Genomic DNA, 55,010 nt, shown 5'->3' on the forward strand with positions numbered 1-55,010 from the left:
CTCGAACTCGGTTGTGAAACGCTGCAGCGGCGACGATATTTGGGGGGCAGCCCCCTGAGAAAATAGCTCGATGCCAGGTAAAACCTTCATTCCATCTTCTAGTTGATCTGCTTTGGGGCGTCCTCCGTGAAGCCTGAAACGAGCAATCCGCCTTGAAGCAAAAAGCCACCCCCTGGGGTGGCTTTTTTGTTGGGCACTACTCTCCAGCCATCGCCCCCGAAAATCCAAGGTGTGGTTTCCAGTGCTGCATCCCGCGCGTCGACTCCGGCTGATGCGCCAAATCCGCCGGTTTCGATCGTTCTGGCTGGCTTATCGGCTTTGGTTGCGGATGGATTGCGTCGATCTGAGCGCCGCCTTTGCTTATCACAGTCTGCAGTCTGTCTTTCCCATTCTGCTGATCGCGTTGTCGCTGGCAGCGAAGCTGTTGGGCCGTGATGAGGGTTTGCTTGAGCGCTTGCTCAATATCGTTTCCGATGTGCTGCCTTCTACAGCGATTCCGGTCTTTACAGCTACGTTGTCGGCTTTTTTGCGCCAGGGCGTGGGTGCTGGGCTGCTGGGTGTGGTGGTGCTGGTGTTAACCGCTAGCAATGCCTACCTCACGCTTCAACGGGGCGCGGATCGCCTCTGGTGGGATCGCCCCGTTGGGTTTGAGGGCTTGTCGTGGTCGGCTTTGGTGCGCCGCTATCTGCAGTTGCGGATCAAGGCCTTCGGCCTGGTGTCGTTGTTTGCTCTGCTGATCGTGGTGGATCAGGCATTCACCAATATGCGCTTGCTGGGCTCCTCTGGACTGCGAGACGGGCTACTGGCCATCTGGCCCTGGGCTCGCGGCATCCAGCAGCCAGTGTCCTGGGGGCTGGATTTGATTATTTCCCTGGGCCTGAGCGTTTCCGCCTCGCTGCTGTTGCTTTGGGTGTTGCCATCACGTCGGGTCCCTTGGCGACCCTTGATCCCAGGGGCCGCGCTGATCGGGGTCTCGCTTACGTTTCTGAATCTGGTGCTGGGCCGCGTGCTCGTCACCCTGGGCGTCCGGTTTCAGGCCTATGGATTGGTTGGCGGCGTGTTGGTGCTGAGTCTCTGGGTCTGGTTGGTGGGCGTGATCCTCTACTACGGCCAATGTCTCTGTGTCGTTCTGGATCGACCTGGCCGCGCCAGGATGGGCTTCTCCTGACGGCCTGGGCAAGCGTCGATGCAGCGCTCGAACACCTGGATCTGGTTGTTGTTGGCGGCTCTGCTGTTGTTGGCGCCTGGCCCGCTCGGGCGTTTCGTGCTCGATCTTGTCGGCGGCATCACGCTCGCCCTGCTGTTGTTGCCGCTGCTGTTTGGAGCGGCGGGGTTCGTGGCTTGGCAGGTGATCCAGAGGCGCCTGCGCACCTGCCCAGCCTGCGGGTTCACGAGCATGGCCACCGACAGTTGCCCTGCCTGTGGCACTCCCTTCGGCGATGGCATCGATGCCGCGTCTCCCGTTGATCAACTGGATGTCAGCAACGTCACCATCGATGTGGAGGTGGTTGAAGACAACTGAGGCGCGCAGGATCTATGGGTTGCAGGCACCATGGCTTTTCGCCTTAACGCTCTTCAGGTGCGGGCAAGTTCCTCAAGCCGGCGTTCCCTCAGATACAGAAACAGTGGCGCGCCGCAGGCAAATGCCAACGTGACGCAGCTCAGCAGCACCCAGGCCAGCCCGCGCATCTGCAGGCGCCGGCTTTCCTGCACCATCCAGATCACCACCGCCGTTGCCCCGATGGCCAGATCGCGCGATAGCGAACTCGCCGCCGGATTGGCATTGGCCAGTTGCACGAACAGCCCTAGGTCAAAGCTGGCGCCGTATTCGCGGATGAACGCAAGGTTGGACAGCCAGGGCAGGATCGCTCCAGCAATTGCCAGGGCGAGATAGAGCCATTTCACGGCCCTAGGGCTGCCGCCTGGTTGGGTGGCGTTGTCGGATGTCAGTTCGGTTGAGGGGGCCATCGTGGTTGCAGGGTTCAGCGGGACTCGGCGGACATCAAAGGGATTCAGGCCTTAGGGGGATTCCGACATCGGCCCCACTGCCTCGTTGCTGTCGTCCCACAGCAACAGTTCCTGTTCCACGCTTGCGAGCACGCTCTCGCAGCGCTCGAGGTAGGCCCGCGCGCGCCGATACAGGCCGGTCATCTCCTCTACGTCAAGGTCGTTGGCCTGGAGGGCGGCCAGGGTGAGTTGCAGAGCTGTTTGTGCTTCGTTGTAGCTGAGATCAGCCGCGGCCGTGGCGGCAGCGTTCTGATCACCGGTGCCGCTTGTTTGTCGGGGTTTCGCCTTGGGCATGGTTCAGCGTGACGGGTTTGGCTGGGCCTCGGCCTGAATGTCGCGCACCACGGCATCGGCGCGGCCATCCCGGAGCTGAACGACCACAGGGCTTCCCACCTGCAGCTGCCGGATCGATCGCACCAGCGTGCCATCGGGGCTACGGAGCAGGCTGAAGCCGCGGGCCAGCTGGTGCTCGGGCGAGAGCGCTTGCAACAGATGCTGCGCCTGCAGCAGGTGCTGGCGCTTCGATGCCAGCAGCCCGTGGGGGTGGAGGCCCAGCAGGCGCTCGCGCTCCCGCCCCAGGCGTTGCCCCTCGGCCTGAAGCCGCCACTGCACCAGCTGACGCAGATGGCGCGCCTGCTGCCGCAATCCCTGGAGCGTGGCGTGGCGATCGGGCAGCAGGGCGACCAGCGCGGCGGTGGGGGTTGCGGCCCGCAGGTCAGCCACGAGGTCGGCGATGGTGGTGTCGTCTTCGTGGCCAATGCCGCTCACCACGGGCACCGGGCAGGCCGCCAGGCTGCGGGCGACTTCTTCGTTGTCGAACAACGCCAGATCTTCACGGCTGCCGCCACCGCGGCCGATCACCACCGCCTCGATCCCCAGGGCCTCCGCCTGGCGCCCCAGCTGGTGCAGGGCGCGGCAGATCTCGGTTTGAACCGGACCCTGAACGGGGATCGGCACCACGAGCAGCCCGGTGGCGGGCCAGCGCTCCCTGGCGGTGCGCAACATGTCGGCGAGGGCCGAGCTGGGACGGCTGGTGAGCAGGGCAATCCTGCGCGGGAAGGGGGGCAGGGGCCTTTTGCGGGCCGGATCCAGCAGGCCCTCGGCCGTCAGCCGTTCTCGCACCTGCTCAAACTGGCGCAGCACGCTGCTGAGGCTGGGCCGGATGTCGAGGGCCTGGACGCACAGGCTGGCCCGGCTGCTCCAGAAGTTGAGCTTGCCCACCACCACGACGCCGTCGCCGTCTTCAGGAACAAAGCTGAGTTTGCCCAGTTGGGAGGCCCAGACCACCGCGGAGATCGAGGCCTGGTCGTCGACCAGCGTCATCCACAGATGGCCCTTCTTGAGCTGGGGGCGGCTGACGGTGGCATCCAGCAGGAAGCGGGGCGCAAAGCCCCGTTCCAGCAGGCTGGCCACGGCCCCATTCAGCTCCGCCACGCTGTAGCGCGGGATGGCAGGACTGTCCCCTGCGCTCGTCATTGCTGCAGCTGGCGGTAGCAGCTCCACCAGTAGAGGCTCACCAATCCGGCGACCAGGGCCACCGCCTGGCCGATGGGATGGTCGATCCGGATCAGCCCTGCCGCACAGATCACCAGGGCGCTGCTCAGCAGCCTCGAGCCATCACGGCGGTTGTTGACGTAGAAACGGGCCAAGGTGGCAGCGCCGGAAGGGTCCAGTTTGGCCCAGCCGCCCTGGATTCCGGCTTGACAGCTCTGGGTGCCTCCCTTAGGCAGGGACGGTCAGCGGTCGCCCTCATCACCTCCCTGCGCCCATCTTCTGGTCTGTCACTGCGCCAGCGCCTGCAGGCGCAGATGTCGGCCCCCTTGCCGGAGCAGCCTGAGCTGGTGCTCGTCACCGACCTGGATGGCACCCTGCTGGGCGGATCGCTCGCGGAGCGCCGCCGCTTTTACGCCTGGCTGGAGCAGCAGCGTGGCCGGGTGCTGCACGTGTTCTGCACGGGCCGCGACCTGGGCTCTGTGGCCCGGTTGCTGGCGGAGGACGAGCACGTGGGCCTACGGGCGCCGCACCTGGTGATCGGCGATGTGGGCTGCACCGTGGCCTGCGGAGCGAGCCTGGAGCCGCTGCCCCTGGCGGTGGATCCGATTGAGGCCCGCTGGCAGGGCAAGCCCGATCGTGTGCTGGCGGTGATGGCCGGGGCTGCGGGGGTTTCCCCCCAGCCGATCAGCAGCCAGCGGAGGCTCGCCTACTACTACGACCCCGAATCCTTCGACCACGGCCTGATCGCCGAGCTGGAGGCCCACGGCGTCGATTGCCTGCTCTCTGACAACCGCTACCTCGATGTGCTCCCCGCCGGAGTCAACAAGGGCAGCACGTTGCAGGCCCTGGTGCAGGCCCTGGAGATTGATCCCGCCCTGGTCGTCACCGCGGGCGACACCCTCAACGACCTGGCCATGTTCGAAACCGATCTGGCCGGGGTGATGGTGGGGAATGCCGAGCCGGCGTTGCGGGCGCAGGCTCACCGTTTGCGACGCACTTACCTGGCCCGATCCCCGGGGTGTGAGGGAATCTGCGAAGGCTTGCACCACTTTGGATTTGGCCACTTGCTGCCCCAGCGCTAACGCTTGCCCTCCTGCAGGCGCGCCTTGGTGAGGGCTGTGGCCTGGGCCTGGCGCGGATCCTCCGGCCAAGGGTGCTTGGGGTAGCGCCCCCGCAGCTCCTTGCGCACCTCCGGATAGCCGTGCTGCCAGAAGCCGGCCAGGTCTTGGGTGATGGCCGCCGGCCGGCCCGCCGGGGTCAGCAGGTGCACCGTCACCGCCAGCCGGCCGTCGAGCACCGTGGGGTTGGCGTGGGCCCCGAATAGTTCCTGCAGCTTCACCGCCAGCACCGGTTGCCCGCTGCTGTAGTCGAGGTTCACCGCGCGGCCGGAGGGCACTGGCAGAGCTGCCGGCAGCAGCCGCTCCAGCTCCGGGCGCAAACTCCAGGGGCAGTCGCCCCAGAGGGCTTCAGCCAGGGGCAGGCTCTGAAGCTCCTCGCGGCTGCGCAGCCCCAGCAGATGGGGGGCCAGCCAGTGCTCCAGGTCATCCAGCAGCCGGGGCAGGCTGCGGTTGGGCCAGGGATCGCCCAGCTGCTGGTGGGCCAGGGTCAGGCGCTGCTGCAATTGGCGGCTGCTGCGATCCCACGGCAGCACCTCCAATTCCAGCTGCCGCACCCCGTCGAGTAGGGCGCTGCGGATGCGCTCGGGGTCGGCCTCTGCCCAGGGGCGGCGCTCCAGCACCAGGGCTCCGAGGCGGAGGCTGCGTTCGCAGCGCACCCGCTGGCTCTCCCCATCCCAGCGAGCCTCCAGCACTGTGCGCCCCAGGCCGCCAGGCTGCTCGGCCAGCTCCCGCAGCTGCTCGGGGTCGAGGGGCACGGCCAGCTGGATGCGGGCATCCTGGCCCTGGCCATCGAGCTGGGCGATCGCCAATGCGGCGCAGGCCACCAGGGGGTCGTCAGGGTGGAGCATGGCGCCGCGGCCGCCGCTGAGCAGAAACCGGCCGGCTTGCCCGGGGCGGGCCAGGGCCAGCCGTTCGGGAAAGGCCGCGGCCACCAGTTGGGCCACGGTGGTTGCGCTGGTAGCGGTGGGGACTGCTGCGCTTTGGGGGGGATGCGTCTGCTGGGAGGGCAGCTGGCGCACCTGGCGGCGCAGCTGGGCCTGCAGCTGGCGCAGGCGTCGCCGGGGCCCATCGGCGCCACCCGCCTGTCCCAGCCAGTCGAGGCGGCGCAGCAGATCACTGCCGGCCTCCTGGCGTGTCAGGGGATCGCGCTCGCTCAGCAGCACTGCCAGGGCGCAGGCCAGATCGAGTTGCCCGAGGGATGCGCCCAGCAGCAGCAGCTGGGCCAGGCGCGGGTGCAATCCCAGCTGAGCCAGCTGCTGACCATGAACGTTCAGTCGTCCTTGCACGTCGAGGGCGCCGAGCTGCTCCAGGCGTTGGCGGGCCTCGTGCAGGGGGGCTGGTGCGGGCGGGTCGAGCCAGGCCAGGTCGGCGCCGAGGGGATCGCCCCATTGGGCCAGTTGCAGAGCCAGGGGCAGGGGATCCACCTCCAGCAACTCCGGTGGGTCGTAGGCGGGGCGCCGTTGCTGTTCGGCGGGTGACCACAGCCGCAAGCAGCGGCCCGGGCCGAGGCGTCCTGCCCGGCCGGCCCGTTGCTCCGCACTGGCCTGGCTGGCGGGCACGGTCACCAACCCGTCGAGTCCGCTGCCGGGATCGAAGCGGGTGCGGCGACTCAGGCCGCTGTCGAGCACCAGGGTGACGCCCGCGAGGGTGAGGGAGCTCTCGGCGATGGAGGTCGCCAGCACCACCTTGCCGGCCGGATGGTGGGCTGGACCGATCGCGCGGCTCTGGGCTGCCAGGGGAAGGTTGCCGTGCAGGGGAATGCAGTCGATCTCCCCGCCCCAGGCGGTGGCGCTGATCGCCCGGTTGCAGGCTTCGATCTCGCGCAGTCCTGGCAGAAACACCAGCACCGTTTCGCCATCGCCCCGCTGGTCGAGCCAGTGCTGCTCCAGCCCCCGCACCACCTGCTGCTCCAGCCGCTCGCCCGGTCGCGGAGGCTGGTGGCTGATCGCGACCGGATGGCAGCGTCCCTCACTGCTGAGCACGGTGGCCTCCGGCAGTTGCGTGGCCAAGGGGGCGAGGTTGAGGGTGGCCGACATCACCACCAGCCGCAGATCTGGCCGCAACAGCTCCCTCACCTGGCGCACCAGGGCCAGGGCCAGGTCGGTGTCGGCGCCGCGCTCGTGGAACTCGTCGAAGATCAGGCAGTCGACCCCCTCGAGGGCGGGTTCGCGCTGCAGGCGACGCAGGAACAGGCCGTCGGTAAGCACCTCCAGGCGGGTGGCTGCCGACGTGCGGGATTCCAGCCGCACGCTGTAGCCCACGCGCTCCCCTACCGCTTCGCCCAGTTCGGCCGCCAGCCGCTCAGCCGCTGCCTTGGCGGCGAGGCGGCGGGGCTCCAGCATCCAGATCCGCCCGGAGCCCAATCCGGCCAACAGGGCCAGCGGCACCCGGGTGGTTTTGCCGGCGCCCGGCGGGGCCTGGAGCAGCACTGTTGCCCCCGGGGAGCAGGCTTCCAGCAGGGGCTCCAGCAGGCCATCGATGGGCAGGGGCGCTGGCGTGGCGGCCTCAGCGCACGTGGCGAACGCCATCAACCGGGTGGTAGGCCTCGCCGGTGAGCTCTTCGTACACAATCGCCGGCAGACCGGTTTCAAACATGGTCTGCAGGGCTTCTTTGAGGTAGGGGTTCCAGCCGCCCGTGCTCACCTTGCCGTGGCGCACGGTCCAGTCCCAGGTGCCCTGCAGGTCGCGGGGGATGCGGCCTTCGCGGTCGCGCCGGGCCACAAGGTCCTGGGATTCCACCAGGCCTACCAGGATCGGATCTTTGCCGTAGGCAGGGGTGATGCTCAGCTCGAGCCGGATCGGATCCTCCTTGATCAGCTTGAGGCGAAAACGCGGCGGCAGCTTGAGATTGCGCAGCACTGCAGCCACGATTCGGGTCCGTTGATCCACCGTCTGTCTCCGCTGAAAAGCACGTGCTCAACGGTGAGCCTATTCAGCTGGGGTCACCGGGGTAAGCCGGCTGTTCGTTGTCACCGCTGAAGCGCACGGTGAGCAGGTCTTCCTGGGTGAGCTGGCCGTCGGCATCCAGCAGTTCGGGATGGATGGTGAGCCGCCCGGTGCGGTCGTTGCCGGTTGCCGTTGTGTTGGTGCTGCCGCCGGCCGCATCGGGATCGCCGGGGCGCGGCACGGCCCGAAAGCCCTGGCCCATCACCTTGAATGCCTGCCAGAGCAGGACCAGGAAACAGGCGCCGTACAGAAGCGGAAAGAGCTGGGAGATCAAGGCGTTCATGGCCGGGGGGGTGGCCGCAGATCAGGGGAGTCATGTCGCCTTCCCATCATTGCCTGATCTGTGCTGCTGGTGTTGGCCAGCAACCAGGCCCACAGGGTGGTGCAGGCGGCTCCAAAAGCCAGGAATGCAAGCAGGAGCCGCTCCATGTCCATGACTTGATGGAAATATTTACCAACTGTAGGGGTTTTGGCGCTGGTTGCGGCTCGCCGTGCTTGCTGGGGTCGCTGGCGCGTCTGGTGGGGGATCACCCCCTGGCGGGTGAGGCGGATCTGCTTAGGGTTTCGCCAGTTGTTGTGCTGTGGTGATGGCTGCATTGCGCACCTGGCCTTGGCTGTGTTCCGGCCTGATCGCTGCGGGGCTGCTGGTGTCGGCGGGAGAAGGGGGTGGTGGGGTTGGAGCCGGCCTGGGTGCTGGTGCCGTACGGGCCCAGGGGGTTGCCGCGCCGAGTTTGGCCCGTCAGTCGTTTGTGGCGGCCGCCGTGCGCCGGGCCGGGCCAGCCGTGGTCACCATCGACACCGAGCGCACCGTGGTGGTGCCCGGGGCCGGTGGCGGGTTGCCGCGGGGCTTGCTCAACGACCCCCTGTTCCGCCAATTCTTCGGCATGCCCCAGCTGCAGCAGCCCTCGCAACGCACCGAGCGCGGCACCGGCAGCGGCTTCATCTACCAGGCTGATGGGCTGCTGCTCACCAATGCCCATGTGGTGGAGAAGAGCGACCGGGTGACCGTGGGGATGCAGGACGGCCGCCGCGTGCAGGGCACGGTGGTGGGATTGGATCGCCTCACCGACTTGGCGGTGGTCAAGCTGGCCGGCGGCGGTCCCTGGCCGGTGGCGCCCCTGGGTAATTCCGACACGCTGCAGGTGGGCGAATGGGCCATTGCCGTGGGCAATCCCTTCGGGCTCGACAACACCGTGACGATGGGGATCATCAGCAACCTCAACCGCAACGCCAGCAAGCTCGGCATCACCGACAAGCGGCTGGACCTGATTCAGACGGATGCGGCCATCAACCCTGGCAATTCCGGTGGCCCCTTGCTCAACGCTGACGGTGAGGTGATCGGCATCAACACCCTGGTGCGCACCGGTCCGGGGGCTGGACTGGGGTTTGCGATCCCCATCAACAGGGCCAGGGAGATCGCCCGTCAGCTGGTGACTTCCGGTCGGGCCAGTCATCCAGTGATCGGCGTGGGCCTCGACGCGGTCAAGCCCGGAGATGGCACAGGCCTGAGCCAGGGGGTGCGGGTGATGTCGGTGCAATCGGGTAGTCCGGCGGCCCGGGCTGGCCTGCAGCAGGGCGATGTGATCGTGGCGGTGGGTGGACAAACCATTGCCAACCCACCCCAGTTGGTGGCTGCGGTGGAGCGGGCTGGGGTGGGCGGCAGCCTGCCGCTGAGCGTCAACCGGACCGGACGGGTGGTTCAGATCACGGTGGTGCCGGCCCAGCTGGGTGGGACGCCCTAGGCCTCTTGCCCCCACTGGTGGGCAAGGCCTGGGGCGATCTTGGGTGGTGCGCCGAGCTGTTGGCGCATGACCCACTGGGTGGCGGCCTTCTGGCTGTGCCAGGCCTGCAGGAGCTGTTTGGCTATGCCCTGCAGGGTTTGGGGATCGGCGGTGGCCTCGATGGCTCTGTTCATCCGCTCCAGCTCAAATTGCTGGCCGAGGCTGAGGGCGAGTGGTTCGGACATGGCGCGCACCGCTGGGAGCTGTTGGACGTTCCAACGCTACAAAGTGTTTCAGTCCCGTGCGTAGCCGTTGCAACAGGGTGCCGCGCCTGTGCGGATTTGCTGTTGTGCGTTTGGGGCGCCCTGCGGAGCTCAGGGCTGCTCGCGCAGCTGTTCCACGCAGCGGGTCACGCAGGCGCCGTCGTCCAGGGAGCAGGTGGTGATGCACTCGAAGTACACCTCCAGCGCATCGCCGGCGTTGTAGGCCTCGCTGTGGGAGGTCATGCCGGCGTGTTCCATGCCGAAGCCGCCACCGCCCAGGTTTCCACCGCCCAGGTTTCCGGTTCCCAGGTTTCCGGCGCCCATGTGTCCGGTTCCCAGGTTTCCGGCGCCCATGTGTCCGGTTCCCATGTGTCCTATACCCATGATCTCCACCAGTAGCGACGTCTTGTCAGCCTATGCACACCAAACCAGGGGCACCACTGAAATGAGTCTTCCTGCCTAAGGGACCGTGAAGTTGTGTGTTGTCCCGGGTGTGTTGCGGCGGCGGCGGGATGGCTTCAGCTCGCTTTGGCCTGAAGTTTGCGGGAGGCCTGCTTGGCTTTGTTGGCGGCCTGTTTGGCCGCCTTGCGCTGGGCTTCCGCCGCCTGGCGTGCCAGTTCGGCCTCTTCCTCTTTCTTGCCCAGGTAGTAGGCGTAGTCACCCCGGTAGAGCACCAGCTGGCCATCGCGGATCTCCACAATCCGGTTGGCCACCCGGGAGATGAAGTAGCGGTCGTGGCTCACCAGCAGGGCGGCGCCCTCGTAGTCGATCAGGGCGTCCTCCAGCATCTGCTTGGCGGGAATGTCGAGGTGGTTGGTGGGTTCGTCCAGCACCAGCAGGTTGCAGGGGGAGAGCAGCATCAGGGCCAGGGCCAGCCTGGCTTTCTCGCCACCTGAAAGTTTTCCGGCCTCCTTGAACACGCTCTCGTTGGAAAAGCAGAAGCTGCCCAGCAGGGAACGCACCTGGGTCTGGGTCCAGTCGGGAACGACCTCGAAGATCGTGTCGATCACAGTTTTGGAGAGGTCGAGGGCTTCGGCCTGGTTCTGCTCGAAGTAGCCCGCCACCACGTTGTGCTCCCCCAACCGGGCGGCGCCGTCTTCGGGTTGTTCGCTGCCCATGATCAGCCGCAGCAGGGTGGATTTCCCGGCCCCATTGGGCCCAACAAAGGCAATGCGGTCGCCCCGCTCCACCTCCAGCTCCGCCCCCAGAAACAGGATCTGGTCGCCGTAGCTGTGGGTGAGGTTCTGGATCTCTGCCACCAGCCGCCCTGATCGGGGGGCTTCAGGGAATCGGAAGCGCGGACCGCCGACACTCTCAATCGGCGCCTCCACGCGCTCAACTTTCTCCAGCAATTTTTCGCGGCTCTTGGCCTGGGTGGAGCGGGTGGCGCTGGCCCGGAAGCGATCGATGTAGGCCTGCTGGGCACTCAGTTCCTTCTGCTGCCGCTCGAAGGCCGCCTGGGTGGCCTCGCGCTCCAAGGCCTTCTGTTCGAGGTGCTGGCTGTAGTTGCCGAGGTAGGTGCGCGACACCCCACGCTCCGTTTCCACGATCTGGTTGCAGACCCGATCCAGAAAGGTGCGGTCGTGGCTGATCACCACCAGGGCTGCGGTCTGCTCGACCAGGTAGCCCTCCAGCCACTGGATCGTTTCCACATCCAGGTGGTTGGTGGGCTCGTCGAGCAGCAGCAGATCCGGCTCCTGCAGCAGGATCTTGCCCAGCGCGATGCGCATCTGCCAACCGCCGGAGAAGTCGCCCACCAGCTGCTCGGCGCCCTCGGGGGTGAAGCCGATCGTGGGTAGCAGCTTGTCGATGCGGGCATCGAGCTCGTAGCCATGCAGGGCTTCGAAGCGGCTGTGCAGCTGGCCGAGCTCGTGGATCAGCGCATCGAGATGGTCGGGATCGGTGGCCGCCTGCTCGCTGGCCATGGCGTGCTCCACCGCGTGCTGGCGCATCAGCACCTCAGCCGCTTCGCCGAAGGCCTGGAACAGCTCCTCCCGCACCGTGCGGGTTGGATCCACGTCGAATTCCTGCTGCAGGTAGGCAATGCGGGGTTCGCCCTGCTTCACCACCGCGCCGCTGCTGGGCTCTTCCAGCCCAGCGATGATCTTCATCTGGGTCGATTTGCCGGCCCCGTTGACGCCCACCAGGCCGATGCGATCGCCGGCCTTCACTTCCCAGGTGACGTCCCGCAGCACCTCACCGGTGGGATAGATCTTGCCGATGCGTTCGAGGCGGAGCACGGAGTCTGGGAAAGGCGAGGGGCGGGCAACCGGGCCAGCTGCTCCAAACCATCATCCCTGGTGGCCGATCTGGAGAGGGCTGGGCCCTGGGCTGGCTGGTGCAGACTCCATTCAGAGAGCCTCCTGTGCCAGCGATGATCAAGCGCTTAGAGCAGGTGGCGGCCCTGGTGGTCGCAGCTGGCCTGGCGATCGTCAGTTACTGGCTCTTCTTCAGTTGGGCCGGTGGCGACAGGGATCGGCGTCCCGACCGGGAGCGGAGCTCAGAGGCCGCCCCGGGCCTTCACCAGCCACTGCTTGCTGTCGCTGTCATCGAGGCTGGCGACGTAACGGCGCACCTCCTCAGCGGTGACGGGCAGGTTGAAAGCCGTTCCGAGGTCCACAATCCGACCCACGGCGCCGTTGGGATCCTGCAGGGCCTGCCGGAACAGGGCCTGGGTTAGCTCCTGGTCTGCGCTGATCCGGCCATAGAGCTCGGCGGCATTGCCTGCATTCAAGTTGCTGGCATTCACGTTGCTGGCAGTCATGGCAGACAGCTCGATGGGCCGAGGTTACTGGCTCTCAACCAAAGGCACACAGCGCGATTGCGGCTTGGGCAGCTGCCATCAAGCCGCGCGACGGCCGTCGCCGCTTTCCGGCGTGCCGCTGGCGGAGGCGTCTTCCATGCTGCGGGCATCGAGGCAGAGCACTTTGCGCAGCTCGGCGTAATTGGCGGCGAGGGCCTGGCGACCCTCCTGCTCGGCGCCGTATTCGGCCCGTTGCAGCACGTGATGCAGGTGGGTGAGCAGGTACGTGCTGATCACGGCCGACACCAGCACGTCGCTGCGCTCGGCGGTACGGCGTTTGCGGCTGTTGGTGGTGGTGGCTCCAGCAGAGCGGGTTGTGGAGGAACGGGGCACGGGGTGCACCTCCGAGGGGATGAGTGCCATCAGCATAGTCTTGGATACTACCCTTGCCTATCTCTGTACACTCTTGGGTAGCCAGCAGGCCCTGGCTTTCGATTTCTTTCCTGATCCACGCGTGGCGACTCGGCAGACCTCTTCCAGTGGCAAGGCCAAATCGCCTCGCATTCAGGTGGTGTTGCCGGAAGACCTCTGCCAGCGCCTCGCTGAGCTGGCTGAGCTCGAATCCCGCACGGTGAGCAACATGGCCAAGGTGCTAATCCAGCAGGGGGTCGAGAGGCTGGAGCAGGCCCCAGTCCCGCCCGACCCCCGCACCCAGGCCGAGCTGCAGGCGGCCCTGTTCCGCCAGGGGCTGGAAGCCCGTCAGGACCAGGCCCCCCAGCGCCTGCGGGGTGCTCCGCGTCGGGTTCGGCTGCACCGTCCGGGCTGAACTGGAGCGTTCGCTCAGGCCTGGGGCCGGGCGCAGACCCCGAGCACCGCGGCCCGGCGGGCGCCGGTGACCGATGGCAGGCTGCCCCGGTGGCCCCGGGCGTGCCACCAGGCGAGCAGGGCAAAGGCCAGGGCTTCGCGTTCGGATTCACCGATGCCCAGCTCCTGCAGGGGGCGCACGATCAGGCCGCGGCAGCGCTGCCGCAGTTGCTCCATCAGGAGGCCATTGCGGCAGCCCCCGCCGGCCACCAGTAGCTCGATCGGTTGTGGGCCGTGGCCCAGCTCCTGGGCGACAACCGCGGCACTGAAGCCGGTCAGGGTGGCCAGGGCATCGTCTGGGGTTCGGCCCCCGAGCTCGGTGAGGCGCCGTTCCAGGTCGGCTTGGCCGAACAGCTCCCGGCCGGTGGACTTCGGCGGCGGCGTTTGGAAGTAGGGCTCGTTCAACCAGCGCTCGATCAGGGCCTCATCGATCTGGCCGCGGCGGGCCCAGGCCCCATCGGCGTCGTAGGTCAGCCGGCCGTCACTGAACTGGCGGGTGGCCAGATCCAGCAGGGTGTTGGCCGGGCCGCAGTCCCAGCCCCGCACCGGCAGGTGGCGCTGGGGACCGCTGGCCGGCGGGATCAAGGTGAGATTGGCGATGCCCCCCAGATTCAGCACCGCTCGCCAGCCCCCGCTGCGGCCCAGCAGGGCCTGGTCGGCGGGGGGCACCAGTGGCGCCCCCTGACCGCCGAGGGCCAGGTCGGCACTGCGGAAATCGAACACCACCGGCCGGCCCAGCAGCTCGGCCAGCAGTGGCCCCTGCAGCAGTTGCCAGCTGGCACCCCGGCGGCCGGCCTGGGGCGGGCGATGCCAGAGGGTCTGGCCGTGGCAGCCCACCAGCTGGGCCCTGCCGGTTGGGTCACAGGCTCGGGCCGCTAGGGCTTGCTGTTCGGTGACGGCTTCCGCCACCTCCAGCAACTCCGCCGTGCTGCACGGTTGCCCCTGGCCGATGCCGATCAGCTGCTGTTGAAGCTCGGCGGGGTAGGGGCTGAAGTGATGGGCGTCCAGGTGCCAACGCGGGTGTTGGGGTGGGCCGGCAAAGCTGGCCAGCACGGCATCCACGCCATCGGCGCTGGTGCCGCTCATCAACCCCAACACCCGCATCAAGCCCGACTCACTTGTTGGGCTGGGGAGTCATGCGCAGGTAGGGCTTCACTTCGGTGACCCCTTTGGGGAACTTGCTGCGGGCCTCCTCGGTGGGGATGGAAGGCACAACAACGCAGTCGTCGCCGTCTTTCCAGTTCACCGGGGTGGCCACGGAGTGGTTGTCGGTGAGCTGAAGGGAATCGATCACCCGCAGGATTTCATTGAAGTTGCGGCCGGTGCTGGCGGGGTAGGTGATCTGCAGGCGCAGCTTCTTGTTGGGGTCGATGATGAACACCGAGCGCACTGTCAGGTTGTTGAGCGCGTTGGGGTGGATCATCCCGTAGAGATCGCTCACCTTTTTGTCGGCGTCCGCCAGGATCGGATAGTCGACCGTGGTGTTCTGGGTCTCGTTGATGTCGCAGATCCAGCCGTTGTGGCTCTCGGCGGAATCCACGCTCAGGGCGATGGTTTTGACGTTGCGCTTCTGCCACTCGGGGCGCAGCCGTGACACTTCGCCCAGCTCAGTCGTGCAGACCGGGGTGTAGTCGGCGGGGTGGGAGAACAGCACGACCCAGCTGTCGCCAGCGAAGTCGTACAGGTTGATCGGACCCAGCTGGGAATCCTGGGTGAAATCGGGAACGGTGTCGCCGAGTTGAAGGGCCATGGCGGCTGCAGGGCAAGGTGCAACGAAGTGCCGATCGTGCCACAACTCAGCGCTCGGATGTGGTGTTCGTGGTCCCGCCGCCATCGACGGGCCAGCTGCGTAGCTCCTGGCGCAGGTGCTGCAGTCCGAGGCAAGCGGTGGCTGAGACGAACAGAGCCGAGGGCTCGAGGGCCCGGGCCCGCTCCATTTCTCCGGCGGCACAACGGTCGATCTGATTCGCAATCAGGCGCCGTGGGACCACGGCCCCGAGCGAGTCGAGGATCCCATTCACCGTGCGCCACTGCTCGGGCCAGGCCGGATCGGACAGGTCGACCACGATCAGCAGTCCGTCGGCCTCCAGGGTTTCCTCCAGGGTGGAGCGGAAGGCTTCCAGCAGGGGCGGTGGCAGATCGCGGATGAAGCCCACGGTGTCGGTGACCAGCACCGGTTCCGGCAGTTCGATCCGGCGGGTGGTGGGGTCCAGGGTGGCGAACAGCTTGTTCTCCGCCAGCACGGCCTGCTCCGCTGTGGCGCGGGTGAGGGCGTTGAGCAGGGAGCTTTTGCCGGCGTTGGTGTAGCCCACCAGCGCCAGTCGCCGCAGGCCCTGGCGGCTGCGGCGCAAGCGGGCCCGGTGGTCGCCGAGCTGGGTCACCTCGCGCTGCAGCCGCTCGATCCGGCGAGCGATGGCGCGGCGGTCTTTCTCCAGCTGGGTTTCCCCCGGCCCCCGGGTGCCGATGCCGCCCCCCTGCCGCGACAGGCTGCGGCCGCGGCCCGTGAGCCGGGGCAGCCGGTAGCGCAGCTGGGCCAGCTCCACCTGCAGGCGCCCGGCCGCGCTGGCGGCGCGCTGGGCAAAAATATCGAGGATCAGTTCGCTGCGGTCGCTCACCGGCAGGTCGAGCAGGCGCTCGAGGTTGCGGGCCTGCACCGGCGTGAGTTCCCGGTCGGTCACCACCAGGGTCGCGCCCACGCGACGGGCCTCCAGCGCCGCTTCGAGCACCTTCCCTTCCCCCCAGAGGGTCTGGGGAGCCACCTGGCTGCGTCGCTGTTCCACCACCCCCACCGGCACCGCGCCGGCACTGCCCACCAGGCCTTCCAGTTCGCCGATCAACCGTTGGGCGGCGCCGCGATCGCCGGGGGTGAGGGCCAGCAGCAACACCCGTTCTGGGCTGGCCTGGCCGGGGGAGCCGGCCGCGGTTGTCGCGGCTGCCTCAGGGGATGGGGCGATGCTGAGGGGATCGCGGTTGCAGAGTTGGAGCAGATCCGCCTCGCCGTCGCTCACCCAGGGGTCTGGGGCGTCGGGCTGGGCCACGAGCAGCTGCGCGGGCCAATGTCCCCCCGATTGGGGCTGGTCGCCGAAGCGCAGCCACAGCCGTGGTGCCAGATCCAGCCCCACGATCCCTTCCTGACGGCCGGGTTGGAGCTGTTTGGTGCGGCCGCAGCAGGTGAGCAAGCGCAGGTCTGTGCCCTGGCGGCGGTCGGAGCCCGGGAGGCGCTCCAGCAACCTGCCCGATTGCTCCAGGGGCCCCACCCACAGCAGTCGGCACAGGCCGCGGCCATCCACCACCAGGGTGAGGGGCAGCTCCAGCTCGCGGCTTTCGCCGGCCAGCCGTTGCAGGCAGAGCAGCTCGGCCACCTGGTCGTCGGGGTGGCGCCGGTGACAGAGCCTCTCCAGGCGCCGTTTCTGGGACGGCCGCAGCCCGGCCGTGCGCCCCGCCAGAACGCCTTGCTTCACCACCGGTTGGCGAGGGGGGCGAGGTGGTTCATGGGCGCTGCACCTTCACCCAGCGGATTCCGGCGGCGTGGGCCCCGGTGCCATCTTCTGGACTGTCGCCCACGTGCCACACCTCCGCGGCGGTCAGGTTGAGCTGGGCCAGGGCCTGCTGGTAGGGCCGGGGATCGGGTTTGGCCGCTCCCACCGCCGACGACACCACCACGGCCTCCAGCCACTGTCCCAGCCCCAGGCTGTCCAGCAGCCCCGGCAGGCGGCTGTCGAAATTGCTGACCACCGCCAGCCGCAGGCCGCGGCGGTGCCAAGCCTCCAGATGGGCCGGTACGTCGTCGTAGACCCGCCAGAGGTCGGCCTGGGCAAAGCGGCGGAACAGTGCCCGTCCCAGCTCCGGTGGCGGCTCAGATTCCACCCCCGCGCCCACACCCGCGCCCTCTCCCGCGCCCTCTCCCTCGGCACCGGCGGCGGCCAGCACCTCGGCAATCCGGGCGCTCCACCAGCCGATCTCGGCCTCCTTCAGGGCTGGGCTGTCCAGAGCCGGGGAGGCCAGATCTGGGAAGGCCAGAGGTGGCGCCTGCTTGTAGATGAGGGGAAAATGCCGATCGATGGCGGCGGCATCCACCGTGAGGCCATGCCGTGCAGCGAGCTCGGCGTAGGTGGCGCCCACGCTGCTGCGCAACCCGATCAGGGTGCCCATGGCATCGAGCAACAGGCCGCGCGGCGTCATCGCGGCCAATCCGCCAGCCAGCCGGCGGCCACCTTCAGCTGGTGGGAAGGGCCCGGCAGGCGGGTCAGGTAGGCGAGCTTGCGGATCTGGAACGCCGCCGCACCGGCCAGGGTGAATCCCCCGCCTGTGAGGCTGGCCTCCCCTTCGCCAAGGCTCATCATTTCGCCGAGGTCGGTGTAGTGGAAGGCCTCCAGCGGCTCCTGGGCCAGCGACTTCAACAGGTTGCCGGCCAGGCACTCGGCCTGCTGGAAGGCCACCTGGGCGGTGGCGGGCAGGGCTTGGTCCGCGTCCTCGGCGTCCACGTGGGCGATATCGCCGAGGGCGAACACGTGGGGGTGATTGCGCAGCTGCAGGCTCGGCTCACACACCAGCCGCCCGAGGCGGTCGGTCACAGCGGCAGGTTCGGGACTGAGCTCCGGGGCCTGGAAGCGCAGGCCAGCGGTCCAGATCACGCCATCAACACTGAGGTGCTCGGGCCCCCCTGGTCCCTGTAGCGACAGGCCACCGACCTCCACGGCCTCCACTTGAGTGTGGGTGCGCAGGCGCACATCCCGCCGCTGCAGGGCCAGATCCGCCTGCTCGCGGTTGAACGCCTTGGCCTGGGGCAGCAGACCTGGCCCCTGTTCAATCACCTCGACAATGGCGCTGCCCTGGAGCTGATCGGCCAGCTTGCAGGCCAGTTCCACGCCGCTGGCCCCGGCACCCACCACCGCCAGCCGTTGCAGCGGCCTGGCGCGCTCCTTGAGGCTGTGGATCAGGCGCTGCAGGCGCTCCACATCGGCCAGGGAGCGAAAGCCGAGGCTGTGCTCCGTGACGCCCGGAATTCCGAAACTGTTGGACTGGGCTCCGGTAGCGACCACCAGCCGGCTGTAGGGGAGCTCTCGCCCCGCGGCGGTGTGCACCCGAGAGGCTGCGGTGTCGATCCGCACCACCCGATCCTGGAGCCAGGCCACGCCTTTGCCGGCCAGAAGCGTGTCGTAGCGGGGGGCAATTTCCCAGCTGCGCAGTTCACCGCTGAGAAGCTCGTAGAGCAGCGGCAGAAACAGGAAGCGATCGTTCGGTTCGATCAGCAGGATCGGTGGATGCTGGCGCCGGGTGGCAAGCGCCAGGGCGGTGTAGAGCCCGCCAAACCCTCCTCCCACGATCAGCACCGGGGCTGTTGCCGGCGTCGCCACAGACTCCGCCATTGGTTGTGGTCCACTGCCGACACCGTCGCTCGAACCCTAACCAGCAGCCCAGCCCAAGGGCGATGATGGCCTGATGCAGACGGCCTCCGCCCCCACGCTTCCTCTCGATGGCGCCGGTCAGCCGATTGATCTGGCGGCGACCCGGCAGCACTTGGCCCCGCTGTCGGCCCAGGAGCGGCTGCACTGGGCCCAGGACACCTTCGGGGCGGGGTTTGCCCTCACCACCAGTTTTGGCATCCAGTCGGCGGTGCTGCTGCACATGGTGAGTGCGCTGGGCCAGCAAACCGGCCTGCCGGTGCCGGTGATCTGGGTGGATACGGGCTATCTGCCCGCCGAGACCTACCAATACGCCGATCGGCTGGTTCAGCAGCTTCAGCTCCACCTGGTGGTGGCCCAGTCGCCGATCAGCCCGGCTCGGATGGAAGCGCTGCATGGCCGGCTTTGGGAAACCGAGCAGGTGGGCGATCTCGAGCTCTACCACCGCATCCGCAAGGTGGAGCCCCTCGACCGGGCCCTCACCGAGCTGGGGGTGACCTGCTGGGCCAGTGGGGTGCGCGGCAGCCAGACCGATCACCGCCGGGCCATGGAGCCGTTCGATCCAGTGCGGCAGCGCTGGTCGTTGCGGCCGCTGCTGTCCTGGAGCAAGCGGGATGTGTACTACTACATGGAGGAGCACCAGTTGCCCCAGCACCCGCTGTTTGAGCAGGGCTATTCCACCGTGGGGGACTGGCACTCCAGTGCTCCCGACGCCGCTGATGTCAGCGGCCGGGCCACCCGCTTCGGTGGCCTCAAGCAGGAGTGCGGCATCCATCTGCCAGGGCTGATGGGCGAGGGCATCTGAGCGCCGATCCGGCTGGGCAGGCTTGTTGGCTGTTGATCGGCAACAGCCGATGGCACTGGGCCACGGGCCAACCCGGCTCGCTTCGTTGCTGGAGCGGGGCTCCAGGCGCGGAGAAGCCTGAAGGCCTGACGGGCTGGGCCGCCGTGGGTCCGGTGCCCGCCTGGTTGCCGCTGGAGCGACGCCTGCTCAGCGGCGAGGTGCCCCTGGGCGATCAGCCCGCTTGGTTGGGGGTGGATCGTGCCCTGGGGGGCTGGTGGGCCTGGCGGCAGAGCGGGGCACCGGTGCTGGTGGCGGATGCCGGCACCGCCTTGAGCCTCACCCGGGTCAGCGCCGAGGGCTGTTTTGCAGGGGGGCAGCTGCTGGCGGGTGCGGCCCTGCAGCTGCGGGCCCTGGGCGCCGGCACCGCCGGCTTGCCCGGGCTGGAGCTCCCCGTGGCGCTGCCCCAGCAGCGCTGGCCCAGCGCCACGGCTGAGGCCATGGCCGCCGGGGTGTTGCGGGGGTTGGCTGCCGCGGTGGCCCAGGCTGCCCGGGAGGCGGTGGCGGAAGCGCCCCGTTGTCGCCTCTGGATCACGGGAGGCGATGGGGAGCTGTTGTTGCCGCTGGTGCGGGAGCTGTTGGTGGAGCGTGACCTCCAGGTGCAGCCCGCTCCCGCGTTGGTGCTCGAGGCCCTGGCAGCCCTCAGGCCAGACCCAGGTCGCTGAGGATGGTGTCGGCCATGCTTTCGGCCTTCACCTTCGTGTAGATCTTTTCGAGCTTGCCGTCGGCATCCACCACGAAGGTGTGGCGCATCATGCCCATGTACTCCTTGCCCATGAATTTCTTGAGTCCATAGCTCTCGTAGGCCGTCGCCACGGGGCAGGGTTCCCCATCGCTGAGCAGGGTGAATGGAAGGCTGTATTTGGCGATGAATTTGGCGTGGCTGGTGGCTCCGTCCTTGCTGATGCCCAGCACCGTGATGCCGTGCTGCTCAAAGGCTGCCCACTGATCGCGGAAATTGCAGGCTTCCTTGGTGCAGCCGGGGGTGTCGTCTTTCGGATAGAAATAGATCACCACCCGCTGTCCTTTGAACTGGGACAGGCTGATCGACTCGCCCGCTTGGTTGGGCAGGGTGAAATCGGGGGCTGGATCACCGATCTGTAGGGCCATGGAACGCTCCAGCCTGGACGCCGGAATGAAAGTCGCGTGAGCCTAGGCATCGGCTGGGATGCGCCGCTGACGGGCGCCCCGCAGCAGCCCCAGCTCTGGCTAGCTCCTCTGCGGGGAGGGGATCTCAGCAGCCTCTCGGCCCTGGAGTGGGGCTGGGGCGAGGCGCTGCCCGAGGGGCAGCGCCAGCGCTATTGGCACAGCCGGGCCGTGCTGCGGCAGCAGCTGGCCACCGTGCTGGGCCTTGGGCCGACCCACGTTCCCCTGCACAGCCCGCCCGGTCGCCCGCCCCACCTGGATGAGGGGTTGGGCTGGATCAGCCTCAGCCATAGCGGCGAGGGGCTGTTGATCGGCTACTCCCGGCAGCCGATTGGGGTTGATCTCGAACCGGCCGGCCGCCCCTTGGATGCGGCCGGGCTAATGCGGCGGTTTTATCCCGTGGCGGAACAGGCGCGACTGCAGGGTCTGGCCAGGGAGGACCTGCGGCAGGCGGTGCTCACCAGCTGGGTGCTGAAGGAGGCGGCCATTAAATGGCGCCAGCGCAGCTTGGCGGCCGAACTCAGCCAGTGGTCTTACGACGATTCCAGGGGGCGATTGCATCACCTGGGCGACGGCGTGCAGCCGGATTGCCGCAGTGCGGTGCATGCCGGTTGGCGTTGGGCGGCGGTTGGTGCTGGCTGCAGTCGCCCCAACCTGCACAGTTTGCTGTCACTTCGCTAGCGCGGCTTCCGCTAAGTCGCACCCGCCTCGATCGTGCGATTGCCGTAATCACTGCGGTAACAGCCCCCGATAAAGCGCTCCAGATATGACGCAAGTTGCTGCAAAAATACGCAAGTCGGTTGAGGCAATACGGCTGAAATGTTGCGCTTTTGTGTCAATGTGCCCTAGTCACTTGCATCTTTTGTGACGTGCGGCACTGCGTGGCTACGTTCGGAATGAACTAATCCCACGACTCTCGTGATTAAGCGTTTGCTGGCCGGCCTTTTTGTGGGTACGGCCCTCTCGGCGGTGGCCATGCCAGCGTGAGCCGCTGTTGACAACAATCTCCCGGTTCGTTGGAACACCGGTGGTGCCGTGTGGTCCACCAACCAAGACGCCTTTAATACTTTTCTCGACTCTGGTGAGATCACCGATCGGGGTCTGGAGGGTGGCCTGAATCGCTCCGGCTGGACCGCTGAAGAGGTGCGTGAGGGTATGAACAAGTCGTACAACGTCGACTTCATTGGTGTCTCCCGCTTCCTCTACTCCGACGCCGGTGTCAAGTTCCTCAAGAACCAGACCACCAGTTACTTCCCTTACTGGAGCATGAACACCTACGCGGTGCAGGCTCTGCGTTCGGCGATCGTGGCGGACGCCCGTGACGGTCAGATCTCCTCGGCCGGCATCATGAATGCCCTGCCGACAGATATGCGCCTGGCCGACTTCTGCAACACCTACACCGGTGCCCAGAACGTCTGTGCCGAGGGCCGTTGCCAGGGCGATGCCCAGTGCACGTCGCTGCTGTCTTGGTACGTGTTTCTGCCCGCCTGCATCCAGGCCAACCAGATGGCGGATCCCGTCGCTGAAGTGCGCGCCATCCCAGCCCCTGTTCAGCAGGTGCAGCCCGAGGCCATCCGCGGCCTTTGGTGAGCCATGGCTCGTCCCAGGCGAGCTCACGGTCAACCGCCCCGGCTTCGCCGGGGCTTTTTGATGGCGCCCAGCTCATGGCCGCTGAGCGCGCAGCAGGGTGTGCGCCACCGTTTGGGGCAACTGTTGGCCCAGGTGCCGATGGAAACCCTGTTGCAGCATCTCGATCGCGGCAGCAGTCAGCGGAGAACCCCGCAGGGCGTTGAGCTGCCCCAGATAGGTGCTCTCGGGTGTCAGCCAGCGCGCCGTCAGCGCTGCTGACAGCTCAAGTTGCAGGGATTCCTGCCAGTGCTGTTGCTCTACGCGCCAGCCCTGGTCGATCAGGGCTTGCCTGGCCAGTTGGCCAGGGTTGGGCTCCTGTTGCAGCTGTTGGCGTTCCAAGGCGCTGAGCTCCTCGAGCAGCGGCTGGAGGGCGGGCTCGGCTGCGCGGCTCAAGGCTTGCAGCCCGGCGGCTGGCCCCAGTTGGGGGGTGCTGAACAGCAGTCGCCATTGGCCGTTGGCACTCAACTGGGCTCCCACGGCGGCAATCCACTTGTCGAGCTGTTGGGCGTTCAGCCCGCGCCAGGGTTGCCGTGCCACCACCCAGTCGAAGCGCGACCCCTCTCCGGGCTCGAGTTGGGATTGGAGGCTGGCGGGAGCGTCGGCTGGCACCACCAGCAGCTGGGGTTGGCGCAGGGCATCGAGCACCTGCAGCTGGGCTTGCAGCCGCTCCAGGTCGGATGGTTGCCCCACGGTGATCACCACGCCGCCCTCCGGGGTGGCGGCGAGCGGGTCGAGGGCCCACAGCAACGATCGCGCCTCTAGCACCAGCACCCGGTCGTTCCGCTGCCAGTGGGCGCCGTCCCAGAACCGGCGTCTCAGGTTGTCGAGCCGTTCTCCTTCGGCCGTGGCCTGGCGCTGCAGCCAGCGCTCCAGCTGGGGATCGTCCGGGCTGCTGCTCAGCACATCACCCTGATCGGCTGCCAGTTCGGCCGCGGCGGCCAGCTGGGCGGCCCGTCGTTGCTGGAGCTGTTCGCGCCGGCGGCCCTCCCAACCCAGGGAGCCTGGCTGCCAGAACACCTCACCTTGGAGGGCACTGGGGAGGTATTGCTGGGCGACCCAGTGTTCGGCGTAGGCATGGGGGTAGCGGTAGCCCACCCCATCGCCGAACGCCTGGCCATCGCGATGGGCATCCCGCAGGTGGGATGGCACCTGCTGGCGGTTGGCGGTGCGCACACCGGTGAGGGCATCGAAGAAGCCCAGCACGCTGTTGCTCTTGTCTGCTCCCGCCAGGTAGAGGGCAGCCTGGGCGAGGGGGTACAGCCCCTCTGGTAGCCCCACCCGCTCGAACGCGGCCGCACAGGCTTCCACCACCACCATCGCCTGGGGGTCGGCCAGGCCGATGTCTTCCCCTGCTGCGATCAACATGCGCCGGAAGATGAAGCGGGGGTTCTCCCCGGCTTCCACCATGCGGGCGAGCCAGAACAGGGCGGCATCCGGATCGGAGCCGCGCAGCGACTTGATGAAGGCGCTGATCGTGTCGAAGTGGGCGTCCCCCTGCTTGTCGTAGAGCACCGCCCGCTGCTGGATCGATTCCTCGGCGATGGCCAGATCGATGGTGATGGCGCCATCCGCTTCGGGCGGAGTGGTTTCCACCGCTAGCTCCAGGGCATTCAGCAGGCTGCGGGCATCGCCGCTGGCCACATCCACCAGGTGGTCGGCTGCCTCGGGGGTCACCACGATGGGGCGCGTGCCGTAGCCCACCTCGGGGTCGTGCAGCGCCCGTGCCAGCAGCTGGCGCAGGTGCTCGGGTTCGAGCGGCTGGAGGCGAAACAGCCGCGAGCGGCTCACCAGCGCTTTGTTGACTTCGAAATAGGGGTTTTCGGTGGTGGCCCCAATCAGGTTCAGCGTGCCGTTTTCCACCCAGGGCAGCAGCGCGTCCTGCTGGGCGCTGTTGAAGCGGTGCACCTCGTCGATGAACAGGGTGGTGCGCAGGCCATGGTGTGCCAGGCGTTGCTGGGCCGCGTCCACCTCGGCCCGCAGATCCTTGACGCCGGCAAGCACCGCGTTGAGGCTGCTGAAGTGGGCCCGGGTGCTGCCGGCGATGATCCGCGCCAGGGTGGTTTTGCCCACCCCCGGTGGGCCATGCAGGATCAGGTTGCCCACCCGGTCGGCGGCGATGGCGCGGCGCAGCAGCCGCCCTTGGCCGAGGATCGGTTCCTGGCCCACGAAGTCGTCGAGGCTGCGGGGGCGCAGCCGATCGGCCAGGGGCGCCACCCGGGCCAGGGTGGTGTCGCGGTGATGGCTGAAGAGGTCGCTCAAGGGGGCTGAAGCCAGGTCCCGCCGGCTCCCATCATCGGCCCGGCGGCGATACGCTCCGGCGATGCGGTTTGCCTGTTCCACCATCCGCACCAGCTCCACGATCCGCACCAGTTGCACAGCGGGCCTGTTGGCAGCACTGCTGCTGGTGGGCTGCCGCCAGGACCCTGGAGCCGTGCCGCCGCCGCCACGGGTGCAGACCCACCTGATCGAGCCAACTGCGTTTCAGGCCAGCATCGATACGGTGAGCACCTTGGAGGCGGAGGCCGAGGTGGACCTGGCGGCCCAGGCTGGAGGCCGCATTCAGCGCCTGCTCGTGCGCCAGGGCGATCGGGTGCACCAGGGTCAGCTGCTGTTGGTGCTCGATCAGACCCAGCTGCGCGCGGAGGTGGCCAGCCTGCGGGCCCAGATGCAGACCAACCAGCTGAACTACAGCCGCTACCGGGAGCTGGCGCGCCAGGGCGCCGCCAGTGCCGTGCAACGGGATGAATTCCGCCAGGCTTTCATCGCCGCCCGCGAAGCCCTGGTGGCCCGGCAGGCGGATCTGGCCTTCAAGGATCTGCGGGCGCCGATCACTGGCATCGTGGCCGACCTGCGCGTCAAGCAGGGGGATGTGATCGCGCCGGGCGTGCCGATCACCCGTTTGATTCGCAACGATCGCCTCTGGGCCCGCATCGACGTGCCGGCCAGTGCTGCCAAGCGGGTGCGGCCGGGTCAGCGGGTGTTGCTGCTTGACCCCACCCGTGCCGAACCCTTGGCGGAGGGCCAGGTGGATTCGGTGGATCCGCAGGTGATGGCTTCCAGCCAAACCCTGCTGGTGAAGGCGGCCTTCGCCAATCCCCAGGGCACCCTGCGCAACGGCCAGCGTCTCCGCACCCGCCTTCTGCTGGAGCGGCGGGACGAGCTGGCGGTGCCGCGCATCGCGGTCACCCAGTTGGCGGGTCAGTCGTTTGTGTTTGTGGTGGGCAGCTTGGCTGCACTAGAGCGCCAACCGGGCAAAGCACCCTTGGCTGCGCTGCGCAAACTGCCAGCTGGCACTTGGTTTGCCCTGCAGACTCCGGTGCAGCTGGGCGAGCTTCAGGGCGACCACTACCCCCTGCAACGCGGGCTGCAGCGCGGTGATCGGGTGGTGATAGAGGGCTTGCTCAATCTGCGCCACGGTGCCCCGGTGCAGCTGGCGGCAACAAGCCCTGGCGAAGATGCCAATTAAACGCGGCAAATCCGCTGCAGTCCGTTAATTTGCGGAGCCATGCGCCGATTTCGTGGCTCGAGCGGTTCCGGCTCTGTCGTTGGTGGGTTTGCTCCTCGTCGGCTGTGCGGCCAAACCGGTGGCCCGTCAGCCGCTGGTGGTGCAGACCGAGACCATCGGCGTGGCCAGTTTCAGCCCCTCGATCGAGGTGATCAGCCAGCTGAGCTCCACCACCGATGTAGCCCTCAGCCCCGAGGTTGATGGCAGGGTGGTGAAGATTCTGGCGACCCAGGGGCAGCGGGTGAGAGCGGGCCAGCCGATCCTGGTGCTCGACAACGTGCAGCAGTCGGCCAGCCTCGATGCCAGCAAGGCCGAGGCCCGTAAGGATCTCGTCAACGCAGAGCGCTACATCTTTCTGAACGAGCAGGGCGCGGTATCGACCAAGGACCGCGACTTTTACGTGACCCAGGCGATTCAGAGTCGGGATCAGGTGCGTTCCAGTGCGGCCACCCTCGGCTACAAATACGTCACCGCTCCGATTAGTGGCGAGATCGGCGACCTTGACACCGTCAAGCTCGGGGATTATGTGCGCCAAGGTCAGGTGATCACTGGGATTGTGGACAACTCCACCCTCTGGACCCTGATGGATGTGCCCGCCACCCAGGCCGCCAGGGTGAAATTGGGCCAGCCTGTCCAACTGGTGACCCAGGGCAATCCACCCCTCACCGGGACCGGCAAAGTGGTGTTCATCTCCCCCTATTTCGGCGTCAGCGGCAGCCAGTCGTCGCCCAATACGGTGCTGGTGAAAGCCAGTTTTTCCAACAGCAGCAGCCAACTTAAGACCGGTCAATACGTGCGCAACCGGATCATCACCGGCACGAGCCGCCAGTTGTCGGTGCCCGTGCAGGCCGTGATGATGCAGGCCCAGCAGCCCTTTGTCTATCGCGTCTTCCGCCTCAACCAAGTGCTGGCCAAGATTCGGGCTTCCACCGAGATCCCAGACGCCCAGAAGCAGAAGCTGGAGGCCTTGCCTCCACAGACGCCAATCGTGGTGCAAACGCCGGTGAAACTCGGCACCCTCGAAGGCAATCGTTATCCCTTGCTCTCTGGGTTGCAGGCCGGCGATCGGGTGGTGCTGAGCAATACGGCGCTGCTGCGATCCGGCATGCCGGTGAAGCTGGCTGAGACCTCGGCATCGGCTGGGAACTGAGGACCACCCATGTCACTCTCCGATAAGTTCATCAAACGGCCGGTTCTGACCACCGTTTGTAGCATCTTGATTGTGCTGATGGGGATCATTGCGATCCCGAGCCTGCCAATTGAAAACCTGCCAAACATTGCACCGCCGCTGATTCAGGTGACGGCCAATTACGGCGGGGCTAACTCGTTGGTGACCGAGCAGGCTGTTACAAACCCGCTGGAACAGCAGATCAACGGTGTGCCTGGTGCGGCTTACATCTCTTCCACGAGCTCGAACACAGGCCAGAGCATTATCCAGGTTTACTTCGACGAAGACACCGATATCAACATCGACCAGGTGAACGTGCAGAACCGCGTCTCCTTGGCCATGCCGCAGTTGCCGCAGCAGGTCTCTGCCACCGGGGTGTCTGTGATGCAAAACACGCCATCTATTTTGCTGGCCTATCAGGTCACCTCCACCCAAGGCCAATTTGATGCGGCCTACATCAACGGTCTCATCTACGAGGAGCTTTATTACCAGCTTGAGCGGGTTCCGGGCGTGGCTCAGGTGAGCCTGCTGGGCGGCAGCAATCCCGCCTTCTGGCTGTTCGTCGACCCCAGCAAGCTCACCGCGAATCAGCTGACGGCGGACCAGATCGTCAATGCTGTGAAGAGCCAAAACAGCATCGCCATCGGTGGTCTGGTGGGTGGTCCACCGGCTGGAGGAGACCAGCTGTTTGCCTATCCGATTCTAGTGGCCGATAATGGCAATCTGATGTCTGTCGAGCAGCTCAACGATTTGATCGTGGGCAAGTCTCCCCAGGGGAATCTGCTGCGGCTTCGGGATGTGGGTCAGGCCACCTATGGCTTCAACACGTTTGCCCAGCAGGCGGTTAGTTTCGATGGTTATCCATCGATCACCGTTGCGGTGTTCCAAACCCCTCAGAGCAACGCTCTCGATGTTTCGGAAGCCGTTGTCGGGGTGATGAACCAGTTCTCCCAGGCGGTGCCCCCCGGCGTCACTGTGACGCAGATCTACAACATCGGACAGTTCATCGAATCGGCCGTGGAGGGTGTCACCGATGCTTTGGGTCTGGCGATTGTGCTGGTGCTGGTGATCCTGTTTCTGTTTCTTCAGAACTGGCGCGCCACGGTGGTGCCCAGCCTGGCGATTCCGATCTCCCTGATCGGCACATTTGCCTTTATCAAGGCGTTCGGCTTTTCGATCAACCAACTCACCCTGCTGGGTTTGGTGCTCGCCACGGGTCTGGTGGTGGATGACGCGATTGTGGTGATTGAGGCCGTCTCCAAAAATCTTGAGCGCGGCATGAGCCCACGCAAGGCGGCGATGGAGTGTATGGGTGAGTTGATTGGCGCCCTGATCGCCACCTCGTTGGTGCTGATGGCGGTGTTTGTGCCCGTGGCGTTCTACCCAGGTGGCATCGGCATCATCTACAAGCAGTTTGCGCTCACGATCGCGTTCTCAATTGCCATTTCCACGTTCAATGCCTTGACGTTCTCGCCGATGATGTCGGCCTTGATTCTCAAATCCGAGCAACCGCCGAAGCCGAAGGGCTGGGGTTGGACCGTGGGCGGTGTGGTGGTGGGTCTGGCGTTCGGCAAATTCAGTGCGGCGTCCTTCGGGGTGGGCGCCTATTTGTTTGGGGTGGTGGTGTTTGGCTTGGCCGGCAGCCGACTCGCCTTGATTTTCGAGCGGTTCAACGAATTTTTTACCTGGCTGCAGGCCAGTTACGCCCGGCTGTTGGACGTGCTGATCCGCAAGCGCAAAATCGTGCTGGCTGGCCTGGCTGGTGGCATCGTGCTCACGATTCTGGCCTTTTCAGCTCTGCCGTCGGCCTTCATTCCTGAGGAAGATCAGGGCTATGGCGTGGGCATTTACCAACTCCAGAATGGAGCCTCCCTGAGCCAAACCCAGCAGACCGGCCTAGAGATTGCCAAGGTGCTTAAGGCTGAGCCAGACATTGTGGCTGCTTCGGTGGTGAGCGGTTATGGCTTCAACGGCTCCAGCCCCGATCAAGGGGTGTTTTTCTTCGGGCTGAAGCCCCTTGAGGAGCGCAGCGGGGCTGATCAGAAAGCCCCCGCCATTGTGGACCGCCTCAACACCAAGCTCTCGAAGATCAGCAGCGGACTAGCGGTGGCGGCTCAGCCGCCCGCCATTCCTGGCTTTTCGGCCCAGGGTGGTTTCTACTTCCAGTTCAACGATCTCAGCAACGGCGCTTACAGCTTCAACCAGCTCGACGGGTTGGCCCAACAGCTGGTTGCAGCCGGAACTGCTTCCGATCAATTCTCCAGTCTGTATACCCAGTTCATCCCGAGCGCTCCGGCCTTCGGTTTGAAGATCGATCGTTCGATCATGGGGGCCCTGGATATCGATTTCCAGCAGGCGATGCAGACGATTGCTGTGCTCGCTGGCGGCAATTACTCGGGCCTCACTTATGAAAATGGCCAGGTGCGCAACATCTATGTCCAGTCCGAGGCGTCTGGGCGCAGCACCCTGGAGGACGTGCTCAGTTATTACGTGCGCAACCGTGACAACAAGTTGGTGCAGGTGAGTGAGTTTGCCTCGTCGGAGCTCACCAGTGCTCCTCCGGTGATCAGCCACTACAACCTCTATCGCACTGTGCTGGTGCAGGGAGCTGAGGCGATCGGCAAAAGTTCGGGCCAGGCTCTGGCGGCGATTCAGCAGATCTTCAGGCAGCAGGATTTCAACAACATTGGCTATGCCTTCACCGGCCTGGCTTCGCTGCAGCTCTCGGCCGGGAGCGCCAGCATCCTGGTGTTCGGCCTGGGCATCCTGATCGTTTACCTGGTGCTCTCGGCCCAGTACGAGAGTTACGTGACACCTGTGATCATTCTGATGACGGTGCCTCTGGCCATGCTGGGGGCCCTGGTGTTTCTGGCGATTCGATCGATCGACCTGAACATTTATGCCCAGGTGGGGTTGGTCACCCTGATCGGCCTGGCGGCCAAGAACGGCATCCTGATCGTGGAAGTGGCCGAACAGCACCTCGAGCAGGGCATGGGCATTGCCGAGGCGGCGATTGCTGCTGCCGAGTCGCGCATGCGACCGATTCTGATGACGGCCATCGCGTCCCTGGCCGGCTTCCTGCCCCTGGTGGTGGCCACCACCGCCGGTGCCAACAGTCAGCAATCCCTCGGCACCGTGATTTTTGGGGGGTTGCTGGTGGCGACGGTGTTGTCCCTGGGTGTGGTGCCGCCGTTTTATGTGGTGATCAAAAACCTCGAGGCCCGCTGGTTCCCCGAGGCGAAGCAGGAGACTCCCGCCTGACTCAGGTGATCACCGTGGGCCTCTCCATGCCCGTACGGGTGCGGATTTCAGCCAGTTGGTCGATCGCCGTGATCAGGTCGCCGAGGGCGTTCTGGGGATCCTGGGTCAGGTTGCCGCCGGGCGCCACATAGCTCTCCAGGTACACCCGCAGGGTGGCACCCTGGGTGCCGGTGCCGGAGAGGCGCAGCACCACGCGGCTGCCGTCATCGAGCAGCAGGCGTAGCCCTTGGCCGCTGGTGAGCGAGCCATCCACCGGGTCGGTGTAGGCGAAGTCGTCGGCGGTGGCGACGCTGCGGCCGGCGAAGGCCTGGCCCACCAGCGCGGGCTGCATCGCCTTCACCCGGTTGTAGAGGCCGTGGGCGGCCTCGCTGGCGATCGCTTCGTAGTCGTGGCGCGAGTAGTAGTGCCGGCCGAAGCGGCTCCAGTGCTCCGCCATGATCCGGCTCACCGGTTCACGCCGCTTGGCCAGGATCTGCAGCCAGAACAGCACCGCCCAGAGTCCATCCTTCTCTCGGATGTGATCGGAGCCGGTGCCGAAGCTCTCTTCGCCGCAAAGGGTGATGCGGCCCGCATCGAGCAGGTTGCCGAAGAACTTCCAGCCCGTGGGCGTTTCGAAGCAGGGGATGCCCAGTTCCTTGGCCACCACATCGGCGGCGGCGCTGGTGGGCATCGACCGGGCCACGCCGGAGAGGCCATCGGCGTAGCCGGGAGCGAGGGTGGCATTGGCGGTGAGCACCGCCAGGCTGTCGCTGGGGTTCACGAAGCAGCGGCTGCCCAGGATCATGTTGCGGTCGCCGTCGCCATCGCAGGCGGCGCCGAAGCGGTAGGTGTCGCTGCCCATCAGCAGCTCGGCCAGCTCGTGGGCGTAGGTGAGGTTGGGATCGGGGTGGCCGCCGCCGAAATCCTCCAGCGGGATCCCGTTGCGCACGGTGCCGGCGGGTGCGCCCAGCACCGTTTCGAAGATCCGGCTGGCGTAGGGGCCGGTCACGGCGTGCATGGCGTCGAAGGCGATCGGGAAGTCGCCCCGCAGCAGATCGCCGATGGCATCGAAATCGAACAGCTTCTGCATCAGCGCCACGTAGTCGTCGACGCCGTCGATCACGTCAACCTGCAGCGCACCGATGCTGCTGCGATTGGGGGTTGAGAGATCGGGGTCGCTGCCGCCCTCGCAGATCCGATAGCCGTCCAGTTTCAAGGTGGTGGCGTAGATCGCGTCGGTGATTGATTCCGGTGTGGGGCCGCCGTTGGCGCCGTTGATCTTGACGCCGAAATCGCCGTCGGGGCCGCCGGGGTTGTGGCTGGCCGAGAGGATCACCCCACCCACCGCACCGTGTTGGCGGATCAGGTGGGAGGCGGCGGGGGTGGAGAGGATGCCCCCACTGGTGGTGATCAGCCGGGCCACACCGTGGGCCGCAGCCATCCGGGCAATCACGGCGATGGCTTCGCGGTTGCCATAGCGCCCATCGCCTCCCACCACGAGCGTGCCACCGGCCACTCCCGGCAGCACTTGCAGGCTCGCCTCGATGAAGCTCTCGAGGTAGTGGGGCGTCTGGAACTGCCGGCTGCTCTTGCGCAGCCCCGAGGTGCCTGGCTTCTGGTCGGTGAACGGCTGGTCGAGGGAAATGTGCCGGATGCTCACAGGATTGCTGCTGGTCATCGGCCGATCCACCGGGGCGTTGGGGGCACCAAATTAGCCCTGGTTTGCGGCCCGCCCAGAACGGGCTAGCGTCCGAAACAAGCTGGGGATTGCGCGTGAAGCTTGCCGGGTGGCGCTGGGACGCCAGGCGGGAATGGCCGTCGCTCGGCTTGGTCACGGCCTTTGGCTTGACGTTGGCTGCGGTCACCGCGGTTGCCGGCACGGCGGCCAGCCAGGCAGCGGTGATGGGTGGGGCCCGCGCCCTCCCCTTTGATCAAGCGGTGGAACGCAGTCGCCTGGCGGCCGAGGCGGTGATCCACCGTCGCGGCAAGGAAACCTGTCTGCGCGGCAAACTTACCAATGCCTTGCTGGGTCTCTCGGCAAGCTGCGAGGCCACTGGCCAGCGCAGCGGTCTGTGTGCTCTGGCTGATCAGGCGGTGGTGCAGACGGGCTGGTCGCTGGCGTTCATGGACACCACCGCTCACCAGGTGCTGGACCTGATTCAGGCCCCGAAGGCGCCTTGATCCCAAGAAGCGGTGGGTGCCGTCAGGCTCAGAAGCCTGGGATCAGGCCGAATCCCTTTTTCTCCTGGGGCTTGGCCTCGGTTTTGCTGGGGGCCACGGTGCGGGTTTGCTGCTTGCAGAAGGGCAGCAGATCCTGGCCGGCGCGATTGAGGGCTTCGCGGCGCTCGTAGCTGTTGGTGGCTGCGGGCTGTGCCCGTTGGCGAATGGTCCAGATCGCGTCTTTGCAGCTTGCCCCGAGGCGGGGATGGTCCATCAGCGGATCGGCCATGGTGCGCGCCTTGGTGCAGCTCTCGGCGGTGTTCTCCCGGCCGCAGGCGAACGTGTGGAGCTGCAGCTCCCGCAGCTGATCCATGGAGGGATAGGGCGGATCTTTAGGCGCTGCTTGCAGGGGGGAAGCCAGCAGACCCATCAGGCCGAGCGCCAAGCCAGCGCTTAGGGCAGAGCCGCCCCTCAGGGCAGGATCGATCCAGGAGGGAGCCATGGTTCTGTCGGGTTGGCTCCCATCATGGCGACCCCGGCAGCACAGACAGTCCCTGGCGCAGCGGTTGCTGTTGATGGCTCCAGTGGGCGGCGATCGCCGGCCCTACCAGAGGAGCCGCCAGGGCCAGGCCGCGGCGCAGCCAGCTCTGGCGGCGCAGCTGGTCTCCTCGGGCCGCTTCGGCGGCCTGGAGGGCCTGCAGCGTGGTGATTTCCGGCCGACGCTCGGCTTCGATCGCGGCGAGAGCCGCATCCAGGCCGGTGATGGCTGGGGTTTTGGCTGCAGGGGCACCGGTCTGCGGCTGCTGTGGCGCTGGCGCGGGCCGCAACAGGCGCAACAGCCGGGCGCTGGCCACCCAGGCGTCGCGAAGGGCCATGTTGATCCCCTGGGCTCGCACCGGACTCATCGGATGGGCCGCATCGCCCAGCAGCAGCAGGCCGGGTGTCCACCAACGTTCTGTCAGTCCCACCTGCACTGCCAGCCGGCTGGGTTCGCCCAGGCCGGCTCTCCACTGCCGCAGCCAGGCCGCCAGCTCCGGTGGGCTGAGCGGTGCCATCCGCTCGATCCAGTCGTTTGGGGAGCATGCAGGCACCCGCTCGCCCTTGTTGAGCACCCATCCGAGCTGCACCCCTCCGCCAGCGCTGTCGAAGGCGCTGAATACCCCCTCCGGCCCCACCAGGGTGGTGAAGCTGCCTTGCAGTGGTGAGGGTGCCGGGCAGGCCAGCTGGAACCAGAGCAGGTCGATGGAGCTGGCTCCTTCCACCAGCATCAGGCCAGCCTTCTGCCGCAGCAGCGAGGCCCGGCCGTCGCAGGCCACCACCAGCTCGGCCTGCAGGCTCCGCCCGTCGCGGAGCCGCACCCCGGCCACTCGCCCTTGGTTCCAGAGCAGATCAGACACCGGCTGGCCCCGCTCCAGGACAAACGACGGGCAGGATTGCGCCTGAAGTAGCAGAGCCTCCAGCAGGGCGGGCTGGTTCACCAGGGTGCAGGGCCGCTGGGGATCGCCGCCGAGGGGTTCGTGGGCGTGGAACAGCTCGCGGCCGTTGACCACAAAGCGCCAGCCCTGCAGGGGCCTGTGGGGCACGGTCGCCAGCAGGTGGCTCAGCCCCATGGCAGCCAGGGCATCCAGCCCCGAGGGCATCAACGCTTCGCCACGAAACTGGCGCGCCAGGCTCGAGCTGGCTTCCACCAGGGTGACGGCGACGCCGGAACGGGCCAGCACCAGGGCCAGGCTGGCCCCGGCCGGGCCGGCTCCAACGACTACGACCCTGGGGCCGGAGTTCAACGGGCCACTCAAACGAAGGAGTTGTAGTTGCGGGTGCCGCCGCTGACCGGATCCACATGCCCCATCAGCTGGCTCTTCTTGGCCAGCAGGTAATTCACCAGCTCCTGCTGCACCGCCAGGAGCTCTTTGGTGCAACCCCGGAACGCGGCACGGTGGCGGATCTCGTCGTGGCGGGTGTGGAGGTCGCGCAGCATCAGCTGGATCGCATCCAGGGTGGCCGAGGTGTTGCGGGAGGCCTGCAGCGAATCCATGGCCCTGGGGCGGAGATAGGAATTCAGCGTAGGAGCCCTGGCGCAGCTCAGCAGTCGCCGAACAGGGTTTTGGACACCTGGTGGAAGGTTTCGAAGGCGTCGTGGTTGTCGAGTCCGCTCACCGCCAAAGACACGGTCTGCTGCCGGGGGTTGCATTCCACCGCCAGGCTCACTGCGCGCTCGCCGTGATCGGCGTGGAAGGCGGCGCTCAGGCCATCGGCGGCGTAGATGGTTTCAGGCGCATGGGTGAAGCCCAGCTCGTGGGCCAGCTCCGTGATGCCGGCCATGGATTCGCTGAGGCACCCCTCGCTGCGGATCGCTGTGGTGTACACCACTGGTGCCACGGGGGTGGTGGTGTCCTCGGCCGGTAGGAGCAGGGAGTGTGCCAGGGATTTCACCAGGCCGCCGGTCTTCACCAGGGTCTTCATGGGGCCTCTGGATCCTGCAGACCGCTGGATGGTAGGCGCGAATCCCTAGATGTGGTGTAGGGGGCTTCCCCGCCGTCCACCAGTAGTGGCTGTCAATGGGATGCCGCAGTGCTCCAAAGGGCTCACCTCCTCTGCACTCCACTGCCACAACGGTTGCGCTGGCGTTCCTGTTTGCGTGCCAGCCGCTCGGTGATGCCGAGCTCGGCCCCCTTCCAGAGCCGGTCGATCTCAGCGCTGAAGTGGGCGGCCAGCAGCGGTGAGTCGAGCACCAGCAGGGTTTCGTCGTTTTGGTGGGCGGCACTGGGGCTCCAGTTGAAGGAACCGGTGATCACGGTGCGGTGGTCGATCACCGCCAGTTTGTGGTGGAGCTTGTCGCCGCTGGAGAGCCGCGGCGTGCCGACTGCCTCGAGGGGGCGCTGCCAGGGGCGATTGGCGGCCTCCAGACCGCAGCGGTGGTCGGGCAACTGGGTGCCGAGCAGATCCAGCACTTCGCTGAAGGCGCGGTTGGCGAAGCCGGGATCGGCCAGCAGCCGGATGGCCACCCCCTGCTCCTGCAGCTCGGCCATGGCATTGGCCAGGCTCTGCTCCGAGAACACGAACAGGGCCATGTCGAGTTGCCTGCGGGTGCCCGAGAGCAGTCCCTCCAGCAACTGCAGACCGTGGTGGGGATCGCGGCGGCGATGGGGGGCGAACAGCACAGTTACCGGCGTTGGCCCCACGTGCACCTGCTGGGCCGCTCCGCCGCCTTTGCCGAGCCCGAAGCGGCTGTCGGGCTGGCCGCCAGGGCCATCGCCCCACATCCGCTCAAATTCGGCCACAAAGCTGTGGGCCAGCTCGCGGCTGTGGAGCCGCATCAGGTGATTCACGTTGCCGCGGCTGCGCTCAGCCCCCGGATCGCCGTGGATGCAGGAGGGGGTGAAGTTGGCTGAGCCGGTCACCACCAGGGTGCGGTCCACCACCATGAACTTGTGGTGCATCAGGCCGCTGCCCGCGCTGCCGTCGGCGGTGTCGTCGATCAGGGGCACCCCGGCCTGCTGCAGGATGGCCACCGCATCACCCCAGCCCAGGGCCTTGAGCTGTTCGTGGCGGGTGCGCTGGTGCGGCGCCAGATCAGCCGGATGCTCCTCGCTCCACGGGGTGCTGTAGGTGTTTTCCAGCACCACCTTCACCGTCAGTCCCTCGCGGTGGCGTGCCGCCAGGGCTTCGGCCACCTTCGGCAGCGATAGCTCCTGCACCGCCACCAGGATTTCCCGTTGGGCGCCTCGGATGCTCGCCAGCACAAAGGCTTCGAGATCGTCCCCCTGGCGCCACTGGCCGCTGATCGGGCTGCGGTAGCGGCTGGTTTCGTTGTGGTTGAAGGCCAGCTCGATGCCCTCGGGCAGGGGCCTTTGAGGGGCCGGCTGCCCCAGCAGCTGGGCTTCAGCGCTGCAGCTGGCGATGGTCAGGCCCAGGGCGCTGACCCAGGCGAGCGGGTGCCTCAGGGGGTTGGGGTGACAAGCGGTGGGGGTGATGGCGGCCAGCTGCGGCTGCCCTCAGGGTTCCCACGGACTGTCCATGGATTGGTTGAGGCTGGGGTTCAGCTCAGTGGTGGCCAGGCATCTCGGCCGTGCGCAGCATCAGCACAAACCAGGCGGTGCCGATCAGCACGGCGCTAAGCATGGCGGCCGGAAGGCCCACGCGAAGCAACACCACGGGCACGATCAACGGAAAGGCAAGGGCCCCAGCTAGTGGGGTGAGGGCCACGGTTGCTCGTTTGAGAGATCCAGCGCGTTTCAGAACCATTCGCTGATGGCCTTGTCGGCAGGGTTGCTGTTGTCTTCCGGGGTGGAGCGGTTGAACTCGAGGGTGATGTTGCGCTTCTGCTCCCCGTCTGCGGCCACCGCCTCGATCGGATAGAGCTGTTGACCATCGCGGAACGGCACTTGCACGCGGAAGGTGCCATCGGCGGAGAGCGGCACGTCTTCGCCGCCGATGGTGAGGCGCGCGGCCGGGTCGGTGGCGCCGTAGACGATCAGCTCGGCATCGGCCACCAGCCAGAAGGAGCGTTGCCGTGAGGCCACCCCGCCGATGCCGGATTCGTTGCGACCGCTGGCCCAGATGCCAGCTCCAGAGGCGTTGAGTTCGCTGGTGTCCAGACCGGCTTGTTCGAGTTCGTGGAAGGCCTCGGAACCGCGGCCCAGCCGCCGCCAACGGGCCGTTGCCGTTTGGTAGAGGCGCTCGTGCAGACCGGCGTCAGCCGGTTCCATGGGTGTGGGCAGGGTGGCCGGAGCGGTGTCGAGCGAGAAGGGCACGAACTGGTCGAGGATCTGCTCACTGGGGTGCAGGGCCGGAACCCGGGCCACCGATGAGAAGGCCAGCGAGATCCAGCCGCCGCCGGAGCCTTTGCGGTAGCCCAGTTCCACCCGGTAGTCGCGATCGCTCAGGGGCACCGGTAGGTACCACTCGGTGGCATGGCTATCCACCACCACCTCCTGCAGGGTGTGGGGGTGGGCAGAGCCGCCGGCCAGTCCGGTGACATCGGCCACCCGCAGGCACAGCTGGGACGCCCCGGCCGCCAACGCTTCGCCCCGATCAGCTTCGGAGATCTCCCAGAACACGTAGGCCCACTGGGGATCCCGAGGCAGGAAGACCACGCTGGTGCTGGACGCCGAAGGGCGTGGTGCCGGAGGCAATTCCGCTTCGATCGCCTTGAGGGTGCGGGGGGTGTCGTCCTGTCGCCGGTTGATGGCCGCGAGCAACTCATCCTTCGACTTGCGGCTGTACAAGCTGACCCCTAGATCGCTGGCGACCTGGCGCAGCTGCCGCAGGGTCATGCGTGCCAACGAAGTGAGGGCTTGAGTCACGGCGATAGATTTCTTTTGGGATCAGTGTGGTCAACTCTCCCATTGCCTGTGGTTTTTGCCCTGAGCCGTCAGTGGATGCTGACGGCTGGTGCATCAGGGCTGGCATCTGAAGGGCACAAAAAAGGCGGCCCGTAGGCCGCCCCTTGATGGAGTGGTTGCTGAGCTCAGCGGCCAATGCTGCGGTAGGGCACCTTGGACAAGTAGTCCATGCTGGTGTTGCCAGATGCACCGCCTTGGCTGCGCATCGCCGGCAGGTTGCGCACCCAGGGCAGATAGTCCTCGGGGAAGCCGCCGCGGCGCTGACGGGAGCGGGCCGGAATGCTCTTGGCGGGGCCACCGGTGTACACCACCTGGGGGAAGCCCAGGATGCCGCGGTAGTAGGCCTCGTAGCGGGGGCTGGTGAGGTTGAACGGGCTTTCGCCGAGATCGCGGGAACCCACCACCCGGTTGCGGTGGAAAGGCACGGTGTCGTAACCGAAGGCCTCGAGGTACTCCTGGCTGTCGAGGATGTCATCGACCATGCCGCGGACGCCGCGGGTCATCAGCACAGCCGACCAGGCGATCTCTTCAGACTTGCCGTGGGTGGTGCGGCCCAGCAGCTTCTCCACCAGGTGGCGAGCCACTCGGTAGTTGCTGTTGAGGTTGTAGAAACTGCGGGTGAAGGTGTCCGACAGGCACAGGGAGCGGATGAAATCCCGCACCGTGATCTGGCCGTTGCGCAGCTGCGACTCCAGGGTGCGATCCCGGTCGACCTTGAAGGCGTGGAAAAAGATCTGGCGATAGGCCGCTTCGATCACGAAGTTCTGGTCTTCGCGATACATGGCCTTGTCCATGGCCACGGCTTTGGGATCCTCATCCGAGCCCACCCGCAGCGGGTTGACCCGCGAATTCTGGGTGGTGGGCGCGTACTTCAGGAGGGGCAGGGCCACACGACATCAGCATCCGTCGCTGCGGATCGTAGAAGTGCGGTGGGGGCTGGGTTCAGCTGCCTCTGGCAGGGCTCACAGTCCGTAACGTTCGTCACCAACCAAGGGGTGAGAGCGGCTGCCCCGCTGCCGGCGTCCCGCTGCTGCTGGCGGGCTCGGGCTCCGGGCTGGCCAGCACTCGGGTTTCCACGCAGAACGAGGCCGTGTTGGAGAGGCCTTCGACGGTGCTGGTGCGCAGGCGCACGTTGGGCCCGGCGAAGCTGAACCGCTCCAGGCTGTTCATCGTTTCGTAGCTGGTGGTGAGCAGCAGGCCATCGCGCTCATCCATGGCGAACTGTCCGGCAACGGGGGCCGTTTCGGCGTAGCCGCGGTCGCGCAGCAGCAGGCCTGTCCGCCCGCGCGGTTCGGTGGGGATCAGGCCGAACACGCTTTCGCCTTCATGGGCCTCCCCCGCTTTGTCCCAGGCCATCGAGGCGTTCCAGGTGACCCTGCAGCCGCCCACCAGGCCGGCGGGGTTTTCGCCATGGAGCTCGGCAATGGCGATCAGGCGCGGGTCGTCGGCGGCCAGCTCGACCACCTCAATAAAGGAGCCTCCCGCCTCGGCCCGCCGGTGCAGCAGGTGGTGGCTGCTGCGCTGGGAGCGCCAGCGGCCGCAGCTCAGCCGGAAAAAGCTGAGGGCATCGGCGATCGAGGCGGAGCGGATGTCGTGCACGGGGGTGCAGTGGCTGTGGCGATGATCGCAAGGCGTGGTGGGGAGCGGCGGTGGCGATCGGTGTGGCTGCTGCCCTGGCCGCCGCCCTCTGCTGGACTCTGGCCAGTGGTTTGTGGCGTCGGCTGCCGACCTCGCTGGGCCCAGCCGAGCTCAACCTGCTCAAAAACCTGATCGCCCTGGCCTTGCAAGTGCCGTTGCTGGTGGGGAGTGCCCCGACCCTGCAGCTCGGGCCCACCGGCCTGCTGCTGCTCAGCGGGGTGCTGGGCATTGCCCTGGGGGACAGCTTCTACTTCGCGGCCCTGCGCCGGCTCGGCACCCGCCGCACCCTCACCTTTGATGCCGGTGGGCCGGCGGTGACGGCGGCGGCCGGTTGCCTGCTGCTGGCCGAGTGGCCTGGGCCGCGCCAGTGGCTGGGAATTGCCCTGATCAGCCTGGCGGTGGTGGTGGTGGCCCGGCAGCGGCCGATGGCCGAGGCGGGGGGTGACCTGGAGGCTCACCAGCGCCTGGGGGTGGTGCTGGCCCTGGCGGCCCTGTTGTGTGGGGGTGCTGGAGCCCTGTTGGCCCGTGCCGCCCTGCGCACATCGGGTCTCGATCCCTGGCATGCCGCCACCCTGCGGCTGCTGGCCGCCACGCTGGTGCTGCTGCCCCTGTTGGGCAGGCTGATGACCCATCTGCGCCGGCCTCGACCAAGGCCGCCGGGCCGGCGTTGGCTCCTGGTGCTGGCGGCCACCCTGCTGGGCACCAGTGCGGGCATCGGTCTGCAGCAGCTGGCCCTGGCCCGACTTCCCGGCGGGCTGGCCGTGGCTCTGCTGGCCACCGCCCCGGTGATGGCGGTGCCCCTGGCGCCCCTGGAGGGGGATCGCCCCGGGGTACCAGGGGTGCTGGCCGCCCTGCTGGCGGTGTTGGGTGTGGTGCTGGTGGCGCTGCCCTAGCCCCGGTTGGTCTCGCCCTGGCCCAGGCGCCGATCGGCTTGGCGGGTGGTCCAGGCGCTCAGGTCATCCAACTCCAGGGCCAGCGGCGCCCGGCCCAGCTCGCCGGCGATGTGCTCCAGGTGTCCTCCCGTTGCCACCAGTTGCTCCACCAAGGCCGCCTGGAATTCGGCGTCGTCGGCGATTGGGGGCTGTTGCCGCACCCAGGCGCCGATGGCTGCACGATCCGGCAGCGGCCCGAGCTCAAGGGCTGCTCCCGTGGGCCGGGAGATGGCCTGCAGGGTGCGCAGGCCATGGGCCAGGAGCCTGAGGTGGTGACGCTCGAGTGCCGGCAGCAGGGTGGCCTCCAGCTGCGCCAGTTCGGCCAGGGTCAGCGGGCTCTCGGCAGCAGGGTCGTATGGCTCAGGCGTCACGGCCCTGAATGAGGCGGAAGCCGCAGGAGTGCCCCTTTTCCAGGCGCCATTGGACCCGCTCCACCTGGCAATCGGGAAAGGTGTGGCGGATCAGTTGCAGCTCTTGATCGCAGACACAGGGGAACTGCTCGGCGATGCGCATCACCGAGCAGTGGAATTCGCTGACCACCCAGGCCTGGTCGTCGTCAGGATCCTGGGCGCATTCCGCCATGTATCCCGCCTGACGGCGCAGTTCCACCAGCCGCTCGAGCCGTTGTTGCAGCGCCCCTTCGCCGATCTGGCCCCGATACACGCCCGCCTGCTGGAGAGCCTGCTGATTGAGGAGCTCCTGCAGTGTTTCTGAAGACAGGCTGCCGGCCAACGACTGCAGCAGCCCCAGGGCGAAGTGATCGCTGCCATCGGGAAAGTGCCCCTGCCCCTTGGCCGTGAGGCGCCAGCGATTGCTGGGTCGACCGGGGCCTTCGGAAGCCGGACTGGCCTCCACAAATCCATCGTCTTCCAGGCTGCGCAGATGGCGGCGCATGACCTGCACCGACACCGACTGATGTTCAGCCAATTCGCCAGCGGTCGCCTCGCCCTGTCGTAACAGCAGGCTGAGCACCGCTTCCCGGGTGGAAGCCGGGTCGGCATGTTGGCGGGAGATCTGGGGTGTGGCGCTCATGGCTGACGCCGAACTTCATCACGATGCCACGTCCGGCCGGCGGTTGGGGGTCGGGCCGGCACAATGGCTTGCGTTGTCGAGCCCCCAGGCCCATCGCCGGTGCCCTAGGCTCGATAGGAAACGAAACAGAAGTGTTTCGTAACTGGAGTCCCGCGATCCTGGCTGTTGCTCTGCGCGGTCCTGTTCCTTCCAGTGCGATCTGACCATCACCCCCCTCCGAGCCATGTCCGACGCCGCGGCCAGCCCGACCTCCGACAGCCTCGAGGTGATTCGGAAGTTTGCCGAAACCTACGCCCAGCGCACGGGCACCTATTTCTGCAGCGATCCCGGTGTCACCGCCGTGGTGCTGGCAGGCCTGGCCAAGCACAAGGACGAGCTCGGTGGGGCTCTCTGCCCCTGCCGTCACTACGAAGACAAAGAAGCCGAGGTGTCCCAGGCCTTTTGGAACTGCCCCTGTGTGCCGATGCGAGAGCGCAAGGAGTGCCACTGCATGCTGTTTCTCACTGAAGACAATCCGTTCCGCAGTGAGGAGCAGACGATTTCTCTTGACGACGTGAAAGCCCTTACTGCCGGCTGATTCGGCTGAATTGCCATGAGCACCGCAACCGTTGGCGACCTTGTTTCGCAGCCGTATAAACACGGCTTCGTAACGGACATTGAAACCGAAAAGATCGCCAAGGGCCTAAGCGAGGACGTGGTGCGGCTGATCTCGTCGAAAAAAGATGAGCCTGATTTTCTGTTGCAGTTTCGGCTGCGGGCCTATCGCCAGTGGCTGCAGATGGCCGAGCCCGATTGGGCGGCTTTGGGATATCCGCCGATTGACTATCAAAATATCATCTATTACGCGGCGCCCAAGCAACAGGAAAAGAAGGCGAGCCTCGATGAGGTGGACCCAAAGTTGTTGGAAACCTTTGACAAGCTCGGGATCCCGCTAAGCGAGCAGAAGCGTCTCTCCAACGTGGCTGTTGACGCAGTGTTCGATAGCGTCTCGATCGCCACCACCTACAAGGAGAAGCTGGCGGAGCATGGGGTGATCTTTTGCTCCATCAGCGAAGCCGTGAAGGAGCATCCTGGGCTGATTGAGGCCTATCTGGGTACGGTGGTGCCCAGCAATGACAACTACTTCGCGGCCCTCAATTCCGCTGTCTTCAGTGATGGGTCCTTCGTGTTTATTCCGAAGGGTGTCGAGTGCCCGATGGAGCTTTCAACCTATTTCCGCATCAACTCCGCTGACACGGGTCAGTTTGAGCGCACGTTGATCGTGGCTGAAGAGGGGGCCTCGGTGAGCTATCTCGAAGGTTGCACCGCTCCCATGTTTGATACCAATCAGCTCCATGCCGCCGTGGTGGAGTTGGTGGTGCTGGATGATGCTTCTATCAAGTATTCGACCGTGCAGAACTGGTATGCCGGCGATGAGAATGGTGTTGGTGGTATCTACAACTTCGTGACCAAGCGTGGTCAGTGCCGCGGTGCGCGCAGCCGCATCAGCTGGACCCAGGTGGAAACGGGTTCAGCCATTACCTGGAAGTATCCCAGCTGTGTGTTGCAGGGCGCTGATTCGGTGGGCGAGTTTTATTCCGTCGCCCTCACCAACAACCATCAGCAGGCGGATACCGGCACCAAGATGATTCATGTTGGCCCCCGCACCCGCTCCACGATCGTGAGCAAGGGAATCAGCGCTGGCCACTCTTCCAACAGCTATCGCGGCTTGGTGCAGATTGGCCCGAAGGCTGTGGGAGCCAAAAACTACAGCCAATGCGACTCGATGCTGATCGGCGATCAGGCGGCCGCCAACACCTATCCCTACATCCGCTCCCAGCAACCCGATGCGGTGGTGGAGCATGAGGCCAGCACCTGCCGCATCTCCGCTGATCAGCTCTTCTACCTCCAAAGCCGGGGGATCGGCTTTGAAGAAGCAGTTTCGATGATGGTGAGTGGCTTCTGCCGCGATGTGTTTAATCAGCTGCCGATGGAATTTGCCGCCGAAGCCGATAAGTTGCTGGCCCTCAAGCTCGAGGGATCGGTGGGGTGATCAGCCCACACCCCTGATGTGTTTCCCTTGGCAGTTTTTGATTCCGCTTCCGATCTTTTTCATTTGATTTTTCTGCTGTGATTCGCCCCGACGCCCCACTGTTGCTGGACATTCGCGATCTCCATGCCTCTGTGGATGATCAGCCGATCCTCAAGGGGGTCAATCTGTCGATCCGGGCTGGTGAAATCCATGCCGTGATGGGGCGCAATGGCAGTGGCAAGAGCACCCTGTCCAAGGTGCTGGCCGGCCATCCCGCCTACACCGTTACGGCTGGAACGGTGCAGTACCGCGGCGCCGATCTGCTCGAGCTGGACCCCGAGCAGCGGGCCCGGATCGGTCTGTTCCTGGGGTTCCAGTATCCGGTGGAGATTCCTGGGGTCAGCAACCTGGAATTTCTGCGGGTGGCCACCAATTCCCGCCGCGCCGAGCGGGGTGATGAGGAGCTCGACACCTTCGCCTTTGAGGATCTGGTACACGAGCGGCTCAAGGTGGTGCAGATGGATCCGGCCTTCCTCGAGCGCAGTGTCAATGAAGGCTTTTCTGGCGGCGAGAAGAAGCGCAACGAGATCCTGCAAATGGCCCTGTTGGAGCCCCTGGTGGCCATCCTCGATGAGACCGATTCCGGTCTCGACATCGACGCGCTGCGCATCGTTGCCGATGGCGTCAACCAACTGGCCGGCCCCGACAACGCCATCCTGCTGATCACCCACTACCAAAGGCTTCTGGATCTGATCACCCCCGACTACGTGCATGTGATGGCTGCCGGCCGGATCCTGCGCACGGGTGGCAAGGAGCTGGCGCTGGAGTTGGAGCGCACGGGGTACGACTGGGTTGACCTGGAACTGGCCCGCCTGGAGCCCGAGACGGTGGAGGTGGCCTGATGCCTGCCGTTGCGCTACCGGCAACAGCTGAGTGGTTGGCCGCGTTGGCCGGTTCGCCCGTGCCGGGTCGCCGCCATGAGGATTGGCGCTTCACCGATCTGGCGCTGCTGCAAAGCGTGGCTCCAGAGCCCTGGAGTGGCCCGGATCCCTTTGCCCTTGCTGCGCTCCCCGATGGGATCACCCGTCTCGAGCCCTCTGAAGCGCAGCAGCTGCGCAGCCTGGTGCTGCAAGCCACCGGCAGCTCAGCTGCTTGGCCGGTGCAACTCAATCAGGGCGCTTCGCCCCGTTGCCTGGCGTTGCGGGTGAGCGGGGCGGCGGGGCCGTTGCAGCTCAGCATCGATGCCGGAACTGCTCCGGGCCTGCTGGCCCTGCAACTGCTGCTGATCCTGGAGGACGGAGCCAGCCTGGAGCTGCTGCAACACCACAGCTCCAGTGCTGCCAATGCCACCAGCATGCTGACCGTGGCCCAGCTCGGCCATGGAGCCCGGCTGCATCTGGGGGTGCTGGCCCCGGGCGACTGCCGCGCCAGCTTGCTCAGTCATCTGGCCATCAGCCAGGCCCCCGCCAGTGCCTTGCAGCTCACCACGGCCGTGGGCGGTTGGGCCCTGAGCCGCCTGGAGCCCCGCATCTGCCAGCCGGCAGGGGCGGCGCACACCCGTCTGCGGGCCCTGCAGCTTGTCGACGGCCAGGACCTGGCGGACACCCACAGCCATGTGCGATTTGAGGGGCCCGATGGCGAGCTCGACCAGCTCCACAAGGTGGTGGCCGATGGGGCGGGACGCAGCGTGTTCAATGGCGCTGTCCAGGTGCCCCGCAAGGCCCAGCAGACCAACGCCGCCCAGCTCAGCCGCACCCTGCTGCTCTCGGATCGGGCCCGGGTGGACACCAAGCCCGAGCTGGAAATCGTTGCCGACGATGTGAAGTGCGCCCACGGTGCCACCGTGAGCCGGCTGCAGCAGAACGAGCTTTTCTATCTGCAGAGCCGTGGCATCGGCGCCGATCAGGCCTCCAAACTGCTGCTGCGGGGCTACTGCGACGAGGTGCTGCGGGAACTGCCGGCTGCGGCGGCGGCCCTGAATCCCCTACAGCTGCTGCTTCGGGAGCGTCCATGACCATGACCGCCTCCCCGGTGCAATCCGACCTGCACCCGTCCAACCCATCTGCCGGCAACCTCGCGGCCCTCACCCGGCCCGATTTCCCCCTGCTGGCGCAAACGGCCTGCCTGGGCCAGCCGCTGATCTACCTGGATCACGCCGCCACCAGCCAGAAGCCCCGTCAGGTGCTGGCGGCCCTGCAGCACTACTACGACCACGACAACGCCAACGTGCACCGCGGCGCCCACCAGCTCAGCGCCCGGGCCACCGAGGGCTTCGAGGGTGCCCGCGCCAAGGCGGCCGCGTTTGTGGGGGCGGCCAGCCCGCGGGAGATCGTGTTCACCCGCAACGCCAGCGAGGCCATCAACCTGGTGGCCCGCAGCTGGGGTGAGGCCAACCTCGGCCCCGGTGATGAGGTGCTGCTCACGGTGATGGAGCACCACTCCAACCTGGTGCCCTGGCAGCTGCTGGCGGCGCGCACCGGCTGCGTGCTCCGCCACGCCGGCCTCACCGAGAGCGGCGAGCTCGATTTGGAGGATCTGCGCAGCCAGATCAACGAGCGCACCAAGTTGGTGAGCCTGGTGCAGGTGAGCAACACCCTCGGCTGCCTCAATCCAATCGAGCAGGTGGTGCCCCTGGCCCATGCCGCCGGCGCCCTGGTGCTGGTGGATGCCTGCCAGAGCCTGCCCCATCTGCCGGTGAATGTGGCCCAGCTGGGCTGCGATTTTTTGGTCGCCAGCTCCCACAAGCTCTGCGGCCCCACGGGCATGGGGTTCCTCTGGGCCCGCGAGGAGCTGCTGGAGGCGATGCCGCCGTTCCTGGGCGGTGGCGAGATGATCCAAGACGTGTATCTCGACCACAGCAGCTGGGCGGAGCTGCCCCACAAGTTTGAGGCGGGCACGCCGGCCATCGGTGAAGCGATCGGCATGGGCGCCGCCCTCGACTACCTCAATGCCCTGGGCCTGGAGCGCATCCATGCCTGGGAGCAGGTGCTCACCCGCCAGCTGTTTGATCGGCTGCGGGCGATCGAGGGGGTGCGGATCCTCGGCCCCACCCCCGAGCAGCAGCCCGACCGGGGTGCCCTGGCCGCCTTCACGGTGGATGGGCTGCACGCCAACGACATCGCCGCCCTGCTGGATTCAGCCGGCATCTGCATCCGCAGCGGCCACCACTGCACCCAGCCCCTGCACCGGCTCTACAGCATCCCCGGCTCGGCCCGCGCCAGCCTCAGCTTCACCACCACCCCCGAGGAGATCGACCGTTTCGCCGAGGAGCTCGAAGGCACGATCGCCTTTCTGCGCGAGCACAGCTAACGCGAGCACAGCTAATTAGGCCGGCGTCAGCACCGCCAGGGCCTCGGCCCGGTGCTGGCCCTGCCAGGCCCATTGCCACTGCCAGCCTGCCGCCTGGGCGAGCGTTTCAATGGCGCCCCGCTCGGCCGGGATGTCGAAGCTGCTGAGGTGCTCGATCACCTGGCTCTGCTGCTCCGGGGTTATCGCCGCCCAGCCCTGTCGGATCCGCACGGTGTACCGCTGCTGGTAGGCCTCCAGGGTTTCGCCCGGCTCGCGGAATACATCGGCCCAGATCAGCAGCCCATCGGCGGCGATGCGCTGGCGTGCCCCTTGCAGAAACGTGGTCTTCTCGGCGTCGCTGAGGTGATGGATGGCAAAGGCCGAATGAAGGATGTCGACCGGTGGACCCTCTGATTGGCTCCAGGCCAGCAGGTTGCCCTCCTGCCAGGCGCAGGGATAGGGCATGGGGCCCAGGGCCGTCTCTGCCAGGGGCAGCACGGCGGCGGTGAGATCCAGGCCGGTGTAATTGCCCAGGGGTAGGCGCTTGAGCACGGGCGCCAGCTGGGCCAGATCACCGCAGCCCAGATCCACCATCGCCGGCGGCGGCGCGGCGGCAGAACGCTGGGCCAGCCAGCCCTCAAGGGCGTTGGCTGTGGCTTGCGCCACGGCCCGGTGCTCCATCAGGTCGTGGCTCACCACCGCCCGGTAGGTGGCCCACTGCTGCGAGAAGAAGTCCATGGCGCCATCCTGATCGAGCCCCGGGCCCGAGATGGATGGCGAACAACCCGGTGATCCCGCAGCTGTGGATGGTGGTGTTGGGCGGCCGCGCGCCTGGCTGCCACATCGAGCTCCACGACGTGCGCTTTGTGGCAGGGGCCACGATTGAGGCGGCGATCCCGGAGCTGCGGCGGCAGTGGTTCGGGAGGCGTGAGGGCCTGCATCTGGATGCGTATCTGGCGGTGCGGGCGGTGGATGGCTGGGCGGTGCGTCTGGGGCGCGAGACGCCCGCGCCCCGGCCTGAGCGGCTTTGGTTTGTGAACCTGGGCGCCTACCGCCCCGATTGCCTGGCCGAGCTGCACCACTTCGGCCTGGTGGTGGCCCGCTCGCCCCAGGCGGCCAAGGCGGCGGCCAAGCGGCAATGGCTCCGGGGCGCGCTGCAGCAGCACAAGGACGATCTGGCCGCGGTGGACGACTGTCTGGCGATCGAGCAGCTGGAGCTTCTGGGTGGTAAGCGCTGGCATGTGCAGCTGGAGCCCCATCCGGAGGGCCTCAGCCAGAGCCAGGCGCCGGATTGGTTTGGCTACCGGCCGATCTGAGTGGGCGGTGAGCGCGCGCTGGGGTGCTCGCAGCACGCTCTGTGAATCTGTACAGCTGTACAGATTCACAGACGCTCCACCCTTGGGACGTGTTGGGCCGCCTGCGCGCGTCCAGGGATGATCAGATCACCCGGCAGACGCGTTTCATGAACATCGACGGCAAGCCCTGGCGCACGATCTGGCTGGAGCCCGATGGCTGCCCAGGGGGCGACGCGGTGGGCGTGATCGATCAGACGCTGCTGCCGCACCAGTTCACAGCGCGCAGCCTGCGCAGCTGCGAGGAGGCAGCCGAGGCGATCCGCACGATGGTGGTGCGTGGGGCGCCATTGATCGGCGTGACCGGCGCCTATGGGTTGATGCTGGCCCTGCAGGTGGATCCGAGCGATGCGGCGCTGGCGGCAGCGTTTGAGCAGCTCAACGCCACGCGGCCCACGGCGATCAACCTGCGCTGGGCGTTGGAGCGGGTGCGGGCCAGGGTGCAGCCGCTGCCGCCCGCTGAGCGCGCCGAGGCGGCCAGGGCGGAGGCCGCGGCGATCGCCGATGAGGACGTGGCCATGTGCGAGGCCATCGGCGATCACGGCCTGGCCATCTTCCAGCAGCTGGCGGCCCGCAAGCCCGGCGCCACGCTCCAGGTGCTCACCCACTGCAACGCCGGCTGGCTGGCGACGGTGGACTGGGGCACGGCCCTGGCCCCCATCTACAAGGCCCACCGCGCTGGGCTCGACATCCACGTGTGGGTCGATGAGACCCGCCCCCGCAACCAGGGCGCCAGCCTCACCGCCTTTGAGCTGGGCAAGGAGGGCGTGCCCCACACGGTGATCGTCGACAACGCTGGCGGCCACCTGATGCAGCATGGCCAGGTGGATGCGGTGATCGTGGGCACCGACCGCACCACCCGCCGTGGCGACGTGTGCAACAAGATCGGCACCTACCTCAAGGCCCTCGCCGCCCACGACAACAACGTGCCCTTCTATGTGGCCTTGCCCGCCTCCACCATCGACTGGACGATCGACGACGGCGTGGCCGAAATCCCGATCGAGGCCCGCAGCGCCGCCGAGGTGACCGAGATCCAGGGCCGCATTAACACCGGCTCCGCCGCCGGGGAGATCGCCCAGGTGCAGCTGAGCCCCGATGGCACCCCTGGCTTCAACCCCGCCTTCGATGTGACCCCCGCTCGGTTGGTGACAGGCCTGATCACCGAGCGGGGTGTGGCCGAGGCCAGTGAGGCGGGGCTACGGGAGCTCTACGGCCGTGGCTGAGTTGAACACCGAAGACCAAGCCCGCCAGGACCTGCTGGCGGCCACGCGGCGCCTGAGCAGTGCCGGGCTCAATTCCGGTACCGCCGGCAATCTCTCGGTGCGGATCGAGGGCGGTCTGTTGATCACCCCCAGCTCCGTTCCCCCGGAGCAGATGGGGCCTGAGGATCTGGTGGCGATCGATCACCAAGGTCAGCCCCTGGCGGGCCGGGCGACGGTGCCTGGTCGCAGCCCCTCCTCCGAGTGGCGCCTGCATGCCGATCTGCTGGGCCAGCGGCCGGAGATTCAGGCGGTGGTCCACTGCCACTCGATCCACGCCACGGCGTTGGCCTGCCACGGCCGCGGCATCCCGCCGTTTCACTACATGGTGGTGCAGGCAGGCGGCCCGGACATCCGCTGCGGGGGCTACGCCACCTTCGGCAGCCAGGCGCTCTCGGATCTGGCGGGGCAGGCCCTGGAGCACCGCCAGGCGTGTCTGCTGGCCCACCACGGCCAGGTGACCCTCGGCGCCACGCTGGCGCAAGCCCTGGCCCTGGCGATCGAGGTGGAAACCCTGGCACAGATGTATCTGGCGGCGCTCCAGCTGGGCGAGCCGCCACTCCTGAGCGAAGCCGAAATGGGTCGGGTGGCCGAGCAGATGCGGCTGCGCCACTACGGCGCCCTGGGGGCTGCGGGTTAGCCCTGGGCCTGTCGCCGCACCAGGAGGCCAAAGCCGAGCGCCGCCAGGGTCAGTGCGGCCGCCAGGGCAGTCCAGGCTGGCAAGCCCAGGCTCACCAGGGCAATGGGCGCGAGGGCGGTGACCAGCCCGCCACCCAGAAAGGGCTCGAACACCAGCTGCTTGAACGAAAACGCTTCCAGCACGCCGCTGCGGCCGTAGGGATCGGCCATGCGCAGCAGCAGCAGCCCTGTGGCTGTCACGCCGGTGCCCTGGCCGAAATCCGCCAGGCCCCGCTCAAACCAGGCATCGGCAAACAGCCGCGGCGCCAGCCACCAGAACACCGCCAGATTCCAGGCCAGTCCCACCAGCGCCAGCACCACAAACGGCAGCCAGGCCTCCTCCAGCAGCGGCAGGTTGAGGCTGGCCATCGCCGCGGTGATCAACACATCCATCGCCAGGGCCCCCAGGCTGTGCTGCAGCGGCGCGCTGGCCAACTGGGGTTTACCGGCCCGCTGCAGCAGCAGCTGCACGATCAGGCCGCCCACCATCGCCAGCGGAAACAGGGGCACCGCCTTCAGCAGCGGCCAGCTGGCCACCAGCGCCTCCTTGAGCAGCACCCCCAGCCCCACCGCCGCGCCGATCAGGGCCAGGTTCACGGTGAGTGCATCGATCGTGGGCGAAGGGCCAGCCGGCAGCAGCGGCCGGCGGACAGCCTCTTCCTCGAGGGCCAGGTTGGCCGAAGCCCCCGACGCGCCCGTGCTCACCAGCCAGCGCCGCCGGCGGCCGATCACCACCAAGGTGCTGCCGAGCAGCACTGCCGCCAGCACGCCCACGGTGGCCATCGCCAGCCCCAGGGCTTCGCCGCTGGCCAGCCCCAGCTCGGCAAAGCTCGGCCCCATGCCGGCGGCGGTGCCGTGGCCGCCCTCGAAGCCCACCTCGATCAGGCAGGCCATCAGCGGGTTGGTGCCCAGCAGCGGCCCGAGCACCAGCAGCAACGCCAAGCCGCCCACCAGGTATTGGCCGAAGCCCAGCACCAGGCCGAAGGCCACCTGGCTGGCGCTGCGTTGCCAAAGCTGGCGCGGGCTGGGCAGGGCCTGGCCCAGAAACAACGTGGCAAATACCACCGTGATCAGCACGCCCGGCGTCTGGCTCCACACCGCAGTCACCCGCTCGGGAAACAGCCGCAGTGGGCTGAAGGGCCCGATCGCCAGCCCCAGCAGGCCGGCGATCAGGGCTTCCGGCAGGCCCAGCCGCTGCAGGATCCGCAGCCGCTGGCGCAGAGCCGTGGCCAGCAGCAGCAACAGGCTCAGGGCCGCGAAGGCCAGCAGCACATCAAACAATTTCATGGCCGGCCCGCCCCCAATGCCAGCGCCAGCCCGCCCCAGAGCACCGTGAGGCCTAGGCACACCCCGCCCCATAGCGGCAAGCCCCAGCTGTGCAGCGCCAGGGGTGCCGCCACCGTGACCACGCCGCCGGCCAGCACCGGTTGCAGCAGCAGCTGCTTGATTGAAAAGGCCGGGATTGCTTCGCTGCGGCCATCGGGGTCGGCCATGCCCAGCAGCAGCAGGCCACTGGCCGCCACGCCGGTGGCCTGGCCGAATTCGATCACCGCCCGCTCAAACCAGCCCGCCGGCAGAATCCGCGGCGCCAGCACCAGGATCACCAGCAGGTTCCAGGCCAGCCCAAAGCCGCTGAGCACCAGCAGCGGCAGCCAGTTGGCCCGCAGCAGCGGCAGGTTGAGCCCGGCGGTGGCCGCCGCAATCAGCAGGTCGGTGGCCAGGGCGCCCAGGCCGTTCTGCAGGGCTGGCACGGCCAGCTCGGCCCGGTCGCTGCGTTCCAGCGCCAGGCGCACCAGCAGTGAGCCGGCCAGGGCCAGGGGATACACCGGCAACGCATCGATCACGGTGCGCAGCATGCCGCCAGCGGGCTCGGCTAGCCGCTCCAGCCCCGCCAGCATCACCACGCCGATGCCCACGGCGATGCCCACCAGGGCCAGGTTGGTGGCCAGCTGGCGCAGGCGTTCCTGCCAGCCGGGAACTGCCGCCACCGCAGTCGCGGCGGGCTCGGGCAGCACACACAGCGGTGCGCCGGCCTCGGCGGCCAGCAGCCAGCCCTGCCCCTGGGCCAACACCACCAGCAGGCCGCCCACCACGGTGGAGCTGAGCAGTCCCACCGTGGCCATGGCCAGGCCCAGGTCGGTGCCGCCGCTAAAGCCCAAATCGGCGTAGATCGGACCCATCACCGCGGCACTGCCGTGGCCGCCCTCGAAGCCCACCTCGATCAGGCAGGCCATCAGCGGATCGGCCCCCAGCCAGGGGCCCAGCACCAGCAGCACCGCCACGGCGCCCACCAGGTATTGGCCGAAGCCCAGCGTCAGGCCCAGAAGGGTTTGGGCGGCCGCCGGCTTCCACAACTTGGCCAGATCCGGCAGGGGCCGGCCCAGCATCAGGGTGCCAAACACAAAGGTGAGCAGCACCATCGGCAACCGCGCCCACAGCGTTTCCACGGGAGCCGGCAGCACCGGCCAGGGGCCATAGGGGCCCAGCAGCAGCCCCAGCACGCCGGCCACCAGCGCTGCCGGCAGCCCGATCCGCTGCAGCCCCAGGGCCGGACCGATCGCCCGCCCCAGGGCCACCAACCCCCCCAGCACCGCCATTGCCAGGGCCAGGAGCAGGGGGCCGTGCAGGGCGCTCATCGCTGGAAGTGGCGCCGGAAGAACGCCTCCGTGGCCTCGAGCACCTGGATCCGCACGCTGCCGCTGCGGAAGCCGTGGCCCTCACCGGCAAAGCGGTGCACCTCCACCGGGATCCCGTTCGCCTCCAGTGCCGCCGCCATGCGCTCGGTCTGCTCGGGCGGCACCACCTGGTCGTCGAGACCCTGGAAAAAGACCACCGGGCAGCGGATCTGGTCGGCGTGGGCCAGGGGTGAGCGGGCTTCGTAGGTGGCGCGCGCTTCGGGCCAGGGGCCGATCAGGCCATCGAGATAACGGGCTTCAAAGCGATGGCTCTCGCTCGCCAACGCGCTGGGGTCGGTGACGCCGTAGCGGCTCGCGCCGGCGCGAAAAACGTCTGTGAAGCAGAGGGCAGCTAGGGCGGTGAAGCCGCCGGCACTGCCGCCTTCGATGGCGATGCGCGCAGCGCTGGCTTTCCCTGCCGCCACCAGGGCCTGGGCGGCGGCGGCGCAGTCGGCCACATCCACCACGCCCCACTGGCCATCGAGCCGCTCGCGGTAAGCCCGCCCGAAGCCGGTGGAGCCGCCGTAGTTCACATCCACCACGCTCCAGCCGCGCGACGTCCAAAACTGAATCCCCAGGCTCAGCCCCCGCCGTGCCATGGCGGTGGGCCCGCTATGGCCCTTCACCAGCAGGGGCGCCTCGGCGTGGGCGCCGCCGGCCGGGGGATAAAACCAGGCGTGGGTGCGCACCCCGCCGTGGCCGGCAAACCAGAGCGGCTCGGGTTGGCTGATCGCCTCAGGCTGCAGCGGGCAGGGGGCCGCCGGCGAGTGGCGCCAGCTGCCCGTGGTGAGATCGAGTTCCAGCAGCCCCTCCAGGCTGGTGGGGTTGCTGGCGAGTGCCACCAGCGTCCCGGCTTCGGCGCTCAGGCCGGCCAGATCGTCGAAGGGTTGCTCCAGGGGCTCCCATGCGGCTGGCGTGCCCACCCGGTCTGGCGTCAGATGCACCCGCCCAAGCTGCCAAGCCCCCTCCCGAGCGGCCGCGGCGATCAGCTGCTGGCCGTCCCAGGCGGTGGTGCGCATGCCATACACCCACTGGGGCATGGCGAATTCGGCTTCCAGCGGCAGCAGGGGTTGCCAGGCGCCACTGGCGGTGTCGAGGCGCTGCAAGTTCCACCAGCCTGAGGCGTCGCTGGCCACCACCAGCTCGGTGGGACTGATCCAGAGGGGCTGAAACACCGAGATCGCTGAGGTGTCGGTGTAGGTGTCAGTCTCGGCGTCAGTGGCGTTGGGGCCGGAGCCCGCCACCGCCACCGGCCGAGCCCCCGCCACCGGCCGAGCCCCCTCCAGGGCGCCGTCCTGCTTCACCGCCGCCAGCCACAGCTGGCTGCGCTGCCAGGGCATGAACGGCTGCTGCCACTCCACCCAGGCCAACTGGCGGCCATCGGGGCTGAGGGCGGCGTAGCCGCAGAAGTCGGCGGGCTGATGCAGCCGCTGCGGCTCGCCGCCCGCCAGGGGCACCGCCACTAGTTGGTCGCGGCCCTCGGCTTCCATCACACCGAGCCAGCGCCGGCGGGGGCCATCGATCAGTCCATCGGCGAAGGCCCGTGGTCCAGGGGTGGTGAGCCGCCGCGGGGCGCCGGGCAGATTCAGGTGCCAGAGGCAGCGGTCGCTGTCGTCGACGAACACCAGATCGTTGCCACCAACGGCATAGACGCCGCCGCCGTATTCGTGCACCCGGCTGCGCAGGTTGTGGGGGCTCGGGGTGAGCTCGACCGCGGTGTCGCCGCCGGCCGGCCGCAGCATCAAGGTGGTGCGGCCCTGCTCCTGGGGGCGTTGTTCCAGCCACAGCAGCCGCCCATCGCGGAGCAGTGGTTCCTTGAGGCTGGAGGTGCGTCCCTCAACCAGCGCCGCGGCCAGGGGTTCAGGAGGGCTCGTGCGGATCACGGCAGGGCTCAACGTGGGGCTCGAGCTTGTGTTCAACGGAGCGGAGCGGTGGAGCGTTTCAGGCTGTGTTTGAAAAGCGTTTCACGGGGTGTTTCACAGGGCTTGCCGGCCAGGGCGCACAGTCCCTGCGTTCAGCCAGAGACTCCGGCCTGCCGCCTTAGGATGACGTGCAACGTTTTAAGTATCCCGTTGGCCCGCAATTCCGCCGGCAGCTTTGCCCAGATGGCTCGCTCCGCCGTGCAGGCCACCCGCAGCGTTCAGGTGCCCAAGGTGGCTCTTGATGAGCCGCCCCTCACCATTCACACCCTCGGCGATGCGGTGCTCCGCACCCCTGCCAAGCGCATCAGCAAGGTGGATGAGAGTGTGCGGGATCTGGCCCGCGACATGCTGCGCAGCATGTACAGCGCCCACGGCATTGGCCTGGCAGCCCCCCAGGTGGGGGTGCACAAGCAGCTGCTCGTGATCGATCTGGATCCCGAAAATGCCGCCACGCCGCCGATGGTGCTGATCAACCCGGAGATCGGCTCCTTCGGGGCCGCTATCGAGACCTATGAGGAGGGCTGCCTGAGCATCCCCGGGGTCTATCTCAACGTGGTGCGTCCGGCTGCCGTTGAGGTCAGCTACCGCGACGAGATGGGCCGGCCCCAACGGGTCAAGGCCGATGGTC

General features: G+C 67.2%; 57 protein-coding genes and 1 pseudogene (1 of these 58 running past the window's edge). 23 read left to right on the forward strand and 35 right to left on the reverse strand.

The window, feature by feature from the left end; genetic code table 11:
• The first annotated feature begins 328 nt into the window (after positions 1–328).
• Positions 329–1,168 carry a YihY/virulence factor BrkB family protein gene (locus KBY57_RS10890; RefSeq protein WP_254995896.1) on the forward strand — a complete coding sequence of 280 codons (840 nt, stop codon included), beginning with the start codon at positions 329–331 and terminating at the stop codon, positions 1,166–1,168.
• An 18-nt stretch (positions 1,169–1,186) separates the two neighbouring features.
• Positions 1,187–1,522, forward strand: coding sequence for a zinc ribbon domain-containing protein (locus tag KBY57_RS10895; protein WP_254995898.1), 336 nt, complete (start codon positions 1,187–1,189; stop codon positions 1,520–1,522).
• A gap of 53 nt (positions 1,523–1,575) precedes the next feature.
• Here the strand turns inward: KBY57_RS10895 and KBY57_RS10900 are convergent, their stop codons facing one another.
• Genes KBY57_RS10900 through KBY57_RS10915 form a run of 4 tightly spaced genes read right to left on the reverse strand, consistent with a single transcriptional unit; the run spans position 1,576 to position 3,656 of the window.
• Positions 1,576–1,968 (reverse strand): DUF2834 domain-containing protein, encoded by a 393-nt coding sequence (locus KBY57_RS10900; RefSeq protein ID WP_254995901.1) that lies wholly within the window; start codon positions 1,966–1,968, stop codon positions 1,576–1,578.
• A 51-nt stretch (positions 1,969–2,019) separates the two neighbouring features.
• Positions 2,020–2,301 (reverse strand): exodeoxyribonuclease VII small subunit, encoded by a 282-nt coding sequence (gene xseB, locus KBY57_RS10905; protein WP_254995902.1) that lies wholly within the window; start codon positions 2,299–2,301, stop codon positions 2,020–2,022.
• 3 nt (positions 2,302–2,304) lie between these two features.
• Positions 2,305–3,483 (reverse strand): exodeoxyribonuclease VII large subunit, encoded by a 1,179-nt coding sequence (gene xseA, locus KBY57_RS10910; protein ID WP_254995903.1) that lies wholly within the window; start codon positions 3,481–3,483, stop codon positions 2,305–2,307.
• Entirely contained in the window at positions 3,480–3,656 is a 177-nt protein-coding gene (locus KBY57_RS10915) for a hypothetical protein (RefSeq protein WP_198953905.1), read from the reverse strand. Before KBY57_RS10915 ends, xseA begins: the two co-directional genes overlap by 4 nt.
• A gap of 159 nt (positions 3,657–3,815) precedes the next feature.
• Here KBY57_RS10915 and KBY57_RS10920 point away from each other — a divergent pair, with 159 nt between their 5' ends.
• The gene (locus tag KBY57_RS10920; protein WP_254995905.1) at positions 3,816–4,583 is read left to right on the forward strand and encodes an HAD family hydrolase; all 768 of its coding nucleotides are present in this window, start codon (positions 3,816–3,818) and stop codon (positions 4,581–4,583) included.
• Here the strand turns inward: KBY57_RS10920 and hrpB are convergent.
• The 3 genes from hrpB to KBY57_RS10935 are packed head-to-tail and all read right to left on the reverse strand — an operon-like array spanning position 4,580 to position 7,848.
• Positions 4,580–7,147 (reverse strand): ATP-dependent helicase HrpB, encoded by a 2,568-nt coding sequence (gene hrpB, locus KBY57_RS10925; protein ID WP_254995906.1) that lies wholly within the window; start codon positions 7,145–7,147, stop codon positions 4,580–4,582. The two genes, KBY57_RS10920 and hrpB, sit on opposite strands and share 4 nt — an antisense overlap.
• Positions 7,125–7,508: a hypothetical protein gene (locus KBY57_RS10930; RefSeq protein ID WP_094561644.1), complete on the reverse strand. Its 384-nt coding sequence runs from the start codon at positions 7,506–7,508 to the stop codon at positions 7,125–7,127. The genes hrpB and KBY57_RS10930 overlap by 23 nt, the downstream gene beginning before the upstream one ends.
• Positions 7,509–7,551: 43 nt before the next feature.
• Complete coding sequence (locus KBY57_RS10935; protein WP_254995907.1) at positions 7,552–7,848, reverse strand: DUF2973 domain-containing protein; 297 nt, start codon at positions 7,846–7,848, stop codon at positions 7,552–7,554.
• A 304-nt stretch (positions 7,849–8,152) separates the two neighbouring features.
• Between KBY57_RS10935 and KBY57_RS10940 the strand changes: the two genes are divergently transcribed.
• On the forward strand, positions 8,153–9,307 hold the full coding sequence (locus KBY57_RS10940; RefSeq protein ID WP_254995908.1) for a trypsin-like peptidase domain-containing protein: 1,155 nt from the start codon (positions 8,153–8,155) through the stop codon (positions 9,305–9,307).
• Here the strand turns inward: KBY57_RS10940 and KBY57_RS10945 are convergent.
• The 5 genes from KBY57_RS10945 to KBY57_RS10965 all read right to left on the reverse strand — a co-directional run bounded on the left by KBY57_RS10945 (position 9,304) and on the right by KBY57_RS10965 (position 12,715).
• Positions 9,304–9,531 (reverse strand): hypothetical protein, encoded by a 228-nt coding sequence (locus KBY57_RS10945; RefSeq protein ID WP_254995909.1) that lies wholly within the window; start codon positions 9,529–9,531, stop codon positions 9,304–9,306. The two genes, KBY57_RS10940 and KBY57_RS10945, sit on opposite strands and share 4 nt — an antisense overlap.
• Before the next feature lie 129 nt (positions 9,532–9,660).
• Positions 9,661–9,873, reverse strand: a complete 213-nt coding sequence (locus KBY57_RS10950) for a hypothetical protein (RefSeq protein ID WP_254995996.1) — start codon at positions 9,871–9,873, stop codon at positions 9,661–9,663.
• 194 nt (positions 9,874–10,067) lie between these two features.
• Positions 10,068–11,789: an ABC-F family ATP-binding cassette domain-containing protein gene (locus KBY57_RS10955; protein ID WP_254995910.1), complete on the reverse strand. Its 1,722-nt coding sequence runs from the start codon at positions 11,787–11,789 to the stop codon at positions 10,068–10,070.
• 260 nt (positions 11,790–12,049) lie between these two features.
• Positions 12,050–12,313: a hypothetical protein gene (locus tag KBY57_RS10960; RefSeq protein WP_254995911.1), complete on the reverse strand. Its 264-nt coding sequence runs from the start codon at positions 12,311–12,313 to the stop codon at positions 12,050–12,052.
• Positions 12,314–12,391: 78 nt separating this feature from the next.
• Positions 12,392–12,715, reverse strand: a complete 324-nt coding sequence (locus tag KBY57_RS10965) for a hypothetical protein (RefSeq protein ID WP_254995912.1) — start codon at positions 12,713–12,715, stop codon at positions 12,392–12,394.
• Positions 12,716–12,806: 91 nt separating this feature from the next.
• On the opposite strand from KBY57_RS10965, the gene KBY57_RS10970 reads away from it, so the two are divergent.
• A complete protein-coding gene (locus tag KBY57_RS10970) occupies positions 12,807–13,118 on the forward strand; it encodes a ribbon-helix-helix domain-containing protein (RefSeq protein WP_254995913.1) in 312 nt (103 codons plus the stop codon).
• A 14-nt stretch (positions 13,119–13,132) separates the two neighbouring features.
• On the opposite strand, the gene KBY57_RS10975 is transcribed toward KBY57_RS10970, so the two are convergent.
• Genes KBY57_RS10975 through KBY57_RS10995 form a run of 5 tightly spaced genes read right to left on the reverse strand, consistent with a single transcriptional unit; the run spans position 13,133 to position 18,525 of the window.
• The gene (locus tag KBY57_RS10975; RefSeq protein WP_254995914.1) at positions 13,133–14,260 is read right to left on the reverse strand and encodes an anhydro-N-acetylmuramic acid kinase; all 1,128 of its coding nucleotides are present in this window, start codon (positions 14,258–14,260) and stop codon (positions 13,133–13,135) included.
• Between the two features lie 10 nt (positions 14,261–14,270).
• Positions 14,271–14,906, reverse strand: coding sequence for a peroxiredoxin (locus tag KBY57_RS10980; RefSeq protein ID WP_254995916.1), 636 nt, complete (start codon positions 14,904–14,906; stop codon positions 14,271–14,273).
• Between the two features lie 46 nt (positions 14,907–14,952).
• On the reverse strand, positions 14,953–16,617 hold the full coding sequence (hflX, locus tag KBY57_RS10985; protein WP_254995918.1) for a GTPase HflX: 1,665 nt from the start codon (positions 16,615–16,617) through the stop codon (positions 14,953–14,955).
• 28 nt (positions 16,618–16,645) lie between these two features.
• Complete coding sequence (locus KBY57_RS10990) at positions 16,646–17,338, reverse strand: HAD-IA family hydrolase (RefSeq protein ID WP_254995919.1); 693 nt, start codon at positions 17,336–17,338, stop codon at positions 16,646–16,648.
• Complete coding sequence (locus KBY57_RS10995) at positions 17,335–18,525, reverse strand: NAD(P)/FAD-dependent oxidoreductase (protein ID WP_254995920.1); 1,191 nt, start codon at positions 18,523–18,525, stop codon at positions 17,335–17,337. Before KBY57_RS10995 ends, KBY57_RS10990 begins: the two co-directional genes overlap by 4 nt.
• A gap of 73 nt (positions 18,526–18,598) precedes the next feature.
• Between KBY57_RS10995 and KBY57_RS11000 the strand changes: the two genes are divergently transcribed.
• Both KBY57_RS11000 and KBY57_RS11005 read left to right on the forward strand, forming a co-directional pair.
• Positions 18,599–19,366, forward strand: a complete 768-nt coding sequence (locus KBY57_RS11000) for a phosphoadenylyl-sulfate reductase (RefSeq protein ID WP_254995921.1) — start codon at positions 18,599–18,601, stop codon at positions 19,364–19,366.
• Positions 19,367–19,509: 143 nt separating this feature from the next.
• Positions 19,510–20,067, forward strand: a complete 558-nt coding sequence (locus KBY57_RS11005) for a type III pantothenate kinase (protein ID WP_254995922.1) — start codon at positions 19,510–19,512, stop codon at positions 20,065–20,067.
• On the opposite strand, the gene bcp is transcribed toward KBY57_RS11005, so the two are convergent.
• Positions 20,045–20,512, reverse strand: a complete 468-nt coding sequence (bcp, locus tag KBY57_RS11010) for a thioredoxin-dependent thiol peroxidase (protein WP_254995923.1) — start codon at positions 20,510–20,512, stop codon at positions 20,045–20,047. The two genes, KBY57_RS11005 and bcp, sit on opposite strands and share 23 nt — an antisense overlap.
• 36 nt (positions 20,513–20,548) lie before the next feature.
• Between bcp and KBY57_RS14305 the strand changes: the two genes are divergently transcribed.
• Positions 20,549–21,229, forward strand: a complete 681-nt coding sequence (locus KBY57_RS14305) for a 4'-phosphopantetheinyl transferase family protein (protein ID WP_254995924.1) — start codon at positions 20,549–20,551, stop codon at positions 21,227–21,229.
• 294 nt (positions 21,230–21,523) lie between these two features.
• Positions 21,524–22,138 (forward strand): annotated as a pseudogene (locus tag KBY57_RS11020) (alpha/beta hydrolase).
• A gap of 72 nt (positions 22,139–22,210) precedes the next feature.
• Here KBY57_RS11020 and KBY57_RS11025 read toward each other — a convergent pair.
• On the reverse strand, positions 22,211–24,436 hold the full coding sequence (locus tag KBY57_RS11025) for an AAA family ATPase (protein ID WP_254995925.1): 2,226 nt from the start codon (positions 24,434–24,436) through the stop codon (positions 22,211–22,213).
• A 61-nt stretch (positions 24,437–24,497) separates the two neighbouring features.
• On the opposite strand from KBY57_RS11025, the gene KBY57_RS11030 reads away from it, so the two are divergent.
• From KBY57_RS11030 to KBY57_RS11040, 3 genes are all read left to right on the forward strand, one after another.
• Positions 24,498–25,643 carry an efflux RND transporter periplasmic adaptor subunit gene (locus tag KBY57_RS11030; protein WP_254995926.1) on the forward strand — a complete coding sequence of 382 codons (1,146 nt, stop codon included), beginning with the start codon at positions 24,498–24,500 and terminating at the stop codon, positions 25,641–25,643.
• An 82-nt stretch (positions 25,644–25,725) separates the two neighbouring features.
• A complete protein-coding gene (locus KBY57_RS11035; protein ID WP_315859793.1) occupies positions 25,726–26,832 on the forward strand; it encodes an efflux RND transporter periplasmic adaptor subunit in 1,107 nt (368 codons plus the stop codon).
• A gap of 9 nt (positions 26,833–26,841) precedes the next feature.
• Positions 26,842–30,111 (forward strand): efflux RND transporter permease subunit, encoded by a 3,270-nt coding sequence (locus tag KBY57_RS11040; protein WP_254995928.1) that lies wholly within the window; start codon positions 26,842–26,844, stop codon positions 30,109–30,111.
• Position 30,112: 1 nt separating this feature from the next.
• Here the strand turns inward: KBY57_RS11040 and KBY57_RS11045 are convergent, their stop codons facing one another.
• Entirely contained in the window at positions 30,113–31,768 is a 1,656-nt protein-coding gene (locus KBY57_RS11045; protein WP_254995929.1) for an alpha-D-glucose phosphate-specific phosphoglucomutase, read from the reverse strand.
• A gap of 95 nt (positions 31,769–31,863) precedes the next feature.
• Here KBY57_RS11045 and KBY57_RS11050 point away from each other — a divergent pair, with 95 nt between their 5' ends.
• Positions 31,864–32,271, forward strand: a complete 408-nt coding sequence (locus KBY57_RS11050; RefSeq protein WP_254995931.1) for a hypothetical protein — start codon at positions 31,864–31,866, stop codon at positions 32,269–32,271.
• Between the two features lie 28 nt (positions 32,272–32,299).
• Here the strand turns inward: KBY57_RS11050 and KBY57_RS11055 are convergent, their stop codons facing one another.
• The 9 genes from KBY57_RS11055 to KBY57_RS11095 all read right to left on the reverse strand — a co-directional run bounded on the left by KBY57_RS11055 (position 32,300) and on the right by KBY57_RS11095 (position 39,194).
• Entirely contained in the window at positions 32,300–32,752 is a 453-nt protein-coding gene (locus KBY57_RS11055; RefSeq protein ID WP_254995932.1) for a hypothetical protein, read from the reverse strand.
• Positions 32,753–32,774: 22 nt separating this feature from the next.
• Complete coding sequence (locus KBY57_RS11060; protein ID WP_254995933.1) at positions 32,775–34,034, reverse strand: FAD-dependent monooxygenase; 1,260 nt, start codon at positions 34,032–34,034, stop codon at positions 32,775–32,777.
• A gap of 8 nt (positions 34,035–34,042) precedes the next feature.
• Positions 34,043–34,285 (reverse strand): hypothetical protein, encoded by a 243-nt coding sequence (locus KBY57_RS11065; RefSeq protein WP_254995935.1) that lies wholly within the window; start codon positions 34,283–34,285, stop codon positions 34,043–34,045.
• Positions 34,286–34,332: 47 nt separating this feature from the next.
• On the reverse strand, positions 34,333–34,713 hold the full coding sequence (locus tag KBY57_RS11070) for a hypothetical protein (protein WP_254995937.1): 381 nt from the start codon (positions 34,711–34,713) through the stop codon (positions 34,333–34,335).
• 122 nt (positions 34,714–34,835) lie between these two features.
• Entirely contained in the window at positions 34,836–36,194 is a 1,359-nt protein-coding gene (locus tag KBY57_RS11075) for a phospholipase D-like domain-containing protein (protein ID WP_409996443.1), read from the reverse strand.
• A gap of 100 nt (positions 36,195–36,294) precedes the next feature.
• Positions 36,295–36,456 carry a hypothetical protein gene (locus KBY57_RS11080; protein ID WP_409996441.1) on the reverse strand — a complete coding sequence of 54 codons (162 nt, stop codon included), beginning with the start codon at positions 36,454–36,456 and terminating at the stop codon, positions 36,295–36,297.
• Positions 36,457–36,485: 29 nt separating this feature from the next.
• The gene (locus tag KBY57_RS11085; protein ID WP_409996442.1) at positions 36,486–37,556 is read right to left on the reverse strand and encodes a DUF4912 domain-containing protein; all 1,071 of its coding nucleotides are present in this window, start codon (positions 37,554–37,556) and stop codon (positions 36,486–36,488) included.
• A gap of 164 nt (positions 37,557–37,720) precedes the next feature.
• The gene (locus KBY57_RS11090; RefSeq protein WP_254995942.1) at positions 37,721–38,485 is read right to left on the reverse strand and encodes a phycobilisome rod-core linker polypeptide; all 765 of its coding nucleotides are present in this window, start codon (positions 38,483–38,485) and stop codon (positions 37,721–37,723) included.
• Between the two features lie 91 nt (positions 38,486–38,576).
• On the reverse strand, positions 38,577–39,194 hold the full coding sequence (locus KBY57_RS11095; protein WP_254995944.1) for a phycobiliprotein lyase: 618 nt from the start codon (positions 39,192–39,194) through the stop codon (positions 38,577–38,579).
• Between the two features lie 56 nt (positions 39,195–39,250).
• Here KBY57_RS11095 and KBY57_RS11100 point away from each other — a divergent pair, with 56 nt between their 5' ends.
• Complete coding sequence (locus KBY57_RS11100; protein ID WP_254995990.1) at positions 39,251–40,126, forward strand: EamA family transporter; 876 nt, start codon at positions 39,251–39,253, stop codon at positions 40,124–40,126.
• On the opposite strand, the gene KBY57_RS11105 is transcribed toward KBY57_RS11100, so the two are convergent.
• A complete protein-coding gene (locus KBY57_RS11105; protein WP_254995946.1) occupies positions 40,123–40,536 on the reverse strand; it encodes a hypothetical protein in 414 nt (137 codons plus the stop codon). The genes KBY57_RS11100 and KBY57_RS11105 overlap by 4 nt on opposite strands.
• Entirely contained in the window at positions 40,526–41,197 is a 672-nt protein-coding gene (gene sufR / locus KBY57_RS11110) for an iron-sulfur cluster biosynthesis transcriptional regulator SufR (protein WP_254995949.1), read from the reverse strand. Before sufR ends, KBY57_RS11105 begins: the two co-directional genes overlap by 11 nt.
• Positions 41,198–41,420: 223 nt before the next feature.
• Here sufR and KBY57_RS11115 point away from each other — a divergent pair, with 223 nt between their 5' ends.
• From KBY57_RS11115 to KBY57_RS11135, 5 genes are all read left to right on the forward strand, one after another.
• Positions 41,421–41,774: a ferredoxin-thioredoxin reductase catalytic domain-containing protein gene (locus tag KBY57_RS11115; RefSeq protein ID WP_254995951.1), complete on the forward strand. Its 354-nt coding sequence runs from the start codon at positions 41,421–41,423 to the stop codon at positions 41,772–41,774.
• Positions 41,775–41,789: 15 nt separating this feature from the next.
• A complete protein-coding gene (gene sufB, locus KBY57_RS11120) occupies positions 41,790–43,229 on the forward strand; it encodes a Fe-S cluster assembly protein SufB (RefSeq protein WP_254995952.1) in 1,440 nt (479 codons plus the stop codon).
• Between the two features lie 77 nt (positions 43,230–43,306).
• Positions 43,307–44,110 carry a Fe-S cluster assembly ATPase SufC gene (gene sufC / locus KBY57_RS11125; RefSeq protein WP_254995953.1) on the forward strand — a complete coding sequence of 268 codons (804 nt, stop codon included), beginning with the start codon at positions 43,307–43,309 and terminating at the stop codon, positions 44,108–44,110.
• Positions 44,110–45,222 (forward strand): SufD family Fe-S cluster assembly protein, encoded by a 1,113-nt coding sequence (locus tag KBY57_RS11130; RefSeq protein ID WP_254995954.1) that lies wholly within the window; start codon positions 44,110–44,112, stop codon positions 45,220–45,222. The genes sufC and KBY57_RS11130 overlap by 1 nt, the downstream gene beginning before the upstream one ends.
• The gene (locus KBY57_RS11135) at positions 45,219–46,517 is read left to right on the forward strand and encodes a SufS family cysteine desulfurase (RefSeq protein ID WP_254995955.1); all 1,299 of its coding nucleotides are present in this window, start codon (positions 45,219–45,221) and stop codon (positions 46,515–46,517) included. The genes KBY57_RS11130 and KBY57_RS11135 overlap by 4 nt, the downstream gene beginning before the upstream one ends.
• Before the next feature lie 15 nt (positions 46,518–46,532).
• On the opposite strand, the gene KBY57_RS11140 is transcribed toward KBY57_RS11135, so the two are convergent.
• A complete protein-coding gene (locus KBY57_RS11140) occupies positions 46,533–47,234 on the reverse strand; it encodes a class I SAM-dependent methyltransferase (protein WP_254995956.1) in 702 nt (233 codons plus the stop codon).
• A 35-nt stretch (positions 47,235–47,269) separates the two neighbouring features.
• On the opposite strand from KBY57_RS11140, the gene KBY57_RS11145 reads away from it, so the two are divergent.
• The 3 genes from KBY57_RS11145 (at position 47,270) to KBY57_RS11155 (ending at position 49,747) form a co-directional block, all read left to right on the forward strand.
• Positions 47,270–47,812, forward strand: coding sequence for a DUF1543 domain-containing protein (locus KBY57_RS11145; RefSeq protein WP_254995958.1), 543 nt, complete (start codon positions 47,270–47,272; stop codon positions 47,810–47,812).
• Between the two features lie 146 nt (positions 47,813–47,958).
• Complete coding sequence (mtnA, locus tag KBY57_RS11150) at positions 47,959–49,071, forward strand: S-methyl-5-thioribose-1-phosphate isomerase (protein ID WP_254995959.1); 1,113 nt, start codon at positions 47,959–47,961, stop codon at positions 49,069–49,071.
• 1 nt (position 49,072) lies between these two features.
• On the forward strand, positions 49,073–49,747 hold the full coding sequence (locus KBY57_RS11155; RefSeq protein WP_254995991.1) for a class II aldolase/adducin family protein: 675 nt from the start codon (positions 49,073–49,075) through the stop codon (positions 49,745–49,747).
• Here KBY57_RS11155 and KBY57_RS11160 read toward each other — a convergent pair.
• From KBY57_RS11160 to KBY57_RS11170, 3 genes are read right to left on the reverse strand one after another with little or no spacing between them, the layout of a single operon-like run.
• Positions 49,744–51,072, reverse strand: coding sequence for a sodium/glutamate symporter (locus KBY57_RS11160; protein ID WP_254995960.1), 1,329 nt, complete (start codon positions 51,070–51,072; stop codon positions 49,744–49,746). The genes KBY57_RS11155 and KBY57_RS11160 overlap by 4 nt on opposite strands.
• A complete protein-coding gene (locus tag KBY57_RS11165; RefSeq protein WP_254995961.1) occupies positions 51,069–52,421 on the reverse strand; it encodes a sodium/glutamate symporter in 1,353 nt (450 codons plus the stop codon). The genes KBY57_RS11160 and KBY57_RS11165 overlap by 4 nt, the downstream gene beginning before the upstream one ends.
• On the reverse strand, positions 52,418–54,340 hold the full coding sequence (locus tag KBY57_RS11170) for a S9 family peptidase (RefSeq protein ID WP_409996444.1): 1,923 nt from the start codon (positions 54,338–54,340) through the stop codon (positions 52,418–52,420). Before KBY57_RS11170 ends, KBY57_RS11165 begins: the two co-directional genes overlap by 4 nt.
• A 225-nt stretch (positions 54,341–54,565) precedes the next feature.
• On the opposite strand from KBY57_RS11170, the gene def reads away from it, so the two are divergent.
• Positions 54,566–55,010 carry the 5' portion of a peptide deformylase gene (gene def / locus KBY57_RS11175; RefSeq protein ID WP_254995992.1) on the forward strand. The gene runs 140 nt beyond the window's last position, so 445 of the gene's 585 nt are visible here — the first part of the coding sequence; it begins with the start codon at positions 54,566–54,568; the stop codon falls past the right edge of the window.

The organism is Cyanobium sp. Aljojuca 7D2, from assembly GCF_024346415.1.
Lineage (GTDB): Bacteria > Cyanobacteriota > Cyanobacteriia > PCC-6307 > Cyanobiaceae > Cyanobium_A.

Coding starts and splice junctions, on each gene's coding strand:
- KBY57_RS11145 (WP_254995958.1), top strand. CDS start 47,270: ATGGCGAACAACCCGGTGATCCCGCAGCTGTGGATGGTGGTGTTGGGC.
- sufB (WP_254995952.1), top strand. CDS start 41,790: ATGAGCACCGCAACCGTTGGCGACCTTGTTTCGCAGCCGTATAAACAC.
- bcp (WP_254995923.1), bottom strand. CDS start 20,512: ATGGCCCTACAGATCGGTGATCCAGCCCCCGATTTCACCCTGCCCAAC.
- KBY57_RS11000 (WP_254995921.1), top strand. CDS start 18,599: ATGCAGACGGCCTCCGCCCCCACGCTTCCTCTCGATGGCGCCGGTCAG.
- KBY57_RS10995 (WP_254995920.1), bottom strand. CDS start 18,525: ATGGCGGAGTCTGTGGCGACGCCGGCAACAGCCCCGGTGCTGATCGTG.
- KBY57_RS10890 (WP_254995896.1), top strand. CDS start 329: ATGGATTGCGTCGATCTGAGCGCCGCCTTTGCTTATCACAGTCTGCAG.
- KBY57_RS11140 (WP_254995956.1), bottom strand. CDS start 47,234: ATGGACTTCTTCTCGCAGCAGTGGGCCACCTACCGGGCGGTGGTGAGC.
- KBY57_RS10920 (WP_254995905.1), top strand. CDS start 3,816: ATGTCGGCCCCCTTGCCGGAGCAGCCTGAGCTGGTGCTCGTCACCGAC.
- KBY57_RS11165 (WP_254995961.1), bottom strand. CDS start 52,421: ATGAGCGCCCTGCACGGCCCCCTGCTCCTGGCCCTGGCAATGGCGGTG.
- KBY57_RS10990 (WP_254995919.1), bottom strand. CDS start 17,338: ATGACGCCGCGCGGCCTGTTGCTCGATGCCATGGGCACCCTGATCGGG.
- KBY57_RS10980 (WP_254995916.1), bottom strand. CDS start 14,906: ATGGCCCTTCAACTCGGCGACACCGTTCCCGATTTCACCCAGGATTCC.
- hrpB (WP_254995906.1), bottom strand. CDS start 7,147: ATGGCGTTCGCCACGTGCGCTGAGGCCGCCACGCCAGCGCCCCTGCCC.
- KBY57_RS10935 (WP_254995907.1), bottom strand. CDS start 7,848: ATGAACGCCTTGATCTCCCAGCTCTTTCCGCTTCTGTACGGCGCCTGT.
- KBY57_RS10940 (WP_254995908.1), top strand. CDS start 8,153: ATGGCTGCATTGCGCACCTGGCCTTGGCTGTGTTCCGGCCTGATCGCT.
- KBY57_RS11045 (WP_254995929.1), bottom strand. CDS start 31,768: ATGACCAGCAGCAATCCTGTGAGCATCCGGCACATTTCCCTCGACCAG.
- KBY57_RS11030 (WP_254995926.1), top strand. CDS start 24,498: ATGCGGTTTGCCTGTTCCACCATCCGCACCAGCTCCACGATCCGCACC.
- KBY57_RS10895 (WP_254995898.1), top strand. CDS start 1,187: ATGCAGCGCTCGAACACCTGGATCTGGTTGTTGTTGGCGGCTCTGCTG.
- KBY57_RS11115 (WP_254995951.1), top strand. CDS start 41,421: ATGTCCGACGCCGCGGCCAGCCCGACCTCCGACAGCCTCGAGGTGATT.
- KBY57_RS11040 (WP_254995928.1), top strand. CDS start 26,842: ATGTCACTCTCCGATAAGTTCATCAAACGGCCGGTTCTGACCACCGTT.
- KBY57_RS11135 (WP_254995955.1), top strand. CDS start 45,219: ATGACCATGACCGCCTCCCCGGTGCAATCCGACCTGCACCCGTCCAAC.
- xseB (WP_254995902.1), bottom strand. CDS start 2,301: ATGCCCAAGGCGAAACCCCGACAAACAAGCGGCACCGGTGATCAGAAC.
- KBY57_RS11065 (WP_254995935.1), bottom strand. CDS start 34,285: ATGGATTCGCTGCAGGCCTCCCGCAACACCTCGGCCACCCTGGATGCG.
- mtnA (WP_254995959.1), top strand. CDS start 47,959: ATGAACATCGACGGCAAGCCCTGGCGCACGATCTGGCTGGAGCCCGAT.
- KBY57_RS11130 (WP_254995954.1), top strand. CDS start 44,110: ATGCCTGCCGTTGCGCTACCGGCAACAGCTGAGTGGTTGGCCGCGTTG.
- KBY57_RS11070 (WP_254995937.1), bottom strand. CDS start 34,713: ATGAAGACCCTGGTGAAGACCGGCGGCCTGGTGAAATCCCTGGCACAC.
- KBY57_RS10945 (WP_254995909.1), bottom strand. CDS start 9,531: ATGTCCGAACCACTCGCCCTCAGCCTCGGCCAGCAATTTGAGCTGGAG.
- KBY57_RS10950 (WP_254995996.1), bottom strand. CDS start 9,873: ATGGGCGCCGGAAACCTGGGAACCGGAAACCTGGGCGGTGGAAACCTG.
- sufR (WP_254995949.1), bottom strand. CDS start 41,197: ATGAGCGCCACACCCCAGATCTCCCGCCAACATGCCGACCCGGCTTCC.
- KBY57_RS11160 (WP_254995960.1), bottom strand. CDS start 51,072: ATGAAATTGTTTGATGTGCTGCTGGCCTTCGCGGCCCTGAGCCTGTTG.
- KBY57_RS10900 (WP_254995901.1), bottom strand. CDS start 1,968: ATGGCCCCCTCAACCGAACTGACATCCGACAACGCCACCCAACCAGGC.
- KBY57_RS10960 (WP_254995911.1), bottom strand. CDS start 12,313: ATGACTGCCAGCAACGTGAATGCCAGCAACTTGAATGCAGGCAATGCC.
- KBY57_RS11055 (WP_254995932.1), bottom strand. CDS start 32,752: ATGGCTCCCTCCTGGATCGATCCTGCCCTGAGGGGCGGCTCTGCCCTA.
- KBY57_RS10975 (WP_254995914.1), bottom strand. CDS start 14,260: ATGCGGGTGTTGGGGTTGATGAGCGGCACCAGCGCCGATGGCGTGGAT.
- KBY57_RS10965 (WP_254995912.1), bottom strand. CDS start 12,715: ATGGCACTCATCCCCTCGGAGGTGCACCCCGTGCCCCGTTCCTCCACA.
- xseA (WP_254995903.1), bottom strand. CDS start 3,483: ATGACGAGCGCAGGGGACAGTCCTGCCATCCCGCGCTACAGCGTGGCG.